Origin of the sequence: Shewanella sp. SACH (assembly GCF_001887095.2) — a bacterium.
Taxonomy (GTDB): Bacteria; Pseudomonadota; Gammaproteobacteria; order Enterobacterales; family Shewanellaceae; genus Shewanella; species Shewanella baltica.
In genome coordinates this window covers 1,362,805-1,420,475 of record NZ_MPDG02000001.1, presented here as the reverse complement: position 1 = coordinate 1,420,475, position 57,671 = coordinate 1,362,805, and the positions used below count along the sequence as shown (strand labels likewise).

45 protein-coding genes and 1 pseudogene (2 of these 46 only partly in view) are annotated in these 57,671 nt (G+C 45.3%); 29 read left to right on the top strand and 17 right to left on the bottom strand.

The window, feature by feature from the left end; all coding sequences use genetic code 11:
- The 6 genes from ruvB to BM607_RS06135 all read left to right on the top strand — a co-directional run.
- On the top strand, window positions 1–453 hold the 3' end of the coding sequence (gene ruvB, locus BM607_RS06165; RefSeq protein WP_006081741.1) for a Holliday junction branch migration DNA helicase RuvB. The gene continues 552 nt to the left of window position 1, outside the view; only the last 453 of its 1,005 coding nucleotides appear in the window; its start codon lies off the left edge, out of view; it ends in the stop codon at window positions 451–453.
- A 1,004-nt stretch (window positions 454–1,457) separates the two neighbouring features.
- Window positions 1,458–4,019 (top strand): TonB-dependent receptor, encoded by a 2,562-nt coding sequence (locus BM607_RS06160; RefSeq protein ID WP_071939454.1) that lies wholly within the window; start codon window positions 1,458–1,460, stop codon window positions 4,017–4,019.
- A 262-nt stretch (window positions 4,020–4,281) separates the two neighbouring features.
- A complete protein-coding gene (locus BM607_RS06155) occupies window positions 4,282–4,962 on the top strand; it encodes a response regulator transcription factor (RefSeq protein WP_071939455.1) in 681 nt (226 codons plus the stop codon).
- Between the two features lie 225 nt (window positions 4,963–5,187).
- Entirely contained in the window at window positions 5,188–6,315 is a 1,128-nt protein-coding gene (locus BM607_RS06145; RefSeq protein ID WP_071939457.1) for a M14-type cytosolic carboxypeptidase, read from the top strand.
- Between the two features lie 12 nt (window positions 6,316–6,327).
- A complete protein-coding gene (locus BM607_RS06140) occupies window positions 6,328–6,645 on the top strand; it encodes a hypothetical protein (protein WP_011846761.1) in 318 nt (105 codons plus the stop codon).
- Window positions 6,642–6,923 carry a DUF1315 family protein gene (locus BM607_RS06135; RefSeq protein WP_071939458.1) on the top strand — a complete coding sequence of 94 codons (282 nt, stop codon included), beginning with the start codon at window positions 6,642–6,644 and terminating at the stop codon, window positions 6,921–6,923. The genes BM607_RS06140 and BM607_RS06135 overlap by 4 nt, the downstream gene beginning before the upstream one ends.
- Before the next feature lie 263 nt (window positions 6,924–7,186).
- On the opposite strand, the gene ansA is transcribed toward BM607_RS06135, so the two are convergent.
- The gene (ansA, locus tag BM607_RS06130; protein ID WP_006086774.1) at window positions 7,187–8,200 is read right to left on the bottom strand and encodes an asparaginase; all 1,014 of its coding nucleotides are present in this window, start codon (window positions 8,198–8,200) and stop codon (window positions 7,187–7,189) included.
- A 137-nt stretch (window positions 8,201–8,337) separates the two neighbouring features.
- On the bottom strand, window positions 8,338–10,185 hold the full coding sequence (gene sppA, locus BM607_RS06125) for a signal peptide peptidase SppA (protein ID WP_071939459.1): 1,848 nt from the start codon (window positions 10,183–10,185) through the stop codon (window positions 8,338–8,340).
- A 165-nt stretch (window positions 10,186–10,350) separates the two neighbouring features.
- Between sppA and BM607_RS06120 the strand changes: the two genes are divergently transcribed.
- Window positions 10,351–12,369 carry an NADPH-dependent 2,4-dienoyl-CoA reductase gene (locus BM607_RS06120; protein WP_071939460.1) on the top strand — a complete coding sequence of 673 codons (2,019 nt, stop codon included), beginning with the start codon at window positions 10,351–10,353 and terminating at the stop codon, window positions 12,367–12,369.
- Between the two features lie 307 nt (window positions 12,370–12,676).
- On the opposite strand, the gene yfaE is transcribed toward BM607_RS06120, so the two are convergent.
- The 5 genes from yfaE to ubiG form a co-directional block, all read right to left on the bottom strand.
- Window positions 12,677–13,099 carry a class I ribonucleotide reductase maintenance protein YfaE gene (gene yfaE / locus BM607_RS06115; protein ID WP_071939509.1) on the bottom strand — a complete coding sequence of 141 codons (423 nt, stop codon included), beginning with the start codon at window positions 13,097–13,099 and terminating at the stop codon, window positions 12,677–12,679.
- A 37-nt stretch (window positions 13,100–13,136) separates the two neighbouring features.
- The gene (nrdB, locus tag BM607_RS06110) at window positions 13,137–14,267 is read right to left on the bottom strand and encodes a class Ia ribonucleoside-diphosphate reductase subunit beta (RefSeq protein ID WP_006081731.1); all 1,131 of its coding nucleotides are present in this window, start codon (window positions 14,265–14,267) and stop codon (window positions 13,137–13,139) included.
- 83 nt (window positions 14,268–14,350) lie between these two features.
- Window positions 14,351–16,639 carry a class 1a ribonucleoside-diphosphate reductase subunit alpha gene (gene nrdA, locus BM607_RS06105; protein ID WP_071939461.1) on the bottom strand — a complete coding sequence of 763 codons (2,289 nt, stop codon included), beginning with the start codon at window positions 16,637–16,639 and terminating at the stop codon, window positions 14,351–14,353.
- A gap of 526 nt (window positions 16,640–17,165) precedes the next feature.
- Window positions 17,166–17,837 (bottom strand): HAD-IA family hydrolase, encoded by a 672-nt coding sequence (locus tag BM607_RS06100; protein ID WP_071939462.1) that lies wholly within the window; start codon window positions 17,835–17,837, stop codon window positions 17,166–17,168.
- 1 nt (window position 17,838) lies between these two features.
- A complete protein-coding gene (gene ubiG, locus BM607_RS06095) occupies window positions 17,839–18,549 on the bottom strand; it encodes a bifunctional 2-polyprenyl-6-hydroxyphenol methylase/3-demethylubiquinol 3-O-methyltransferase UbiG (RefSeq protein ID WP_071939463.1) in 711 nt (236 codons plus the stop codon).
- Between the two features lie 385 nt (window positions 18,550–18,934).
- Between ubiG and gyrA the strand changes: the two genes are divergently transcribed.
- From gyrA to BM607_RS06080, 3 genes are all read left to right on the top strand, one after another.
- A complete protein-coding gene (gyrA, locus tag BM607_RS06090; protein ID WP_006086767.1) occupies window positions 18,935–21,685 on the top strand; it encodes a DNA gyrase subunit A in 2,751 nt (916 codons plus the stop codon).
- Between the two features lie 136 nt (window positions 21,686–21,821).
- Window positions 21,822–22,913, top strand: coding sequence for a 3-phosphoserine/phosphohydroxythreonine transaminase (gene serC / locus BM607_RS06085; RefSeq protein ID WP_071939464.1), 1,092 nt, complete (start codon window positions 21,822–21,824; stop codon window positions 22,911–22,913).
- 414 nt (window positions 22,914–23,327) lie between these two features.
- Entirely contained in the window at window positions 23,328–24,248 is a 921-nt protein-coding gene (locus BM607_RS06080) for a LysR family transcriptional regulator (protein WP_006081725.1), read from the top strand.
- Here the strand turns inward: BM607_RS06080 and BM607_RS06075 are convergent.
- The 3 genes from BM607_RS06075 to BM607_RS06065 form a co-directional block, all read right to left on the bottom strand.
- On the bottom strand, window positions 24,245–25,141 hold the full coding sequence (locus BM607_RS06075; protein ID WP_170927450.1) for a YjjW family glycine radical enzyme activase: 897 nt from the start codon (window positions 25,139–25,141) through the stop codon (window positions 24,245–24,247). The two genes, BM607_RS06080 and BM607_RS06075, sit on opposite strands and share 4 nt — an antisense overlap.
- Window positions 25,113–26,663: a YjjI family glycine radical enzyme gene (locus BM607_RS06070; RefSeq protein ID WP_071939466.1), complete on the bottom strand. Its 1,551-nt coding sequence runs from the start codon at window positions 26,661–26,663 to the stop codon at window positions 25,113–25,115. The genes BM607_RS06075 and BM607_RS06070 overlap by 29 nt, the downstream gene beginning before the upstream one ends.
- A 376-nt stretch (window positions 26,664–27,039) precedes the next feature.
- Window positions 27,040–28,230 (bottom strand): amino acid aminotransferase, encoded by a 1,191-nt coding sequence (locus tag BM607_RS06065; RefSeq protein ID WP_071939467.1) that lies wholly within the window; start codon window positions 28,228–28,230, stop codon window positions 27,040–27,042.
- 435 nt (window positions 28,231–28,665) lie between these two features.
- Here BM607_RS06065 and aroA point away from each other — a divergent pair, with 435 nt between their 5' ends.
- The 10 genes and pseudogenes from aroA (at window position 28,666) to BM607_RS06015 (ending at window position 38,843) form a co-directional block, all read left to right on the top strand.
- Window positions 28,666–29,946, top strand: a complete 1,281-nt coding sequence (gene aroA / locus BM607_RS06060; protein ID WP_087486482.1) for a 3-phosphoshikimate 1-carboxyvinyltransferase — start codon at window positions 28,666–28,668, stop codon at window positions 29,944–29,946.
- A 186-nt stretch (window positions 29,947–30,132) separates the two neighbouring features.
- Entirely contained in the window at window positions 30,133–30,825 is a 693-nt protein-coding gene (gene cmk / locus BM607_RS06055; protein WP_006081720.1) for a (d)CMP kinase, read from the top strand.
- A gap of 99 nt (window positions 30,826–30,924) precedes the next feature.
- Window positions 30,925–32,595 (top strand): annotated as a pseudogene (gene rpsA, locus BM607_RS06050) (30S ribosomal protein S1); the annotation flags it as partial.
- A 73-nt stretch (window positions 32,596–32,668) separates the two neighbouring features.
- A complete protein-coding gene (gene ihfB, locus BM607_RS06045; RefSeq protein ID WP_006081718.1) occupies window positions 32,669–32,956 on the top strand; it encodes an integration host factor subunit beta in 288 nt (95 codons plus the stop codon).
- A gap of 122 nt (window positions 32,957–33,078) precedes the next feature.
- The gene (locus BM607_RS06040; protein WP_006081717.1) at window positions 33,079–33,354 is read left to right on the top strand and encodes a lipopolysaccharide assembly protein LapA domain-containing protein; all 276 of its coding nucleotides are present in this window, start codon (window positions 33,079–33,081) and stop codon (window positions 33,352–33,354) included.
- A 1-nt stretch (window position 33,355) separates the two neighbouring features.
- Window positions 33,356–34,516 (top strand): lipopolysaccharide assembly protein LapB, encoded by a 1,161-nt coding sequence (lapB, locus tag BM607_RS06035; RefSeq protein ID WP_006086760.1) that lies wholly within the window; start codon window positions 33,356–33,358, stop codon window positions 34,514–34,516.
- Between the two features lie 43 nt (window positions 34,517–34,559).
- Window positions 34,560–35,255 carry an orotidine-5'-phosphate decarboxylase gene (pyrF, locus tag BM607_RS06030; RefSeq protein WP_006081715.1) on the top strand — a complete coding sequence of 232 codons (696 nt, stop codon included), beginning with the start codon at window positions 34,560–34,562 and terminating at the stop codon, window positions 35,253–35,255.
- Between the two features lie 174 nt (window positions 35,256–35,429).
- Entirely contained in the window at window positions 35,430–36,251 is an 822-nt protein-coding gene (locus BM607_RS06025; RefSeq protein WP_071939468.1) for an SDR family oxidoreductase, read from the top strand.
- 70 nt (window positions 36,252–36,321) lie between these two features.
- Window positions 36,322–36,864 (top strand): DUF2058 domain-containing protein, encoded by a 543-nt coding sequence (locus tag BM607_RS06020; RefSeq protein ID WP_006081713.1) that lies wholly within the window; start codon window positions 36,322–36,324, stop codon window positions 36,862–36,864.
- 221 nt (window positions 36,865–37,085) lie between these two features.
- On the top strand, window positions 37,086–38,843 hold the full coding sequence (locus tag BM607_RS06015) for an acyl-CoA dehydrogenase family protein (RefSeq protein ID WP_012089278.1): 1,758 nt from the start codon (window positions 37,086–37,088) through the stop codon (window positions 38,841–38,843).
- A 118-nt stretch (window positions 38,844–38,961) separates the two neighbouring features.
- Here the strand turns inward: BM607_RS06015 and dacB are convergent, their stop codons facing one another.
- Complete coding sequence (gene dacB, locus BM607_RS06010; protein WP_071939469.1) at window positions 38,962–40,470, bottom strand: D-alanyl-D-alanine carboxypeptidase/D-alanyl-D-alanine-endopeptidase; 1,509 nt, start codon at window positions 40,468–40,470, stop codon at window positions 38,962–38,964.
- A 67-nt stretch (window positions 40,471–40,537) separates the two neighbouring features.
- Window positions 40,538–40,714 (bottom strand): hypothetical protein, encoded by a 177-nt coding sequence (locus BM607_RS06005; RefSeq protein WP_006081710.1) that lies wholly within the window; start codon window positions 40,712–40,714, stop codon window positions 40,538–40,540.
- A gap of 475 nt (window positions 40,715–41,189) precedes the next feature.
- On the opposite strand from BM607_RS06005, the gene BM607_RS06000 reads away from it, so the two are divergent.
- The gene (locus tag BM607_RS06000) at window positions 41,190–41,522 is read left to right on the top strand and encodes a DUF1904 domain-containing protein (protein ID WP_006081709.1); all 333 of its coding nucleotides are present in this window, start codon (window positions 41,190–41,192) and stop codon (window positions 41,520–41,522) included.
- Between the two features lie 11 nt (window positions 41,523–41,533).
- The gene (gene pssA, locus BM607_RS05995) at window positions 41,534–42,847 is read left to right on the top strand and encodes a CDP-diacylglycerol--serine O-phosphatidyltransferase (protein WP_011846782.1); all 1,314 of its coding nucleotides are present in this window, start codon (window positions 41,534–41,536) and stop codon (window positions 42,845–42,847) included.
- A 197-nt stretch (window positions 42,848–43,044) separates the two neighbouring features.
- Here the strand turns inward: pssA and emrD are convergent, their stop codons facing one another.
- Together emrD and ampC are read right to left on the bottom strand one after the other, a co-directional pair.
- Complete coding sequence (emrD, locus tag BM607_RS05990) at window positions 43,045–44,277, bottom strand: multidrug efflux MFS transporter EmrD (protein ID WP_071939470.1); 1,233 nt, start codon at window positions 44,275–44,277, stop codon at window positions 43,045–43,047.
- Between the two features lie 409 nt (window positions 44,278–44,686).
- Window positions 44,687–45,871 (bottom strand): class C beta-lactamase, encoded by a 1,185-nt coding sequence (ampC, locus tag BM607_RS05985; protein WP_071939471.1) that lies wholly within the window; start codon window positions 45,869–45,871, stop codon window positions 44,687–44,689.
- 398 nt (window positions 45,872–46,269) lie between these two features.
- On the opposite strand from ampC, the gene BM607_RS05980 reads away from it, so the two are divergent.
- Entirely contained in the window at window positions 46,270–47,034 is a 765-nt protein-coding gene (locus tag BM607_RS05980; protein ID WP_071939510.1) for a tRNA-uridine aminocarboxypropyltransferase, read from the top strand.
- Between the two features lie 163 nt (window positions 47,035–47,197).
- Here BM607_RS05980 and BM607_RS05975 read toward each other — a convergent pair whose 3' ends face one another.
- Both BM607_RS05975 and BM607_RS05970 read right to left on the bottom strand, forming a co-directional pair.
- Window positions 47,198–49,255: a PhoX family phosphatase gene (locus BM607_RS05975; protein WP_071939472.1), complete on the bottom strand. Its 2,058-nt coding sequence runs from the start codon at window positions 49,253–49,255 to the stop codon at window positions 47,198–47,200.
- A 394-nt stretch (window positions 49,256–49,649) separates the two neighbouring features.
- A complete protein-coding gene (locus BM607_RS05970; RefSeq protein ID WP_071939473.1) occupies window positions 49,650–50,765 on the bottom strand; it encodes a tyrosine-type recombinase/integrase in 1,116 nt (371 codons plus the stop codon).
- A 590-nt stretch (window positions 50,766–51,355) separates the two neighbouring features.
- Here BM607_RS05970 and BM607_RS05965 point away from each other — a divergent pair.
- The 4 genes from BM607_RS05965 to BM607_RS05950 all read left to right on the top strand — a co-directional run bounded on the left by BM607_RS05965 (window position 51,356) and on the right by BM607_RS05950 (window position 55,036).
- Window positions 51,356–51,895 carry a hypothetical protein gene (locus BM607_RS05965; protein WP_071939474.1) on the top strand — a complete coding sequence of 180 codons (540 nt, stop codon included), beginning with the start codon at window positions 51,356–51,358 and terminating at the stop codon, window positions 51,893–51,895.
- Window positions 51,896–52,104: 209 nt separating this feature from the next.
- On the top strand, window positions 52,105–52,443 hold the full coding sequence (locus BM607_RS05960) for a hypothetical protein (RefSeq protein ID WP_071939475.1): 339 nt from the start codon (window positions 52,105–52,107) through the stop codon (window positions 52,441–52,443).
- A 336-nt stretch (window positions 52,444–52,779) separates the two neighbouring features.
- Window positions 52,780–54,768, top strand: coding sequence for a RecQ family ATP-dependent DNA helicase (locus BM607_RS05955; protein ID WP_071939476.1), 1,989 nt, complete (start codon window positions 52,780–52,782; stop codon window positions 54,766–54,768).
- Window positions 54,761–55,036: a hypothetical protein gene (locus tag BM607_RS05950; RefSeq protein WP_006081699.1), complete on the top strand. Its 276-nt coding sequence runs from the start codon at window positions 54,761–54,763 to the stop codon at window positions 55,034–55,036. The genes BM607_RS05955 and BM607_RS05950 overlap by 8 nt, the downstream gene beginning before the upstream one ends.
- Window positions 55,037–55,123: 87 nt before the next feature.
- Here the strand turns inward: BM607_RS05950 and eco are convergent, their stop codons facing one another.
- Window positions 55,124–55,675 (bottom strand): serine protease inhibitor ecotin, encoded by a 552-nt coding sequence (gene eco / locus BM607_RS05945; RefSeq protein ID WP_071939477.1) that lies wholly within the window; start codon window positions 55,673–55,675, stop codon window positions 55,124–55,126.
- A 639-nt stretch (window positions 55,676–56,314) separates the two neighbouring features.
- Between eco and BM607_RS05940 the strand changes: the two genes are divergently transcribed.
- Both BM607_RS05940 and BM607_RS05935 read left to right on the top strand, forming a co-directional pair.
- Window positions 56,315–57,592: a cation diffusion facilitator family transporter gene (locus BM607_RS05940; protein ID WP_071939478.1), complete on the top strand. Its 1,278-nt coding sequence runs from the start codon at window positions 56,315–56,317 to the stop codon at window positions 57,590–57,592.
- Window positions 57,592–57,671 carry the start of a MarR family transcriptional regulator gene (locus BM607_RS05935; RefSeq protein WP_071939479.1) on the top strand. 427 nt of this gene lie beyond the right edge of the window, so the window shows 80 of its 507 coding nt (coding positions 1–80); it begins with the start codon at window positions 57,592–57,594; its stop codon lies off the right edge, out of view. The genes BM607_RS05940 and BM607_RS05935 overlap by 1 nt, the downstream gene beginning before the upstream one ends.

Here is a 57,671-nt window from a genome sequence, read left to right as displayed (position 1 = left end):
AACATCAAAGATTTAAGCACCATAGTCACGCGTTCGGCGCAGGTAATGGAGCTGGATATTGATGCTGAAGGCGCATTTGAAATCGCGCGCCGTTCACGCGGCACACCGCGAATAGCCAACCGATTGCTGCGTCGCGTGCGGGATTACGCACAGGTGAAGCATGACGGCGCAGTCACCAAATTTGTGGCCGAACACGCTTTAGACTTATTAGATGTGGATAGTGAAGGTTTCGATTATATGGACCGCAAGCTATTACTGGCCATTATTGACAAGTTTATGGGCGGACCCGTTGGGCTAGATAACTTAGCCGCGGCCATAGGCGAAGAACGTGAAACCATCGAAGATGTGTTAGAACCTTTCTTGATCCAACAAGGGTTTATCCAACGTACGCCCCGCGGCCGAATTGCAACCGCACGGGCATACCAGCATTTTGAGTTGATCAAACCCGAATAGCCATCTGCTTGATAATACCGATAATGAAAGGCGACCTAAGTGGTCGCTTTTTTATGGGTAAAATTTACCTTTGCGTACAATTTGGGTGAAGTAAAAGCGCACTTTAGCAAATCGAATGATGTTTAATCTGGCGTTAAATGTAGGGGCTTTTATGAGTTGATAGCTACTCACACCTCATTATTAAGTTGTATCAATATTCAAAAGTTTTACGGCTTTTATAGCTCGTTATTTCGACATTGATAATAGCTTTTATATAGAAATCTATATATTTATAGCCAATTAGTGTTCGCCTATATTTATTAACAAATGTATCTCAATAGTGTATTTATTGAGCGTAAGCCTAAGTTTTCCACCATTTAGATTGATTTTTTCTCTGAGATTAACTTAATTTAACAAATTTGATTTAGGCCATTAAATCCTCAAAATAATAGTCGCTACAGTTACTCTTCGCTAGGTTTAGCATGCCGAATAATTTGTAATATTATTGTTGAAATTTTATTGGCAACCTTACTCCCCATGCATAAATAACACAATTGATGCTGATTGTATCTGTTGTTATATGCTGATTTAGTGAGATTATCTTAATTATTCTGGCTTTTAATTAGTTGCTTACAACCCTTTTTATGCAGTTTAAGTGGTGGTTAATCAGTACTTCATTCCAACCAAAAGCTCTCGTTGTACATGCCTGGTGTGATCTATATCACACTTTTACACACTGGGAATGTTTCATAAAAGTAACTCATTAACAGTGTTAATCACTTATTAATTATCATCATTAAGACTTAACTCCTGATAAATTATATCGCTTAAGTTTTATCGAAAATAAAAACCATCAAATAAAACAAGTTAACTCATATTTATTAACATCAATTTTTAATTGGTTAATATTTTGAGTGTTGACGGAGTTAAAGTGAATCCTCAGTATCGAGTGCAACACTAGTACATCAATAGTTGTACAAGCTGTAAGCATAAAAATAATAGTAAGATCTAGGGAGCATTCATACATGATCAAAAGAACCAAAGTAGCGTCGGCTATTAACTTAGCTATCGTTGCATCTATCACTTCTGGTGCATTTGTAACGTCAAGCGCATTTGCAGCGGAAGAAAAAGCAAAAGTTGAACGTATTGAAGTCACGGGTTCACGCATTCAGCGCCAAGATATGGAAACAGCTTCACCTGTGACCGTTATTGATGCTGCTGCGATTAAAGCGGAAGGTTTTACTTCTGTTGACCAAATGCTACAAGTACAAACATCTATGGCGGGTGCAGCCGTGGGTTCAAGCACTAACAACGGTGCAGATGGCGTCGCGCAAGTTGATTTACGTGGCATGGGGTCACAGCGCACGCTGGTGTTACTGAACGGTCGCCGTATGGTGAACTCAGGTTCTGGTGCTGATAGTGCAGTGGATTTGAACTCAATCCCTGTGGCTATGATCGCACGTGTTGAAATTCTGAAAGATGGCGCTTCAGCGGTTTATGGTTCAGATGCCATTGCCGGTGTTGTGAACATTATCACTAAGAAAGACTTTGAAGGTTTTCAGCTCGATTTTAACGGCAGTGGCACTGATAAAGGTGACGGTGAGAGTGGTGATGTAAGTGCATTATATGGTTTCAACACAGAGGGTGGTAACTACACCTTTGGTGCTGCTTATGCTGACCGTCGTGGTGTTATCCAAGGTGATCGAGATTGGTATGACCCACTCGATAATACGAGTTCAATTATTCCAACTGGTGCATTAAACCAGAAGGTTATTGATGCAAATGGTAATTGGGTTAACAGAGCCACAGGTTATGATTATTCGAATGACGTTTACTTCCAAACGCCAAGCGAACGCCGTAGCTTATTTGCAAATATGACACAAGAGTTAGGTAATGATGTGGTACTAACCGCGGATGCTATCTATACCAATCGTCTTTCAAACCAACAGCTTGCGGCACAGCCTGCGCAAATCAAATTAAATGTTTGTGGCGACCCAAGAGTGACAGATCCAACTGCTGGTTGCCTTAATCTTGACCAAAGCATGGTTGATGCAGGGATTAAAGCTGACGCTCGCGGACAAGTGCAATATAACAGACGTATGAATGATGTTGGGCCTCGTGTTTACAGCCAAGATACTGATACTTGGCGTTTATCTGGTGGATTAGCGGGTTCTTTGGATGTTCATACTGGTATGAACTGGAATGTGGACTACACATTTGGTAAGAACGAGGCTAAAACTGGTGTTGATAACTCAATTAACGCAACATTAATGGCTGCTTCTATTTATGCAGACCCATATGCGTGGTTTGAAGGGGCTCCACTGACGAATGAGATGAAAGACGTTTCGTATGACGAGAAATCAACTGGTGGCAATGAACAACAAACGTTGTCTGCTGGCTTAAATGGTGAACTCTTCGATTTAAGTGCGGGTGCTGTGGGCTTTGCGATTGGCGCTGAATACCGTCGTGAAAGTGGTTTCTATAATCCAGATCCAGTTGTTGTCGCTGGCGATAGTACTGCTGCTCAGCAAGACCCGACAAGCGGTAACTACAACGTTATCTCTATTTTCCAAGAAGTGAGCGTACCATTTACAGAAAAATTAACGGGTGAATTTGCACTGCGTTTAGATGATTATTCAACATTTGGTAAAGCAACTACGTGGAAAATTGGGTTGACATATGTAGCATCCGACGAACTTATGTTACGTACTGTCGCTGCTACAGGTTTCCGTGCTCCAAGTGTTGCTGAATTATATGGTGGTAATTCAGGTTCTTTTGATTATTTAACGAACCCTTGGTTACCTCTGAGTGAACAAACTGGACAGATTTTAGTTAATCGTACATCTGATGAAAATTTAAAACCTGAAGAATCTGAGTCATATACAGCTGGTTTAGTTTACTCACCAAGCTATATTGATGGTATGTCTCTGACTTTAGACTACTGGCGTTTCAAAGTAACCAATGCTATTGCTCGTGCAGATGTTCAAGTTGGTTTAGATGCTTGTTATAAAGGTGATGCTGAAGCATGTAGTACATTCAATATTACTGCCGATGGTGATTTGTTTAATTTAACAAGTGCATTAACAAACGTTGGGTCACAGGATACTAGCGGTGTTGATTTCAACTTAGCTTATAGCTTTGCATTGTTTGGGTTAGACTGGAAAGTCAGTAATGACACTACATACCTCATTAATTATGAGCAAGATGGTGAAAACTATACTGGCACTATCGATGGGAACTTCGGTGCTTACTCTCGTGTTCGTAACAACTTCAGCATTTCTGCGGGTCAAGATGATTGGAGTGTAATGTACTTCAACCGCTATATCCGATCTATGAATGATAATTACACTGACTATGATGTGAATGATGAACCATTTGCTGCTGTTAGAGGTGTTGATTCTATTCTGTATCACAATATTTCTGGTACTTATCACGTAAATGACAGCACAACAGTTAGCTTAGGGGTGAAGAACTTTACTGACGAGAAGCCGCTATACGTTACTAACGGTAGTGATGCTGGTACAGTTCCAGAAGTGTACGACACCATTGGCCGTACTATATACGGTGGTGTAACGGTTAAGTTCTAAGCTAAGTTAATACTCTTAGTGTTTAAAAAGCGCCTTAGGGCGCTTTTTTATTGCGAAATGGAACCAGACACAGATTTTTGAGTGGTTAACCATCATTTAACTCATCACTTTTAAATAGCCAATCTTCATTTATTTTTTCCTCTAATGTCGTATTTTGTTCACAGTTTTCAACATCACACTTCTTAACGAATGTAATAGGTCTAGAGTCATCTCGATTCGCATGGTAATATAAATGATATAGATTCTCGTTTGGGTTTTAAGGATGAGTAAAATACTCTTAGTCGATGATGATCCCTTGTTTAGTGTGTGGTTGGCCGATGCCTTGGGCACACAAGGGCATGAAGTTGCATGTGCAGTAAATGGTGTTGATGGTTTGGCATGCATTGAAAGCTTTTCACCCGACATCATAGTGCTTGATTTAGTCATGCCACAAATGAATGGTTTTGAGCTGTTAAAAGCGCGGGAATGCTCAACGCCGGTATTGATGATTTCTGCACGGGATAATGAAGACGATCGCATCACAGGTTATGAATTGGGTGCCGATGACTTTTTGAGTAAACCGTTTAGCATCAAAGAGCTTTTTGTTCGCTTACGCGCCTTAGAACGACGTCTTTGTGTCAGTCAACCTCACTCGCCGCAAATTGCAACTGTAGCAGCGAAAGTGATTAACTTTGATGATATGAGTTACAGGATCACCATTGGTACACGGTATGTCGATTTGACTCAAACCGAATTTAAATTATTTAAATATCTGTTTGAAAGGAAAGGTCAAGTCATCACGAAACAAGAGTTGCAACGCTCAGTATTACAAAAGGATCTGGGCCGATTTGACCGCAATCTCGATATGCACATTAGTAACACTCGCCGTAAATTAGCCAACATCAGCTTGCCGCGTAACTTAATCAATACAGTGCGAGGCCAAGGTTATAGTTTTATGGCTTAACACCATCGTTTACTACCTTGTTAACGGCTAAGTTTGAACGGATGTTTGGCGTGAAACTTGGTCAATAAAAGGTCGACTGCAACTGCCTTGACTGAATTTACTGGCTTTCGTTTTCCCCTTGGGATGTTTTGGTTTATCCTATCGGCCATATAATAAAATGTGCTGCGTGCTATCAGTCGCGTGCCATTAACAGCCCTTAGCTTTAACAACCTATTAGGAATCATTATGCGGATCAGTGCCAACTTTGATGGCGGAAATATCCAAGTCGTTAATCTTGATAATAAAGACGATATTCAACTTGCTATTCGTCCCGATGCGGGCGGCGAGTTTTATCAATGGTTCAATTTTCGATTCGAAGGTGAGGTGGGTAACCATTACACCTTAAATATCATCAACGCGGGGACGGCTTCCTATACCAAGGGATGGGAAGACTATCAGGCAGTAGCCAGTTACGACCGTCAGCATTGGTTCCGTATTCCTACACAGTATAAAGACGGCAAACTGAGCATTAGCTTAGAGCTGGATTGCGATGCGATTCAAATCGCTTACTTTGCGCCATACAGCTATGAGCGTCACTTAGATTTACTCAGCGGCGCGCAGTTACACCCAGATGTCAATTTAGAGCATTTAGGCCTGACCTTAGATGGCCGCGATATTACCCTGATGAAAGTCGGTAATGGCGATCCTTCTAAACGCAATATTTGGATCACCGCCAGACAACATCCGGGCGAAACCATGGCTGAATGGTTAGTCGAAGGTCTAGTGAATCGTTTACTCGATAATGATTGTCCAACAGCGAAAGCGCTGCTCGATAAAGCCAATTTCTATATAGTGCCGAACATGAATCCCGATGGCAGTGTCAGAGGCCATCTGCGCACCAATGCGATTGGGATCAATCTTAACCGCGAGTGGCAAACGCCAAGTTTAGAAAAGAGCCCTGAGGTGTACCACGTCGTCAACAAGATGCAGCAAACTGGTGTCGACTTGTTCTATGATGTCCATGGTGATGAAGGCTTACCTTATGTGTTTCTCGCAGGTTGTGAGGGCGTGCCTGCCTACAATGATAAGCTGGCGCAGCTGCAAGTGGACTTCAGTCAAGCATTAACCTTAGCCAGTGCTGATTTTCAAACTCAGTTTGGCTATGACAAAGACGAGCCAGGCCAAGCGAATCTAACGGTTGCTTCTAATTGGGTCGCTCAGACCTTCGAGTGTTTATCCAATACCCTCGAAATGCCTTTTAAAGACAATAACAATCTGGCCGATCCTTTTGTGGGTTGGTCGCCAGAGCGCAGTATTTATTTAGGTGAAGCATCGCTTATCGCCATGCTCGCCGTTGTTGATAAATTACGTTAGGGCGAGGCTGATATGGCATTAATTGAATGTCCAGTGTGTCGCAAGCGGATGTCGAGTAAGGCGCCTGTATGTCCCCATTGTCAAGCGAGCACCAATGGTGACAATGAGTCCTTATCGCGCATTAGTCATATTCAAAAGTCCAGCAGCTTAATGAATCAGAGTTTTGTTGCTATGACCTTGTTTATTGCTGGTGTGGTGATTTGGTTTTGGGGTGGTGAACCTGCCGAAGGTATGCGGGCGAATATCGCTGGAATATGCTTTGTGTTTGGTTTTGTGGGTTATCTCATCACACGAGTCAGAATCGTGTTACATAAGCGGAAAAGTGTATGACAGATATTAATCAAGTGATCGATCAAATGCCCATTGAAGTCTATGAAAGGCTTCGTAGTGCAGCAGAACTGGGTAAGTGGGAAGATGGCACTGTGTTAAGTGAAGTGCAGCGTGAATCGACCCTGCAGGTCGTGATGTTGTATCAAGCTCGTAAGCTGGAGCAAACTGAGCATTTCACTATTGCGCCTGACGGTAAAATCAATGAATTGTCTAAAGCCGAGTTGAAAAAGCAATTCCGCGGTGAGCCGATTGCTGAGTTTAAAGTGCAGGATTTATAAATTACTCACTGACTTCAAGGTGGTTTGTGTTTGCTAAGATGTTAGGCGTGGAGCTGGGATTAGCTGTTTATGTGACGTTAATATTGATTTAGTATCAAATAACTTCAATGCAAATAGCCTCTATAAATAGCTCTCTGTAAAAGCACCGAGACAAGCACTCATTTGACGTCGTTTAATCTGAGTTAACATAAAAAAGCCCATTAAATATGGGCTTTTTTGTTGCTAGTGATTGAGAACTACAAACAGATTAAAAGACACTATCTTTAATCTATGCTCAATTCACCGACCAAGTTTTGTAACATGGCCGCTTTTATTTCCGCTGGCTGCAAATTTTTCGATAGTAAATAATGTAGTTTTGCCAAGGCCGCTTCTATGGTCATATCGGCGCCACTGATCACGCCCGCTTTAGCGAGTGCATTACCTGTGGCGTAGCCGCCCATATTCACCTTACCTTGGAAACACTGGGTAAGATTCACCAGCACTATGCCACGTTCATCCGCTTGCCTTAAGGTTTTGAGTAAGGCAGCATCTTGCGGCGCGTTACCCACACCAAATGTCAATAGTATGAGGGCTTTAACCGGCTGCTGCAGAATGTTCTCAAAAATCTGTGTCGAGATACCTGGATACAAGGTCACTACACCCACAGGCTGCGGACTGATATGCGCCACTTCCAATGGGGTATCGTTGGCAACGGTGATTTTGCCTGCGCGCAGATTGATTTTGATCCCAGCTTCAAGCAGTAGCGGGAAGTTAGGCGAAGCAAAAGCATCGAAACCGTCGGCATGGGCCTTAGTCGAGCGATTACCTCGAAAGAGTTTGTTGTTGAAGAATAAACACACTTCTGCGACCGGATAATTCGCCGCAATATAGAGTGAGTTTAATAAATTGGTTTGACCGTCTGAGCGCAGCTGGGCGAGGGGGATTTGCGAACCCGTCACTATCACAGGTTTTGACAAGCCTTGCAGCATAAACGACAGCGCCGAAGCCGTGTACGCCATGGTATCTGTACCGTGGAGGATCACAAAGCCATCGTATTTATCGTAATTAGCTTGTATATCGTCGGCGATCATCTGCCAATCGGTCGGCGCCATATTGGAAGAGTCGATAAGCGGGCAGTATTCGTGGATCACGAATGTCGGCATTTCTTCATGGTAAAACTCAGGCATAGATTGCACGCACTGAGTCAGGAATCCCGCCACAGGGACGAAGCCGTTATCGGTCTTTTGCATACCGATGGTGCCGCCTGTATAGGCAACATAAATGGAGCGTTTAGTCATTCTTGTCGTTTTCTTAGCTTCAAGTGGCCGAATTATACGATTTAACTGACATAAACCCAATAAAAAAGCCCGGAGAGCCGGGCTTTGTCTTTGTCATCATCTTGAAGTTGCGAGCAGCAACCTAGACGCTGGCAGATTTAGTTCATCATGTTGCAAGTATCGCAGTAGATGTAGACGTTATTTGGATCATCAAAAGAGGTTAACGTTTTCAAGCTGCTGGTCCATTGCGCTAGCATTTGCTCTAACATCGATGATTGGCTCAGTGAGGCGGGCAGATAGCTCGATACTGAGGCAAACATCTGTTGCATAAAGCGTTGCTCGGGTGTCAGTTCTTGTTCGATAACGCGGGTATCAAATAGCGTCATATCCGCGAGTTTAGCGGCTTTAGCTATCGCCTCATCTAAATCACCCAGTTCATCGACTAAGCCAAGCTCGAGGGCTTTTTTACCGCTCCACACTCGGCCTTGGGCAATCTTATCGACTTGTTCTATGGTCATCTTACGTTCTTTAGCGACCAGCGAGATAAAGTCTAAATAGCCGCGTTCAATATGACGTTGGATAATCGCTTCAACTTGCGGTGACAGCGTGCGCGTCACAGACAATCCCGCCCATTCCGACGTCGATACGCCATCGGTATGCACGCCTATACTGGCCAGAGAATCTTCGAAGGTGGTGATCATGCCGAAGATCCCAATTGAGCCCGTGAGCGTGGTTGGCGTTGCGAAGATGTAGTCGGCACTGGCCGAAATCCAATAACCACCCGATGCGGCCAAACTGCCCATACTGACGACAACAGGTTTGCCCGCTGCTTTAAGTGCCAGTAATTCTTGACGAATTTGCTCCGAGGCAAAGGCGCTACCGCCAGGGCTATCGACGCGCAGCACTAAGGCTTTAACGTGTTTATCGAAACGGGCCTTACGTAACAGCTCGGCAGTGCTTTCGCCGCCAATTTGGCCCGCAGGTTGAGTGCCGTTCAGAATCGTACCGCTTGCGACAATAATGCCGACACTGTCTTGCTCAACAAAGCTTGGCAATGGCGTCACTAAGGTTAAATAATCATAAAAACTCACCTGCTTGAAACTGTCACCGCTGCTGGCTTTGCCCACGGTTTCTAGCATGGTTTGACGAAAATCTTCCGTGGTAGCTAAGCTATCAACCCATTTCATTTTGATGGCCATTGCCGCAGAGTCACCATTGGCTTTATCGAGCTCGGCCAAATAAGTGGTTGCATCGGGCACCAGCGAGTTAGGCTCAATATTGCGATTGCCTGCGACAGTCTGGGTGTAGCTTTGCCATACATCCGCTAAAAGCGCGCTGCTGGCTTCGCGAGCGGCGTCGGACATATCGTCACGCATGTAGGGTTCAACCGCGGATTTAAAGGTTCCTACACGGAAAATATGCGCTTTAACTTTGAGTTTATCTAAGGCCGATTTGAAGTACTGGTTGTACATACTCAGGCCATCAAGCGACACGCCGCCTTGGGGATTGAGGTAAATGGTGTCGGCAAAGCTGGCGAGGAAATATTGATTCTGCTCGTAGTAATTACCGATGGCGACCACTTTTTTACCGCTTTCTTTAAAGCGGTTAAGTGCATCACCGATAGATTGCAGCTTGCTGATCCCGGCACGTTTCAAATCGGCTAGATCAAGTACTAGGGTACTAATCCTTTGATCTTGCGCGGCATTGTCAATCACATACAGCACATCGGCGAGCAGGATTTCCCCATCTGCGTTGGCATTTTGGCCTTGCTTGAATGCGGCTTCTAGGGGATCGACCTGTTGTTTCTGATCGACAATCGAGCCGGCCAGATTAAGCACCAGCGCCGAGTTGTCTTCTACTTGGATATCTTCGCTGCTGCCAATGGAGATGATAATGGCGGCTAAGATGCCAAAAAAGATCAGATTGAGGATCAGTTTACGCGTCCCGTTGAGGGTGTGCCAAATAAACAAACATATTCTCTTGAAAAACGATGGGTTAGCGGACATCTGTCACTCCTTTATAAGTCCAATCTGCCAATGCTAACTGAAAATGGCGCTACAGGCTAAACACAATTGTAAAGGATTTTGACTGATGGCCTCGATCCAACGGTTGAGCTTAGATTTGACTCAAGGTATGCTGATTTAAATCACTTGTTTTAAAAGGATGTTTGAATGTCGTTTCCCCATTTATTAGAACCCTTAGATCTGGGATTTACCCAGCTCAAAAACCGCGTGCTTATGGGCTCAATGCACACAGGTTTGGAAGAAGAAAAGGGCGGATTTGAGAAACTGGCAGCGTTCTACAAAGAACGCGCTCTGGGCGGTGTGGGTTTGATTGTGACGGGTGGTATTTCCCCTAATCTTCGTGGCCGCCTTACGCCCCATGCCTGTCAGCTGAGTTTTCCTTGGCAAGTCGGTAAGCATCGCGTGGTCACGCAGGCTGTGCATGAGGCCGGCGGTAAGATCTGTATGCAAATTTTGCATGCAGGCCGCTACGGTTATCATCCTTTTTCCCAAGCACCGAGCAAAATTAAATCACCCATTACACCTTTTACACCGTCTGCTATGTCTAGTCGCCAAGTGCGCTCGACCATTAAGGATTACGCCAGCTCAGCCGCCCTTGCCAAGAAAGCTGGTTACGATGGCGTCGAGGTCATGGGATCTGAAGGCTATTTGATCAATCAGTTTGTCAGTGCGCGTACTAACACCCGCACCGATGAATGGGGCGGTGCGTTTGAAAAGCGGGCGCAATTCCCTATTGAGATTGTTAACGCGATACGGGCAAAAGTCGGTAAAGACTTCATTATTATCTTCCGTTTATCTATGCTCGATCTAGTGGATAACGGCTCGACTTGGGATGAAGTGGTGCAGCTCGCCCAGTGGTTAGAGCAAGCTGGCGTGTCCATTTTAAATACCGGTATTGGTTGGCATGAAGCGCGCGTACCGACCATTGCGACGAGTGTGCCCCGCGGCGCCTTTGCGTGGGTGACTGAAAAGCTCAAACAATCAGTTTCTGTGCCCTTAATTGCCACTAACCGCATTAACACCCCTGAGATTGGCGAGCAGATTATTGCTTCTGGTCAAGCTGACATGGTGTCGATGGCAAGGCCTTTCCTTGCCGATCCAGAGTTTGTCAATAAAGCCGCGGCGAACACGCCAGAGCTGATCAACACCTGCATTGGCTGTAACCAAGCGTGTCTTGATCATACTTTCTCCCTTAAGCGCGCGACCTGCTTAGTGAATCCTCGTGCCTGTTATGAGACTGAAATCAACTTTTTACCCACTGCCAATAAAAAGCGTATTGCGGTGATGGGCGCAGGTCCTGCGGGCATGGCGTTCTCTGTCTATGCCGCCATGCGTGGCCATCACGTTGTCTTGTTTGAAGCGAAATCCGAGGTGGGTGGTCAGTTTAATCTCGCCCGTAAAATCCCTGGGAAAGAAGAGTTTAACGAAACTATCCGTTATTTCATCAATCAAATTAAGTTGCATAAGGTGGAGCTGAGATTAAACACTCGCCTGGATGCCAGTGTGTTGGCAACCGAAAAGTTTGATGAAGTGGTGATAGCGTCAGGCGTTGTGCCGCGTGATTTAGTCTTACCCGGCTTTGATGACCCACGGGTGGTCGATTATCAAAAAGTGCTCTCGGGTGAAGTGACTGTCGGTAATACCGTGGCCTTGATTGGTGCTGGCGGCATAGGGTTCGATATGGCGCATTACTTATGTGAGCGCCAATCTAGCACGCTGAACGCTGATAAATGGCTGCAACAGTGGGGCATAGATAAAACTTACCAACATGCGGGCGGCCTAACAGAACCACATTCCGACAATACCGATCATCGTAAGGTATTTTTACTGCAACGTAAAACGTCGAAGATGGGTAAAGGCTTAGGTAAAACCACCGGCTGGATCCACCGTCTTGTGCTTAAGCAACATGATGTGAAGATGAAAACGGGCGTGAGTTACGATAAGTTTGATGATGCGGGACTGCATATTCGCGTGGGCGAAACCGCTGAAGTGCTGGCCGTTGATAATGTTGTGCTTTGCGCTGGACAAGAATCGAATCGCACCTTAGTGGATGAGATGAAAGCGACGGGCTTGCCTGTGCATCTGATTGGCGGCGTGGATGTCGCGGCAGAGCTTGATGCTAAGCGTGCAATCCGCCAAGGCGCTGAGCTGGCTATGCGCTTATAGAAACTCGATAAGTCTTCTGCAATAAGCTTTAGGCGTTATGCGTTAAGTTTTAGATCCTGAAAGCCTGAACCTGAGTTCAGGCTTTTTGGTTTTCCGCGGGAATGCATTGAAAATAGAGAGAAGGAAGAAGAGTGGGGTTTAATGCGTTTGGTCGCTAATTGGCGCGGATTAATTAAGGCAGTATTGAAAGGGACTTTGTGTTTAACAGCTAATGCTTGTTTTAACGCCGCTTACTGAAAAAGTGAAAGTTGTTTATTCAGAGTGGATCATTTAAAGCAGCTTATAGAGAAGTCTAATCTTGGCGCTGTTAGTCTTCAAACACTTCTTGTTTTAACGTGCGCGTGTTGCTTGCTTCATGCTGTGTTTGCTTTGTCTTAGCCAAACTGGGTTTGCTCTGACGAGGTTGACACGCATAGGTGACTACGGCCGCACCTTCAGGTGACAAGTCGAGCTCTAAATCTTCGGTAGGCACACAGCAGCAGGGTAAACATTCATCATGTTTAAGTTCGGCTAAGGGTTCGTTTAAGTAGCTGACTTTTCCGCTGATGACCCGTGTTTTGCAGGCACCGCAGAATCCGTTGCGACATTCTGAGAAGATGTTAACTTTTTTTGCTTCGAGCGCTTGCAGCAAGGTGCCTTGTTGCTCAGTAAAGAGCAACACAGGTTGACCTTGAAGGCGTACGATTGGCGCCTTCGCAAACAGGTTTTGTGGCCGTTTTTTCGATGTCACTGTTGTAATGCCATTTTTAACGTCACTGTTGAGCGTCTTATAGATCGAAGTCGAGGAATTCATCGCCATCAACCGCTGAGTCGATTTGACCGACTAGGTATGAAGACACTTCCACTTCCTGAGGCGCGACTTGCACTGCATCGCTTTCTAACCAGTTTTTCATCCAAGGTAATGGATTGGTTATTTCAGGATAAGGTTGCGGCAGATTCACCGACTTCATCCGTTGGTTAGTAATAAATTCAACGTATTGGCAGAGGATCTGTTCATTCAAACCTATCATAGAGCCGTCTTTGAACAGGTATTTTGCCCATTCTTTTTCTTGCTCTGCGGCCTTGAAGAATAAATCAAAGGCTTCCTGTTGGCATTCTGCGGCAATTTCACCCATTTCTGGATCGTCTTTACCGCCTTGCATGATGCTTAAAATATGCTGAGTGCTGTTTAAGTGTAAGGCTTCATCACGGGCGATTAAGCGAATGATTTTCGCGTTACCTTCCATTAGCTTACGTTCAGCAAAAGCAAATGAGCAGGCAAAGCTAACATAGAAACGAATCGCTTCTAGGGCGTTGACTGACATCATGCACAGGTACAAGGCTTTTTTCAGGGTGCGAGTGTTTACGATGACTTCTTTGCCATCGATAACATGGGTACCCGCGCCGAGTAAATGGAACACTTGAGTCAATTGGATCAAGTGATCGTAGTAAGCGGCGATATCGGTCGCACGGCTTAAGATTTCTTTGTTCACGACGATATCGTCGAAGATCACTGAAGGATCGTTAACGATATTGCGAATGATATGGGTGTATGAGCGCGAGTGAATCGTCTCAGAGAAAGACCAAGTCTCAATCCAAGTCTCTAGTTCAGGCAGCGACACCAGTGGTAAAAAGGCCACATTGGGTGAGCGACCTTGAATCGAGTCGAGTAAGGTTTGGTATTTCAGGTTAGAAATAAAGATGTGTTTTTCATGATCGGGCAATGCACCGTAGTCGATTTTATCGCGACTGACGTCTACTTCTTCCGGGCGCCAAAAGAAAGATAACTGCTTTTCTATCAGTTTTTCGAACACTTCATATTTTTGTTGATCGTAACGAGCCACGTTGACCGATTGACCTAAAAACATAGGTTCACGGGTGGCATCGTTGGGTGTTTGACAGAAGGTAGAGTAGGCCATGGTGCTATTTTCCAATGGATAGGGATCCACTCAATCGGGATCCCTATACTTTTTATTTGTAAGAGCCGCGTTAACGTTAAAGACTAGATTTTACACGCGCCGCCGGCGCAACCATCATCTTCTTTCTCTAAATTGGTGATGTCATCGTGTGAATCCGACGCACCATCGCGAGTGTTATGGTAGTAAAGCGTTTTCACACCTAACTTGTAAGCATTGAGCAAATCTTTCAGCAAGGTTTGCATCGGTACTTTACGGCCTTCAAAACGTGAAGGATCGTAGTTAGTGTTGGCCGAAATAGCTTGGTCAACGAACTTCTGCATGATACCCACTAGCTGTAAGTAACCGTCATTGCTTGGCATTTTCCATAGCAATTCATAGCTATCTTTCAGCGTATCGAAATCAGGTACAACTTGCTTCAACTGACCGTCTTTGCTCGATTTCACGCTGATAAGACCACGTGGTGGCTCGATACCATTGGTCGCATTGGAAATTTGCGACGAGGTTTCTGAAGGCATTAATGCCGACAGCGTCGAGTTACGCAGGCCATATTGCTTGATATCACTACGCAGTGATTCCCAGTCTAAGTGCAATGGTTCAGCACAAATTTTATCTAGGTCACGTTTGTAGGTATCGATTGGCAAAATACCTTGAGAGTAAGTGGTCTCGTGGAATAACGGACACGCACCTTGCTCTTTGGCCAAGTTCATTGAGGCTTTCAGTAAATAGAACTGAATCGCTTCGAAGGTTCTGTGGGTCAGCTCGTTCGCGCTGCCATCGGAATACTTCATGCCATTTTTTGCTAAGTAGTTAGCGAAGTTAATCACGCCTATGCCTAAGGTACGGCGATTCATCGAGGCAATTTGCGCGGCCTTGATAGGGTAATCTTGATAATCCAACAGGTTATCCAGTGCACGTACGGCGAGGTCGGCTAATGGCTCAATATCAGATAATTCTTTGATAGAACCTAAGTTAAGTGCTGACAACGTACAAAGCGCGATTTCACCTTCTGGATCATCGATGTTGTTCAATGGTTTAGTCGGCAGGGCGATTTCAAGACACAGGTTAGACTGTCTGATCGGTGCGACTTTTGAATCGAACGGGCTGTGAGTGTTGCAGTGATCCACGTTTTGAATGTAGATACGGCCAGTTGAGGCACGCTCTTGCATCATCAGTGAAAACAGCTCAACTGCCTTTATGGTTTTCTTACGAATGCTGCTGTCTTGCTCATATTGCACATATAAACGTTCGAATTCGTTTTGATCTTCAAAGAAAGCATCATATAAGCCAGGTACGTCAGATGGGCTAAACAGGCTGATGTTTTCGCCTTTGATCAGACGTTGATACATGACTTTGTTCAGCTGCACACCGTAGTCTAAATGACGGATACGGTTGTCTTCGACGCCGCGGTTATTTTTCAATACCAGCAGAGATTCGACTTCTAAGTGCCAAATAGGGTAGAACAGGGTCGCAGCACCGCCACGCACGCCGCCTTGAGAACAAGACTTCACTGCGGTTTGGAAATACTTATAGAAAGGTAAACAACCTGTGTGGAAGGCTTCACCACCACGGATTGGGCTACCTAAAGCACGAATACGACCGGCGTTAATACCGATACCCGCACGTTGGCTAACGTATTTCACGATAGACGAAGCAGTCGCGTTGATGGAATCTAAGCTGTCACCACATTCGATCAGTACGCAAGAGCTGAACTGACGCGTTGGTGTGCGCACACCGGCCATGATTGGCGTTGGTAGCGAAATCTTAAAGGTCGATACCGCGTCATAGAAATCTTTAATGTATTTCAGGCGCGTTTCTTTTGGATAGCGGGCAAACAAACAGGCCGCGACCAAAATGTAGAGGAACTGGGCGCTCTCATAGATTTCGTGCGTCACACGGTTTTGAACTAAATATTTGCCTTCAAGCTGTTTTACCGCAGCGTAAGAGAAGTCCATATCGCGCCAATGGTCGATATAGGTATCCATCACGTCGAGTTCTTCGCGGCTGTAATCCTGCAGAATGTGCATGTCATACTTGCCAAGCTCAACTAACTTAGTCACGTGGGTATACAGTGCTGGCGGCTCGAATTGACCGAAGGCCTTCTTACGCAAATGAAACACCGCTAAACGGGCGGCGAGGAACTGATAGTCCGGTGATTCTGGAGAAATTAAATCCGCAGCCGCTTTGATAATGGTTTCATGGATAGCTTCGGTTGGGATGCCATCGAAAAACTGTAGGTGCGAGCGAAGTTCAACTTCAGAAACAGAAACGTTTTTTAATCCCTTGGCTGCCCAAGTAATTACGCGGTGTATTTTTTCGAGATCGATATTTTCACGATCGCCACAGCGTTTTGTGACTGTCATAGTGCTATTCATTTGGAGATAGGCCTTGGTTCTTATATCTATTTAGGTGAGCAAGTTCACCGTACGTATCCTTGTAAAACAATCAATAACCGTCCCTTAAATACTGCTGACTGGTTGAAAACGAGTCAATTAAGCGGCGAGCTTTTAGTGTGTCTGATTGCTACCTATACACAAGATATGGTGTTTTAAATTATCTGGGATACAAGATAGTGAGGTTTGACCCTATTTGCAAGTCTGAATTCAGGGGACATCTTGTGGATAAGTTGAGGATAAGCTTTCGCGTTAGTAACGGCTAACCTTGAAGCTCAATTTCAGGTTAGTGTGTCGCACTCATGGGGGATTTTTAGGCGATCTTTTCTTTAGATCGCGATCGCGCACAAGTGCCGATCTTTTATCCGCCGACCTTTCGCCGCCTGATTTTATTCGCAGGGAAAAATCAGGCAAACACACTTATGTACATCTGCATAATGGCTTTAGCAAAAGTGTTATCTTTGAGTGTCATGGTGACGTCTGTTCGCCGTTTTATTAGCGAGTTTTTCTAGGCCAATGCTTCGACAAGTGTTTGATGTAGCTCAGTTGGGCTGGCAAAGTGCGCGTGGGCAGGCCACTGCGATGGCTTGTCGTTGACACCCAGATAACCCCATAGGGCAACGCCGCCTAACATGCCCGCCGCCTTCGCGGCTAACAAATCCCGCTCGGCATCCCCAAGATACAAAATGTGCTCTGGAGCGCAGTTCAGTTGCTGAGCCCCTAACAACATAGGTGCTGTGTGGGGTTTTGGGTGTTTGGTTGAATCGCCACTAATGATAACGGGCATACGTAAGTGTAAATTCAGTTTTCGCAATAAGGGACGGGTAAAGCGGGCTGGCTTGTTGGTGATCACCCCAAACGGCAGCTGCGTTAACTCGAGCCAGTCGAGTAATGCTGCAATGCCTGCGAATAGCGCACAGTGATCGCCATTAATGCGCTGATAGTGGGCGAGCAGCCCTTGCTGAACTTGAGTACGAAGATCATCCGCTGCATTGGGTATCGCCGCATCGACTAAAGCAAAACTGCCGTGGGATGCGGCGTAGCGCATGGCCGCTAACGGCTGCGCGGCGATGCCGACGTCTTGAAGACTTAAATTAAGGGCTTGCACCAGATCCGGCGCGGTATCGGCTAAGGTGCCGTCGAGGTCGAACAGTACGCCTTGGATCTGTGCCAGACTCATATTAATCAACCTTACGCGTCGCTATCATGTAATTCACATCAACTTTAGGCGTGTATTTAAAAATGCCCGTCAGCGGGTTGTAGCTGATGCCTAATGCATCGGTACAGATCAGATCGGTATTGTCCACAAGCTCAATCAATTCCGAAGGCTTAATGAATTTTTTATGCTCATGGGTGCCAACTGGCAGCATCTTCAGCAAATATTCTGCGCCGAGAATCGTGTGCACATAGGATTTAATGTTGCGGTTGATGGTGGAGAAAAACACAAAGCCACCGGGTTTAACCATGTCGCAGCAAGCCTTGATCACAGATTGTGGATCGGGCACATGCTCCAGCATTTCCATACACGTCACCACATCGTAATAGGCTTGATGATCTTGGCTGTGGGTCTCGGCGGTATTTTTTACATAATTAATGCTTACGCCGGTTTCGAGGGCATGTAGGCGGGCGACTTCTAAGGGCTCATCACCCATGTCAAGACCATCAACCTCGGCACCGATACGGGCCATGCTTTCAGATAAAATCCCGCCGCCGCAACCAACGTCGAGCACTGTCTTACCGAAAATGCCGCCGGCAGTTTGATCGATATAATTTAAGCGCAGCGGGTTTAATAGATGCAGCGGCTTAAATTCACCGTTGAGATCCCACCACGTTTCGGCCATACGTTCAAACTTTGCGATTTCCTGTGGGTCCACATTGGTATTCTGATGCATGCTATTACCTGAAGTAGCTGTATTGTGCGGCTATTATAACGACTATGTTTGATAAACAAAGTGTTCGACTGAGCTAAGCCCTTGTGGTTGAGTGAATTTTCAGCAGTTTCCTGGTTTTATGTTAATTGTTGTGCTCCGTATCGACCTTTTACTTCATCCCTTTGACGTTTTTTTCTCATCCTAAGCCGCGAATTCCAACGCTGGTTTATCGCTCAAACGACCAAATTGACAGTGTTTTCATCTATTAAGCCACCAGACTCTCAATTCGATAATGATAGGTCTGGCGACATTAAATAACTGTGTTAGAATGCCAAATCACGTTTTTGGGCTAGGCAATGATACGGATTATACGTTGTCGGCTATTTTTCAGGGGAACGAGCAGTTTATGACTGATCTGGCATCATCTATTTCGCCAATTAATATCGAAGACGAACTAAAGAATTCGTACCTTGATTACGCCATGAGCGTTATCGTGGGACGTGCATTACCAGACGTGCGCGACGGCTTAAAGCCGGTTCATCGCCGCGTTCTGTTTGCCATGAGTGAATTGAAGAACGATTGGAACAAGCCTTACAAAAAATCTGCCCGTGTGGTCGGTGACGTCATCGGTAAATATCACCCCCATGGTGACTCTGCTGTTTATGACACTATCGTCCGTATGGCCCAGCCATTCTCACTGCGTTACACCTTAGTCGACGGCCAAGGTAACTTCGGTTCGGTCGACGGTGACTCAGCGGCGGCAATGCGTTATACCGAAATCCGTATGGATAAGTTAGCGCACCAATTACTGGCCGATCTTGAAAAAGAGACAGTGGATTTCGTCCCTAACTACGACGGCACAGAACTCATTCCAGCTGTACTTCCTACACGCGTACCTAACCTGTTAATTAACGGTTCATCGGGTATTGCGGTAGGTATGGCAACCAACATCCCACCACACAACCTAACGGAAGTCGTGAAAGGCTGTTTGGCACTGATTGAAGAACCCTCACTGTCTATTGAACAGTTGATGGAATACATTCCAGGTCCGGATTTCCCTACTGCGGCAATTATCAATGGCCGTAAAGGCATTATTGATGCCTATAAAACTGGCCGTGGCCGCGCGATCATGCGTGCACTGGCGGATGTGGAAACCGAAGATAATGGCCGTGAACGCATTATCGTGACTGAAATCCCGTATCAAGTGAATAAAGCCCGTTTAATCGAGAAGATTGCCGAGCTGGTTAAAGATAAAAAGCTTGAAGGGATCAGCGGTCTACGCGACGAGTCTGATAAAGACGGTATGCGTATCGTTATCGAAATTAAGCGCGGCGAAGTGGGCGAGGTGGTATTAAACAACCTGTATGCTCAAACGCAAATGCAGTGTTCTTTCGGGATTAACATGGTGGCCCTGACCAATGGTCAGCCAAAACTGTTTAACCTGAAAGAAATGCTCGAATGCTTTATTCTGCATCGCCGTGAAGTCGTGACGCGTCGTACTGTATTCGAATTGCGTAAAGCCCGTGAGCGTGCCCATATTTTGGAAGCGCTGGCGGTTGCACTGGCTAACATCGACCCGATTATTGCGCTGATCAAAGCCTCGCCAACGCCTGCGGATGCCAAAGTTAAATTGGTTGAGCAAGGTTGGGAATTAGGCCACGTTCAAGGCATGCTGGAAAAAGCAGGCGATGACGCCGCGCGTCCTGAGTGGTTAGAGCCACAATACGGTATCCGTGACGGTCAATATTTCCTGACTGAGCAACAAGCTCAGGCGATTCTGGAACTGCGTTTACACCGTTTAACCGGTCTTGAACACGATAAGATCATCGCCGAATACGAAGAGCTGCTCGAATTTATCGCGGGTCTGCTGTTTATTCTGCGCAGTCCTGAGCGTTTGATGGAAGTCATCAAGGAAGAATTAGTTCAAATCCTTGATGAATACGGTGATGCTCGCCGTACCGTGATCAATGCTAACGAAGTCGATATGAGTCTTGAAGACTTGATCAACGAAGAAGACGTTGTGGTGACACTGTCGCACTTAGGTTATGCCAAGTATCAACCCTTGACCGATTACCAAGCCCAGCGCCGTGGTGGTAAAGGTAAAGCGGCAACTAAAGTGAAAGATGAAGATTTCGTCGAGAAGCTGTTAGTTGCCAATACCCATGACACCATTTTGTGCTTCTCTGACTTTGGTAAGATGTACTGGCTCAAAGTGTATCAATTGCCATTAGCGAGCCGTACGGCACGCGGTCGTCCAATTGTTAACTTGCTGCCGTTATCCGATGGCGAGCGCATTACTGCGATTCTGCCAGTACGTGAATACGCGGCTGACAAGTACATCATCATGGCGACCTCACACGGTACTGTGAAGAAAACCGCACTAACTGCTTATAGCAACCCACGTGCAAACGGCATTATCGCCGTTAACCTCAAAGACGGTGACCAACTGATCGGTGTCGATATCACTAACGGTGATGACGAAATCATGTTGTTCTCGAACGAAGGTAAAGTGGTTCGCTTTGGTGAGAAAGTACGTGATTCTGAAACAGGCGAAGTGAAAACCGATCCTGAAACCGGCGAAGAAGTTCTGTCGTTACGTCCTATGGGCCGTACTGCAACAGGCGTTCGTGGTATCCGTTTAGAAGAAGGTCAAAAAGTCGTGTCGCTTATCGTACCCAAAGGCGATGGCGCGATTCTGACTGTAACTGAAAACGGTTACGGTAAACGGACTCAATTGTCTGAATACCCAGCGAAGAGCCGTGCGACTAAAGGTGTGGTTTCTATCAAGGTGAGCGAACGTAACGGCGCAGTTGTTGGCGCAGTGCAAGTGGGTCTTAACGACGAACTTATGCTCATCAGTGATAAAGGCACCTTAGTGCGTACACCAGCGGGCGGCGTGTCTATCATTGGCCGTAACACGCAAGGTGTGACGATTATCCGCACCGCGGGCGACGAGAAAGTGGTTGGCCTGCAACGTATCGACGAAATCCAAAGTGATGAAGATGAAGTCGAGCTGGATGAAAACGGTTTACCGATTGTTCCTGTCATTATCGAAGGCGAATTAGCCGACGAGGCTCTTGATGAAGAGCTGGATGACGAAGAAGAGTTGGACGAAGATGAAGACGAGCTTGCTGATGATGAGCAAGACGAAGAGTAATTAAGTGTCATATTAACGAGCGTCCAATTGGACGCTCGTTTTTTTAATGGCATTGATTGTTGGTAGCATTATTCGTTTTAGAATGATTTCGTATTTATCAATACATACATCATGGTTGGGATTAAGGAGAGTGTCAGTGAGCGCGATTTATAATTTCTGTGCTGGACCTGCAATGTTACCCGCAGCGGTAATGAAAAAAGCACAACAGGAATTACTTGATTGGAATGGCCAAGGCGTTTCCGTGATGGAAATCAGCCACCGAAGTAAAGAGTTCATCGCGCTGACCGAGCAAGCCGAGTCCGATTTACGTGAACTGATGCAGATCCCTGCAAATTACCATGTGCTATTTATGCACGGCGGTGGTCGCGGACAGTTCTCTGCTGTTGTGAATAATTTTCTCGGCGAACAGGGTAAAGCCCTGTATTTAGTCAGTGGCCAATGGTCATCAGCCGCGTTAGCAGAAGCGCAGAAACTGGCGGGTGAAGCACAAATTGATAGTCTGAATATTGTTGAAAAACACAATGGACTCAATGCGGTTGTCTTACCTGACTTACATAAAATCGATTCCGATTATCGCTATGTTCACTACTGTCCAAATGAGACAGTAGATGGTATCGAAATTTTTGACGAATTAGACTCACCATGGCCAATTGTTGCCGATTTATCATCAACAATCATGTCCCGTGAAATCGACGTCAGCCGCTACGGCTTGATTTACGCCGGTGCACAAAAGAACATAGGTCCATCGGGTCTGTCGATAGTGATAGTACGCGATGACATGTTAAAACTGCCGAGTTTACCGCAGTCGTCCATCATGGACTATCGTCTAGCCGTCGAGCATGATTCTATGTTCAACACGCCACCAACCTTTGCTTGGTACCTTGCCGCTGAAGTCTTTGCTTGGCTGAAATCGACTGGCGGTATTTCGAGTATTGCGAAAATTAATCAACAAAAAGCGCAGATGTTGTATCAATGCATTGATGGTAATGCTTTTTACCGTAATGGTGTTGTTGCAGCGAACCGTTCACAAATGAACGTGACCTTCCAGTTAGTCAACGAAGCGCTCGATGGTGAGTTCTTAAAGCAAGCGCAAATTGCCGGACTCGTGGCCCTCAAGGGTCATCGCATTGTCGGCGGCATGCGCGCTAGCCTTTACAATGCGATGCCACTCGATGGCATAGTTGCCTTGGTCAAGTTTATGAACGAGTTTGCGGCTAAACATAGCTAGGCTTAGCTATCTATATAGTCACTCACTAGCTTGCGGCGCTTAGCGCCTAGGTTTTGCTGCCTGCAGATAAACGTGATGTTTATTGAATGTTTATCATCAGCTAGCCATTCCAAGTTAGCTATCCAAAGTTAGACATCCCAAAAGCGAATGCTCAAATGCATTCGCTTTTTTGTTGGCTGTAATTTATCGATTATTGGCGTTAAGCAAGATGACCTAGGGAAGAACCTTATATTAAAGATAACTTGGATTAGACATGGCTTGAATTAGAGAGAGCAGTGAGCAAGCCTGTGAGCTGGCGCGCATTACTGGGGAATATTCTCAGCAATATATTTGGTCAGTTGCATGCTATTGTTTATCATGCTTAAAAGTACGCGTTTGAGTGTGCATAGAAGATAAATCAATAGGATGTCACTGATGGATTTGGCCAAGCTTTCGCGCATTAGTATGAAGCATTTGATCACTTTACATGTGATGCTCGATACCCTGAGCGTAACCGCCAGCGCCGAACGTTTATGTCTTAGCCCCTCATCCGTCAGTAAAACCTTAAGCCAGCTCAGGGACAGTTTGAACGATGAACTATTTTATCGTAACGGTAACTCACTGGTCGCAACCCCATTGGCAAGACGATTAGGCCCAAGCGTGCAGCAAATGATCAATGATATGAATCAGATCATGAGTCAAGATGCGTTTAATCCAGCACATTTTGAGGGGCGTTTCTCGCTTGCGATGCGCGAAAGTACCTTTGAACTGCTGGCCGCCAAATTAAGTGCCCATATTCTCAATTTGGCCCCCCATATCCATCTCGATATTTATAGCAAAGACAATATTGGTTTTGATGGACTCATCAAAGGCTCGTTAGATTTTGTGCTGTTACCCCACGATCTGAGTCAACCTAATCCTCTTCAAGACGATCTGGTGTGGGAAACCTTGTTCAGCGATGAAATGGTCTGTCTGATGAATTCGTCCCATCCCTTGGCTAAACAGCCGCAGATCAGCTTCGATGATTACCTAAGTTACCGCCATATTGGCATTACCGATACGGATCTGAGTACGCCATTTTTTGATATTTTGCTCGCCCAGCAATCTAAAAAACGTGCTGTACCCATTTCGGTCCCTGATTTTGGCAGCGCGGCGTTAATGTGCCACCACAGTGAATTGCTTTTTACTTGTTCGCGCCGCTGGGCATCCATAGCCAGCCAGGCTAAAGGATTAACCGTTAAATCCTTACCCATAGAATATGGCAAAGTGGCTTACAGTCTCGTTTGGCATCGACAAAGCATGAAGGATCCCGCGCTGCGCTGGCTTTACGAGCAAATTTTGCTTTGCAGTCGTTAAATATAGCAAGAGGGCAAGATAAGATTTGTAACGCCTCGCTTTGCAAGCTTTGCGGCCAAGCGTTCAATATCGGTTTGTGTACAGCTTGGCCACGTTAACGCGTCGTCGACAACGCCATGGTGGTGAAAGGCGTTTAATTTAACCCGTGTATCCGCACCTAGCTGAAGCAAATAGGTCGCCAGCGCTTCTATTTCCTGTTCATAATCCGTGATGCTCGGAATGTGCAGCAATCTCACTTCATACAGTTTTTGCTGTTGAGCCAATAGCTGAATGGATTTGAACACGGCATGGTTGTCGCGACCAGTAATGTACCTATGGGTATCTTGCTGCCACGCTTTAAGATCCACCATAGCGCCATCTAAAAAGGGCAGCAGTTTATGCCAACCGGTTAGATTCAAGCTGCCATTAGTGTCGAGCATGCAAGTTAAGTGTGATAACGACCCTGTCGCCTTAATTGCTTGAAACAACGCAAGAATAAATGGCAGTTGCAGACTCGCTTCGCCGCCGCTCACGGTAATGCCATTAATAAAGTGACGCTGACTGTGCAGAATCACCAGTATCTCCTCGACTTTGTAATGCGTGACCTTAGGGCTCGCTTGTTTCGGACACACGGCAAGGCAGGTATCACATTGGCTACAACGCTCACTATCCCAGCGAATGCGAGGCTTATTATTGAGGTTTATCAATGTCAGCGCATTGTCTGGGCAGGTAGCGATACAATCGCCACAGGCATCGCACACCCCTATGGTATGTGGGTTATGACAGCTTTTGCATTGGTAGTTGCAGCCCTGCAGGAATAACACGAGCCTGCTGCCAGGCCCGTCAACGCAGGAAAAGGGCAATAGCTGACTGACCATTACTTGCCTATTCAGAGACACAAGGGGAGTGTTCATGGGCGATGACTCTTGCTTGGCGTTGTAATATCCCCGTATTAACCGCCGCTTCTGCGGCTAAGCCTGTGGTATTGAGGCGTGAGCCACATTGCTTAAATGCTTCAATGTCCGAGCGTTTTACCATATAGCCGGTCACGCGCATTAAATCGTTAGAGGCGACATTGGCGGTAAATTCCCTAAAACCTAACTCAAGCGCCGCTTTACACAGTTGGAACATGGCTTGTGGATTGGATTTTACGGTTTCATCAATAGTCAAAATATCGCTAATCCCCGCCGTATAATACTGATGATGTTGGGCTAAGGCTTGAATGTGAGCGATGGGATTAGGTTCAGTACCATAGGGAATGCGAACGCCTGGAGTAACGTCTTTGTCGATACTGATGCCGCCCTGTGAATGCAGCAGTGCTCGCCCATGGTAACCATGCGCGACGGGTGTGGATTTCACTATGGCATCGAGCGTGGCAGAAATACGATAGCCCAGCTGATTTGCATCCGTTTCATGGCCATATCTAGCGTGTTTAGCTGGCTTAACTTCTCCACTGGCTGTTAATGATTGCAGAATATTCACCGCTTCCGCCATGCCGTAAATGCCAAACATAGGCGCAAAACGCGACTCATCAATCAATTGTTCTTTAACTAAAAAGCTGTCAAAGAAGTGTGATTCTTGATGCAAAAATGCCGAGCGCGCTTCAATTAGCTCGAAGGTGAGTGAGCAGTAATTTGGTAAGACAGCATCAAAAAAATCACTGATTGAATCGGCCTTTAACGCGACCTCTTTAAGATTGAGTCGAACCAAGGTATTGGCGCCGCCCGCTAACGGCAAGGCATTGTAGCAACTGACAATACCAAAACCGCGTGAATCAAAGGCACTGGCGTGCAGTGGGTAATTCGCGATATGCGGCTTACTGCATTGACAAATATTGGTGGTGGCGAGCAGCAACAATTCATCCGGCGTGATGGCTGGGTCGTACATAAAAGTCAAATTGGGGGCAACTTGTTTTAATTCGGCATCAATGCGCAGTAGAGTGCGGCAAACGATGTTATCCGTTGGACCAATGTTGACGTGCATAAAGGCGTCAGGTAACGTCCTGTCAAGCATGATCCAGAACAATTTAAGTTTACGATAAAGTACTTCAGCATCCATTCCTTCGGTGAAAGGCATTAATATTTCATCCAGCTGACCTAGATACACTGGAATGTTAGTCACCGATGGCACGTGGTGATAAAGGATGGTTAAAGCATTGAGGGCTTCATCTAAATCCTGCGCCGGTGAAAGCTCTAAATATTCTGAACCTTGCTTTAGATAGCGGGCATAATCTGGCAACACATAGCGCGGTTTAAAAGGCGCATGGCCTTCAAACATATCGCAGATAATGCCGTCATTTATCGCGGCTTTTACCTCAGTCGATATCGGCATATAGGACAAGCTCGCCTCTGCCTCCAACGCTAAATAGTTGGATTTTTGCTTAGGTGAAAGCTGCGGATTGATGACGATTTGCACTAATTTATCTTGTAATAACATGGCGTAATATCCACAAGTTCTATAATGACCACTAATCTACTGGGCTGGTCTGGCTTTAAAAAGTGAAAATAGCCGCAGCCCTGATTGATGAAATGGAAATCCGCCGACCGAGATCACAACTGGCGATTTATTGCATTAAACGACTGTGTTTTAAAACGCGAGAAAGTAGTTTTTACGATTAAAAATAAAGCTTGAACAGTGAGTCGTGGCGTAGCTTGATAAGGTTTTGGGGATTTAGAACCAAAGGGAGGTTTGTTAACGCTGATGCAGTGGCATGATTGAAAAGCGTAACGCTTGTAAGGGGTAAATAAACTCTGCTGCATCCTGAATCGTAGCAATACAGCAGAGTAAGCTGTGCAGATAAACTCAGTCGTGCTTAAAGCACTTTGGCGATCGATTGGGCTAAGTAATCGACGTTATCTTCACTGATCCCAGCAATACTGATGCGGCTTGAACCCACCATATAAATGCTGAATTCTTTTTGCAGGCGCGCCACTTGCTCTGGATTCACCCCGAGGAAGGAGAACATGCCTTTTTGGCGGGCGATAAAGCTAAAGTCACGGTCTACGCCATTGGCTTTAAGTTTATCCACTAAAATGGCGCGGTTGCCGTTAATGCGATCGCGCATTACTTTCAGTTCATCTAGCCATTCTTGGGTCAATTCTGCCGATCCTAAAATCGTCTCAACAATCGCAGCGCCGTGGGCAGGCGGCATTGAATAGAGGCAGCGAACCACATAAAGCAGCACAGACTGCGCGACATTGGCGGTATGGGCATCTCTGGCAATCACAGAGCATGAACCGATACGCTCACGGTACAAACCGAAGTTTTTCGAGCATGAGCTGCAAAGGATCATATTATCGACCGCTGCCGCCATTTGACGCACGCCGTAGGCATCAATATCAACGCCATCACCAAAGCCTTGGTATGCCATGTCAATCAGTGGGGTAAAGCCTTGCTCTTTTGTCAGGGCAACCACTTTATCCCATTGTTCTGTGGTTAAATCCATTCCGCTCGGGTTATGGCAACAGGCGTGGAATAACACCACATCATCAGGACTCACTTGCGATAGGGCAGCAAGCATCTCATCAAATTTCAATGATTTGCTATCGTAGTCATAATACGGATAGGTTTTAACGGTAATGCCAGCCGCTTCGAACAAACCGACATGGTTAGCCCAAGTTGGGTCGCTTACCCATAACACCGCATTCGGGTTGCAGCGTTTGATAAAGTCGCCAGCCACGCGCAGTGCACCAGTACCACCGGGTGTCGATACCGTGCGGATACGGTTAGCTATGATGGCACTGTGGCCAGCACCAAAGGCTAATTCTGTCATTAAAGTGTTGAATTGTGGCGAGCCGGTAGGACCGATATACACTTTGGTGGTTTCGGTATCGAGACGGAATTTCTCGGCTTTTTTCACGCAGTTAAGGATCGGGGTTACGCCTGTAGGGTCTTTATAAACGCCCACACCTAAATCAACTTTTTGTGGGCGGGTGTCTTCGCGGTACTGAGTCAACAAGCCAAGGATGGGATCTGCTGGCATTGCGATGAGTGAGTTAAACATAGCTCCATCTACCTTTCTGGTTATAGTGCAAACGTGATTGTTTGTATCAGATATGCGTTATTTATCGTTTGGGGCTTAGAATAGCGCGGAAAGGTAAAGTATTTAAAGTGAAAACTGTGATTACACGCCAGTTATCTTGGCAAAAAAGCCTGCCAAAAATACGGTTAAATCATAAATTAACCGCTTAAATTTTGCGTTTTTGTTATTTTTACACTGAACTCAGTAAATAATCTGACCAAAAAGCCATTTTTCTCGAAAAAACGGTTGAATCCTTAGCGACAATCGGTAATTTTATAACGACGAAGCACCAACAAGGCCCCAATCTCCTTTTATTTGTAATCTTAACTTGACGCTGTGTAGCGTGAAGTTGCCATTTTGCGTATTCAGCCCGCGTGATCGTGATGATGACGCCCTATAGAGAAAGAAGATTTATTCATGAAGCAATTACGTCTTGAACCTGTTGTGCAAGTCCGCGGTGAGATCAATATTCCGGGCTCAAAAAGTATTTCTAATCGTGCCTTATTATTGGCCACCTTAGCCCAAGGCACGACCACGCTCACCAACCTGCTCGACTCAGATGATATTCGCCACATGCTGGCCTCCCTCAAGCAGTTAGGGGTGAACTACCGTTTATCGCAAAACAATACTGTGTGTGAACTCGATGGCTTAGGCGGTGTGATTTCCTCAGAATCCGCGCAGGAATTGTTTTTAGGCAATGCGGGCACAGCAATGCGCCCCTTGTGCGCAGCCTTAACCTTAGGCCAAGGCGAATTTACCCTAACAGGCGAGCCGCGCATGGAAGAGCGCCCGATTGGCGACTTAGTCGATGCCTTAAGGCAACTCGGTGCCAATGTCGTTTATCTTAAAAATGATGGTTTCCCACCGCTGACGATTAGTGCAACGGGTCTTAATGGCGGCGATGTTGAGATTGCGGGCGATTTATCGAGCCAATTTTTAACCGCCTTATTGATGGTGGCGCCGCTTGCAAAGGGCAGCGTGAATATCCATGTCAAAGGCGAGTTAGTTTCTAAGCCGTATATTGATATTACACTGTCCCTGATGGCGCAATTTGGCGTAACTGTCATCAACCATGACTATGCCCGATTTGAGATCCTTGCCGGTCAGCAGTACGTGTCGCCGGGTAAAGTGCTGGTCGAAGGTGATGCGTCATCGGCATCGTATTTCCTCGCCGCAGGGGCGATTAAGGGCGGTGAAGTCAAAGTCACGGGTGTGGGCCGTTTAAGTATTCAAGGCGATGTGAAATTTGCCGATGTGCTTGAAAAAATGGGCGCAGATATCGAGTGGGGCGATGACTATATTATTGCCCGTGGCTCTCAGTTAACGGCCGTTGATTTAGACATGAACCACATTCCCGATGCGGCCATGACCATTGCTACCGCAGCGTTATTTGCTAAAGGCACTACGGTTATTCGCAATATCTATAACTGGCGTATTAAAGAGACCGACCGCTTAGCGGCCATGGCGACGGAATTACGTAAAGTCGGCGCCGAGGTTGAAGAGGGTAACGATTACATTAAAATCACCCCGCCTGCGGTGATTAACACCGCAGAAATTGATACCTACAATGATCACCGTATGGCCATGTGTTTTTCTATGCTGGCATTTGCCGATTGCGGTATTACCATCAATGATCCTGATTGCACTTCTAAAACATTCCCAGACTACTTTAAGCAGTTTGCGAGTCTGCAAGGCTAAGCCAATCTGCTTCGTCATTGTTACAACTATTGATGTCAAGAATAGTCAGCCGTATTTGCGCGGCTGCTAATCTTCATAAAAAATCCACGGATTTTGTTTGTCTTTTGTTGTACAATGCTGCGCGCTCATTTTCGGGGGCTCACTTGATGAACTCACGGATGATGGTTATTTTTTGCGGAGGAATGTATGTCTGAACGGGCTCCTGTAGTCACAATCGACGGCCCAAGTGGTGCTGGCAAAGGTACAATTAGTCAATTATTGGCTCAGCATCTAGGTTGGCAACTACTTGATAGTGGTGCTATTTACCGAGTTCTTGCGCTCGCAGCAATTCATCATAACGTTGAACTGGAAAATGAAGAATCGATCACGCTGTTAGCGGCACATCTCGATGTGAAGTTTTTAACAGGCAATGATACCGATCCGGTTCAAGTGATATTGGAAGGTGAAGACGTCACCACCGACATTCGCACTCAAGAGTGCTCAAATGCCGCTTCAAAAGTCGCCGCGTTTCCACGGGTGAGAGAAGCGTTATTACGTCGTCAACGGGCCTTTAAAACGGCGCCAGGATTAATTGCCGATGGTCGCGACATGGGAACTGTGGTTTTCCCAAGTGCGCCGGCAAAATTATATTTAACCGCCTCAGCTGAAGAGCGTGCCCAAAGACGCTATAATCAGTTGCAGGACAAGGGCTTCGATGTTAATATCGAGCGCCTTTTAAGTGAAATTATCGAACGTGATGACCGCGATATGAATCGTCCGGTGGCTCCTTTAGTCCCCGCCGAGGACGCGCTCATTATCGATACAAGCGGAAAGGGTATTGATGAAGTGTTAGCGCTTGCGCTTAACTTTATCAACCAAAAATTATCCGACACTAACTAAGTTAGCCCACCGGATAGGTATTCGTATTAAGGATGATACGGATAATTTGACTGACTCCACGTCTAGGACGGACAGTGGTTTAATAAAGAAAGTAACCTAAACATGACTGAATCTTTTGCTGATCTATTTGAACAATCCCTTCAAACTCTGGAATTCCGTCCAGGTTCTATCGTTCGTGGTACTGTTGTATCAATCAAAAACGGTATGGTACTGGTTGACGCGGGTCTGAAGTCTGAAAGCCCAATCCCAGCTGAACAATTCAAAAACGCTCAAGGTGTTTTAGAAATCGCTGTTGGTGATGAAGTTGACGTAGCTCTTGACTCTGTTGAAGACGGCTTCGGTGAGACTCAACTGTCTCGCGAAAAAGCGAAACGTCATGAAGCTTGGATCGTTCTGGAAAAAGCTTATGAAGATGCTGAAACTGTAATCGGTATCATCAATGGTAAAGTTAAAGGCGGTTTCACTGTTGAATTAAACGGTATCCGTGCCTTCTTACCAGGTTCTCTAGTTGACGTGCGCCCAGTTCGCGACACCGCTCACTTAGAGTACAAAGAATTAGAATTCAAAGTTATCAAGCTAGACCAGAAGCGTAACAACGTTGTTGTTTCTCGTCGTGCAGTTATCGAATCAGAAAGCAGCGCTGAGCGTGATGCACTGTTAGAAAACCTGCAAGAAGGTCAAGCAGTTAAGGGTATCGTTAAGAACCTGACTGACTACGGTGCATTCGTAGATTTAGGTGGTGTTGACGGTCTGCTACATATCACAGATATGGCGTGGAAACGTGTTAAACATCCATCAGAAATCGTCAATGTTGGCGATGAAATCAACGTTAAAGTACTGAAGTACGATCGTGAGCGCACTCGTGTGTCTCTAGGTCTGAAACAACTTGGCGAAGATCCATGGTTAGAAATCAGCAAACGCTACCCAGAAAACACACGTTTAACTGGTCGCGTTACTAACCTAACTGACTACGGTTGCTTCGTAGAAATCGAAGAAGGCGTTGAAGGTCTGGTTCACGTTTCTGAAATGGATTGGACTAACAAGAACATTCACCCATCTAAAGTTGTTAACTTAGGTGATGAAGTTGAAGTTCTGGTTCTGGACATCGATGAAGAGCGTCGTCGTATTTCTCTTGGTCTGAAACAATGTAAGACCAATCCATGGGATGACTTCGCAACTCGTTACAACAAAGGCGACAAGGTTTCTGGTAAGATCAAGTCAATTACTGACTTCGGTATCTTTATCGGTCTTGACGGCGGTATCGATGGTCTAGTTCACCTGTCTGACATTTCTTGGAACGGTACTGGCGAAGACGCAGTTTCTGAATACAAGAAAGGCGATGAAATCCATGCAGTGGTTCTGTCTGTAGATCCAGAGCGTGAGCGCATCAGCTTAGGTGTTAAGCAAACTGAAGATGATCCATTCAACGCATACTTGGCTGACAAGAAGAAAGGTACTATCGTAAACGGTACTGTTTCTGCTGTTGATGCTAAAGGTGTGACTGTTGAACTGGCTGACACTGTTGAAGGTTACATCCGTGTAGCTGACATTTCACGTGAGCGTATCGAAGATGCATCTACTGTCTATAATGTAGGTGATGCAATCGAAGCTAAGTTCATGGGTGTTGACCGTAAGAACCGCTCTATCAGCCTGTCAATCAAAGCGAAAGACGAAGCTGAAGAGAAAGAAGTAATGGCGACTCTGAACAAACAAGATGACGCTGTTATTAGCAATGCAATGGCTGAAGCGTTTAAAGCAGCTCGTAAATAATCGCCTGTTGTTTGGGGAGACTTCTCTCCCCATTAGGCGACTGTGTTTGGCTTGATAATAGGGGATAGCTAGGATGACGAAATCTGAACTTATCGAAAAACTCGCCACCAGGCAGTCGCAGCTGTCGGCGAAAGAGGTTGAAGGCGCAATCAAAGAAATGTTGGAGCAAATGGCAACAACATTAGAAAGCGGTGATCGTATTGAGATCCGTGGCTTTGGTAGTTTCTCGCTTCACTATCGTGCACCGCGGACTGGCCGTAATCCAAAGACTGGTTCATCAGTCGATTTGGAAGGTAAATACGTCCCGCACTTTAAGCCAGGCAAAGAACTGCGCGAGCGTGTTGACGCCGTTAATGTGTGATTGACCGCATAGTAAAAAGCCTCCGTTAGGAGGCTTTTTTGTATCTATTGCAAGGCAATGCTGGTCAGCTCAGTGAATTTCTTGGATAATCATTAAATTGAAACGCGTTTAGGGAGTGCAGCGTGAAATCATTTGTAGCAACTGTGCTTGTGGCACTGTTATTTATTCTGGCGTTGATCTTTGGCGCGCGTAACGAACAAGTGGTGACCATCAGCTATTTTGTCGCACAGGGTGAATATCGTTTACCTGTTGTGCTAGCGATCGTCTTTTTTGCTGGTTTCATCTTGAGCTGGTTAGTTGCAAGCTACTATATCGTGCGCTTGAAATTGAGCTTAGCGACAACGAGAAAGAAACTAAACCAAGTGATGGCTAAAGCCCCTCAGGATGTAGACGCCTAATATGCTTGAGATACTCTTTCTGTTGCTTCCCATTGCTGCCGCCTACGGTTGGTATATGGGGCGACGGAGCATAAGGCAGAATCAAAGCAATCAACGTAAACAATTGAGCCGGGACTACTTTACTGGCCTCAATTTCTTACTGTCGAACGAATCGGATAAAGCCGTTGATTTGTTTATCAGTATGCTAGATGTTGACGATGAAACCATAGATACCCATCTGTCACTCGGTTCGCTTTTTCGTAAGCGAGGCGAGGTCGACCGCTCCATTCGTATCCATCAGAATTTAATTGCCCGTCCAAACCTAGCCAATGAACAACGTGACATCGCTATGATGGAGCTGGGTAAAGATTATCTGGCCGCAGGATTTTACGATAGGGCCGAAGAGATCTTTATCAACTTGGTTAGCCAAGACGATCACAGTGAAGAATCTGAAACTCAGCTGATTGCTATCTATCAAGTGATTAAAGAGTGGCAAAAAGCCATTGATATCACTAAGCGTCTAAGTCGTAAACGTCAGCAAGTCTTAAAGCCGTTAACGGCGCATTTCTATTGCCAGTTAGCCGATGAAGCCAGCGACGATGCACAGAAGATTAAACTGCTGCAACAGGCGCTGAAGCAAGATCCCCAATGCGGCCGAGCGTTATTGACCTTAGCGAAAAAATACCTCGATATTCAAGATTATGCCCAGTGCAAGCAAATGCTGCTGCAACTGAAAAAAGCCGATATCGAGCTTTTTGCCGATGCAATCCCTACGGCCAAACAAGTTTATCGCGACACACAAGACAAAGAAGGCTTCCAAGAGTTACTGGCGGGCGCCATGGCCGATGGCGCGGGTGCTTCTGTAGTTGTCGCCTTAGCGCAGCACATGATAAGTCTGGATGAGATTAAAGCGGCAGAGACCATGGTGCTCGATGCCCTATATCGGCATCCGACCATGAAAGGTTTTCAGCACTTGATGCAAATGCATTTGCGTCAAGCAGAGGAAGGGCAAGCCAAGCAAAGTTTAACTATGCTAGAGCAGCTCGTTGAGCAACAAATTAAATTCCGTCCAAGCTACCGTTGTAAAGAGTGTGGTTTCCCTTCCCATGCACTTTACTGGCATTGTCCTTCCTGTAAAAACTGGGGCAGTATCAAGCGGATCAGAGGCTTAGACGGCGAGTAAATAAGATAATATCTATAGTTAGTGTAACTCTGTTGGAGAGATGATGACGACTAAACCTATCCTCGTAGCGCTTGATTACGATAACAAAAACCACGCTTTACAACTGATAGAAAAACTCGATCCCAACATGTGCCGCCTTAAAGTCGGCAAAGAAATGTTTACCCTGTTTGGCCCGCAACTGGTGAAAGATATCCATGATCGTGGCTTTGATTTGTTCCTCGATTTGAAATTTCACGATATTCCCAATACTGTCGCCAAAGCCGTGGCCGCTGCCGCAGAGCTGGGTGTATGGATGACGAACGTGCATGCCAGTGGTGGTTTAGCCATGATGGAAGCTGCCAAAAAGGCCTTGCTGCCATACGGCGACAAAGCGCCTATGCTGATCGCTGTGACGGTATTAACCTCCATGAGTGATGATGATCTTAAATTACTCGGCATCAATGTGCCTGCGTTTGAGCATGTGCAACGTTTAGCTAAGCTGACGCAGCAAGCTGGACTCGACGGCGTGGTGTGTTCAGCCCAAGAAGCAACAGCGTTAAAATCACTGTTAGGTAAGGACTTCAAACTCGTGACGCCGGGGATCCGCCCAGTTGGTAGTGATGCTGGCGATCAACACCGGGTGATGACGCCGCCTCAAGCGATAGCAGCGGGTTCAGATTACCTAGTGATTGGCCGTCCAATCACCAAAGCCGCCGATCCGTTAGCGGCATTGCAAGCGATTCACCAATCATTGGCATAGACGTTTCAATAGCCGTCTCAATCGCGGTTTGATCGTTGTTTAAATAAAAAAGCTTGGAATCGCTCGTTGGTATCCTTGATATGATTAATAATAATTGAAATAGTATCTTGAATGGCAGCATAGAATAATTAATCACACCCTGAGTGCATATCTCACAGTTCACGGAGAACGCCCATGTTTAATGCTACGATGTTTAACTATCAAGGTAAGAATGTTGTCGTTGTCGGTGGCACCAGTGGGATAAATCTCGCCATTGCAATTGCGTTCGCACAGGCTGGCGCCAATGTCGCAGTCGCGAGCCGCAGTCAAGAAAAAATCGATGCCGCGGTATTTCAGTTGCAACAGGCCAATCCTGACGGGATTCATCTGGGGGTGAGTTTTGATGTGCGCGATCTTAGCGCCCTTGAAGTCGGTTTTGATAAAATCGCTTCTGAGTTTGGTTTTATCGATGTGCTGATTAGCGGCGCGGCGGGGAATTTCCCTGCAAGCGCCGCAAAGCTTTCGGCTAATGGTTTTAAGTCGGTGATGGACATTGATTTGCTGGGCAGTTTTCAAGTGCTAAAGCAGGCTTATCCTTTGCTGCGTCGCCCCAATGGTAATATTATCCAGATTTCGGCGCCGCAGGCTTCGATTGCTATGCCCATGCAAGTACATGTGTGTGCCGCTAAAGCGGGCGTGGATATGCTGACGCGAACCTTAGCCTTAGAGTGGGGCTGTGAGGGGCTGAGAATTAATTCGATTATGCCAGGCCCCATAGCTAACACTGAAGGCTTTAATCGCCTTGCACCCAGCGCCGCATTACAGCAGAAGGTTGCCCAATCCGTTCCGCTAAAACGCAACGGCGCAGGTCAGGATATCGCCAATGCAGCGTTATTTTTAGGCTCTGAATTGGCGTCCTATATTACGGGAGTTGTGCTGCCTGTTGATGGCGGTTGGTCACTTGGCGGCGCCAGTATTGCAATGACAGAGCTTGGCGAACTGGCCGCAAAAATGTAGTTTGGTTTTAGATGTTTGATATTCAAAATCGAGAACTTTGATTTTATATAGATTAAGTAGGTAATGATCCATGGCTAATGCATTACAAGAGCAGCTACTCAAAGCAGGGCTTGCCAGTAAACAAAAGGTTCGCGACGTTAAGACCCAAAAACGCCGTGATAAAAAATCACGAATAGATGATGGCTCCAGTGCTTTTAAGCAAGAAGTGGCCGAGCAAAAACGTCTGCAGGCGCTAAAAGATAAAGCGCTGAACGAGCAACGTTTTGCAGAGGCATCAGAGCGTGGACAGGTGCGCGGTTTAATCACTGAGTTCACTAAGTCTGCGATTAAGATCCCAGCTTATGCTGAAGTGAAATTTAACTATACCCTTGATAATAAAATCTATTCTTTATACATAGATGAAAAACTGCAGGCAGAATTGCTCAAAGGGCAGTTAGGCATAGTACGTTACGAAGATAAGAGTTACTTAGTACCACATAAGTTAGCCGAGCGAGTGAAACTGCTGGTGCCGCAGTGGTGTGGTTATCTGTGGCAGCAGGATGAATCTAAAGCTGTGGTGGTTGAAGATGATCCCTATGCTGATTATGCGATCCCAGATGATTTAATGTGGTAATAAGCACAAGCTTGTGAACTAACGCTGCGACAATCCTGTGGTAAAGCTTCTAAAATAGAGACCCTTAAGTTCAAGCTTAAGGGTTTTTTTATGGGTTGAATTTATACTTTGCTCACGTACCTCCATATTATTCGCGGCTGTATTTGTAATGAGATTGTTTTCTACAGTGAACTGGTATAAATTAAAACAACTGTTTTAATTCTACGTTTAAGAGTCTACCAATGAACCCTTATCAAGCCCCGTTAACGGATATGCGTTTCCTACTGGAACAGGTATTTGATGCCCCAAACACTTGGGCACAATTGCCTGAGATTGCTGAAATGGTCGATATCGACACGGCCAATGCCATTCTTGAAGAAGCAGCCAAGATCAGCAGTGAGTTGATCCATCCGCTGAACCGGACTGGCGATGAGCAGGGCGTGTTACATCAAGATAATCAAGTGATTACTCCTGATGGCTACAAAGCCGTTTATGAACAGTATTCGCAGGGCGGTTGGATTGGCTTGTGTGGCGATCCTGAATTTGGTGGCATGGGCATGCCAAAGATGCTGGGGATCTTAGTCGACGAAATGGCTTACAGTGCCTGTAATGCATTTACGCTTTATGGCTCGTTAACTGCGGGTGCGGCTTTATGTATCAATGCCCACGGCAGCGAAGCATTAAAACAAGCTTATTTGCCTAAGTTATATTCCGGCGAATGGGCGGGTGCTATGGATATGACAGAGCCGCAAGCGGGTTCTGATCTGCGTAATATTCGTACTCGAGCTTTACCGCAGGATGATGGTAGTTATGCCATCACGGGCAGCAAGATTTTTATCACGGGTGGCGATCACGATTTAACTGAAAACGTCATCCACTTAGTGCTTGCCAAGCTACCGGATAGCAAAGGGATTTCACTCTTCCTTGTGCCTAAAATATCGGTAAATACCGATGGCAGCTTAGCGAATGCGAATGGTGTATCTGTGGGTTCCATCGAGCACAAGATGGGCCTTAAAGGTTCAGCAACGTGTGTGATGAACTTTGATAATGCCCAAGGTTTCTTGATTGGTGAACCCAATCGCGGTCTCGTGTGCATGTTCACTATGATGAACTACGAGCGCTTAGCGATTGGTATTCAAGGGCTGGGCAGTGCTCAGGCGGCGTATCAGATGGCAGCTGATTATGCTAAAGAGCGTAATCAAGGCGTTGCCGCTGGCGGCTCGCCGACGGGCAGTGAATCTGATCCTATTATCGTCCACGGCGATGTGCGCCGTATGTTGTTGACCATTCGAGCGATGACAGAAGCGGGCCGTGCTTTGTCTGTGTTTACTGGGCAACAGCTAGATTTGGCCAAATATGCTCAAGATGAAGTTAAAGCCAAAGCAGCGCGTTATGTGGGTTTATTAACGCCAGTCGCTAAAGCCTTTTTAACCGATCGAGGTCTTGATGCGACGATCATGGCGCAGCAAGTCTTTGGTGGACATGGTTATATTCGTGAAACGGGTATTGAGCAATTAGTTCGTGATACCCGTATCGCACAGATTTATGAAGGCACCAATGGCATTCAAGCCATCGATTTCCTCGGCCGTAAAGTCACGGGCGATAATCTTGCCGCATTAAACGAATTTGTCGCTGACTTGAAAGCACAAATGCGTGCATTTACTCACGTTGATGCGGTGAAAGTGGCCGCAGTATGCGCACGTTTAGATGCCTTGGTCATAGTCGCTGAGTCGATTAATGAGCACAAAGTCGCTCAGCCTGCGCTTATTAATGCTTGCGCGGTCGACTTTTTAGATGCCTTTGGTTATACCCTGTATGGTTTCTACTGGTTGGCTATGGTCGATAAAGTCGCTGATCATGAAGATAAAGCGTTCGCTGAGCAGAAAGCCTATTTAGCTAAGTTCTATTTTGATAAGTTACTGCCTAAAGCGGATTACCATATCGCTCAAGTCAGAGCCGGTGATGCGACCACTATGGCGATGCCTGCAGAGTTGTTTTAACAAGGCTGTGATGAATTCGTTTAAATAAAAACGAAATAAAAACGAAATAAAAACGAGAAAAGCACTGATGACTCAGTGCTTTTTTGTTTTATATCATGCTGTTTCTACTCGGCAGTATTTAATCTTGGACCGAGTGAGCAGCGGTACTAAGCGCTGCTGTGGTGGGTGATGGCACTTGCAGCACTGAAATCAATTGCTTGAGAAACTCGGCATTAAACGATGGTTTATGCTGATGTTTAAGCTCGGGACTCATGCCATTCTCAAGCACCACAAACAGGGTGTCACTGTGCTCAGGCAAACGGATAAACCCCGCTAAGTTAGACACGCCTTGCATCGAGCCTGTTTTAGCAAAAATTTGCTGTTTCAGCGGCGGCTTGTTGTAACCCATGCGATACCTTAAGGTGCCGCTTATTCCTGCTTGCGGCAGACTGGTCATTAACGGGCTAAAGCGGCTGTCCTTATGGATGAGTGCCAATACCGCCGCTAACTGCTGTGCATTGAGCAAGTTATAGCGTGACAGGCCTGAACCATCGACAATGTTAGCGTTACTCAGATCGACGCCTAACTCCGTTAAAATCCGCTGCATGGCTGCCGCGCCATTAGTAAAGCTACCTTGGGCATTGAAATAACTTTTGCCAAGCTGTTTAAACAGGCTATCAGCAATCAAATTATCCGACTTGAGCAGCATAGTATCGAGCAGTTCAGACAGAGGCGCCGAGCTATGGCTGGCAATCAATTTCGCCTTTTTGGGCAAGCTAGTGCCGAGCTTAACTTTACCCGCGAGTGACATCTCACCTTTGAGCAGCGAGGTGAGGTTATCTTGGGCAAATTTGAACGGATCGCTCACCGCAATCGCCAGCCCAATCGCTTCACCGCCCGGATAACAACCACGCAGATGATAGTTGTTTTGGCCTAGTCGCACCAAATCGAGCTGGCAAAATTCGCGACTCGCCTTGGGATCAAATACCGCATCGCTGCTGACTTTTACCCCATAACTCCCCGTGCGCAGGCTCACCTGTGAAGGTTTATTGGCCGTACTGGGGTTGAACTGACCATAGACGCAGTTCTGATTGATAATATAACTCGATACGGGCGCGGCAAAACAAATGCCTAAGTCATCCCAAACCCAACCAGGGGCCTGCATTTGCTCTTGTTTATCGCCGAGCAAATACAGATGTCCATCAATGCGATTAATGCCTTGTTTCACGAGACTGGCAAAAATGGCCTTGAGATCGGCTTGAGTGAACGTCGGATCGCCACTGAAACGCAGATAAGCGCTGCCGGCGATATGGCCCTTGCGTATTGGTGCGTCCGTCCATAATTCAGTGATATAACGAAAATCAGGCCCAAGCTGAGCCATGGCGCTCACAGCGGTGAGTAGCTTTTGCGTGCTGGCGGGAATAAACAGCGTCTCGGCCTGTTGGCTAAAGATCACTTGATTGTTAGACATGTCCATTGCCAGCAGTGCAATTTGCGAGTGACGAGGGCTGATTTTGCTGACCGCTTGGCTAAGCGAAGTGGTTCGGGTCTCTATCGCTCCTGCGTCGATTTGCTCAGCGCGGGCGATATTGTGGCTCGCCGCTAAGAGTAGGCTGGCATACAGAGTGGTTTTCAGTAACGTTTCCATGTTAGCGATTGGCCATTTTTATTAAGAACATCATGGGCCTTCTGGTTAAGTTCGATACAATGTGGGGCTAATCCTCACTGCTGCCGTCATCCTTTTCCATCAAGCGATATAAACGTAGGGTAACAAACAATACCAGTCCGATAAACAGTGGCAGGATCAGTAATCCCAACTGGGTTTTAAAATGGAAAATACCCCAAGCAAACAGCAGTGTCAGCGCTAACGTCAGCAAAATTTTTTTGTTCATGGTCTTCGTCTTTTATCGTGTTGGTTTCATCGCAAATAGGCGTTTTAGTTTACGCTAAATCACTGGGTTCGGGGTAAACGAAATAGGTTTGAAGATTATTTTGTGATTTGACCGACATTTTAGCGGATCTTCAGTAAAATCTGCGATGGTTTGTATGGGCTTGTCACGTTAAACATCACTTAATCCAGGAACTGTTCGATTAATATCGAACCGTTAATATTCACACTTTTACATTGCCCTTAACATGATATGTGTGCTGAAAAAACAGCCATTAAATGTGGTTGTAATCCTAGCCTAAAAGATGTGATTTTTAGCTAAATAGTGGCGCTACGGCAGGATTACATCGCGCGAGGTCAAATTACCAGCAATACCGCGAGGTTTAAGGAGGCTTTTGGGAGAAAAGTCTTGCCGAGACGAGGTGAAGTCGGTAATTTCTACCCCTTACGATTTTAGGTTCTTAGGTAACAACTAAACCATGCCACATATTAGTATGCGCGGCTTACCACAAGCGGTCGTTGCAGCGTTCAGCCAAACATTACTGCAGTCATTGGCGGATATATGTAAAGGTAATGCAGAGAGTTTCACGTTAGATTGGATCCCAAGCATCAGTTTTCGAAATGGAAAAATTGATCAACGCTTCGTCCAAGTTGAGTTACTCTGGTTCCCTAAGGACCCTGATATCCATCTTAAAGTAGAACAAACGATCAGGCAGGCAGTGACAGAGGCCTATCCAGAGTTAACACATATTGCTGTGATGTTTTTATCATTGAACCCCAGTGCTTCCTATCGGGGTGGTCAGCATGATTAAAGGAGGATGCCTTGCTAGATAAGCTTGGTGGAATAGCCGTTCAACCCGAGGCTTTAACGTGGTTGCTCACGCCATGCCGTTTCAAGGCAGAATTGCTCGCTCGTATCGCGAGCGCCAAGCACAGTATTTATATTGCGGCGCTGTATTTAGAAGATGACGAAGCTGGCCGTGAAGTATTACAAGCGTTGATGGATGCCAAAGCGGCAAATCCAGCGCTTGATGTTAAAGTATTAGTGGACTTTCACCGCGCAAGACGCGGCTTGATTGGCCATAAAGGCGATAGCGGTAACTATTTGATGTACCGCAGAGTGATGGCTGAAGCCGAACATCCCATCGATATCTTAGGTGTCCCCGTTAAGTCCCGTGAATTTATGGGCGTACTGCATCTTAAGGGCTTTATTATCGATGATGCGGTGATCTATAGCGGTGCCAGTCTCAATAATATCTATTTACAACAAAATGATAAGTATCGTTTCGACCGTTATCACTTGATTGAGTCGGCCGAATTAGCCCGCAGTATGCGCGCGATGATCCAGAAAAATATCATTGCTGATCCTGCTGTGTGTTCGTTAACCCAAGATGCTGAACAAGAAGTATTGCCGCCTAAGACGGACATGCGCAGCTTTAAGCTGAGATTGTCTGACGCTGAGTACCAGTTTAAGGAAACCCGTGATGGCAATCGCATCACGCCGCTACTTGGGCTAGGCCGCAAGAAAAACTTACTTAATAAAGTAGTTGTCGCCTTGGTGGAAGAGTCAAAAGACTCGCTGTTTATCTGCACGCCCTATTTTAATCCGCCGTATATTTTAGTGCGCGCCTTGGCTAAGCATTTGCGCAATGGCAAACGCATTGACATCGTTGTTGGCGACAAGACGGCTAACGATTTTTATATTCCACCTGAGCAGGATTTCTCAACCATAGGTGCCTTGCCCTATATGTATGAGCAATCATTGCGTAAGTTTGCTAAACGCCAACAGTGGGCGATTGATAATGGTCAGCTGAATATCCATCTGTGGAAACACGGCATCAACAGTTATCACCTCAAGGGCATCAGTGCTGACGGGAATAAGCATTTGATCACAGGCTCTAACCTGAATCCAAGAGCTTGGGCGCTGGATCTTGAGAATGGTTTGTTGATCCAAGATGAAATTGGCTGCTGGAAAGCCCAGTTTGAAGCAGAGCAGACGCATATTCTTGAGCACACGCAGCGGTTATATCACTACAGCCAAGTGGATACCTTGCAGAGTTATCCTGCGCCAGTGAAGAAGATCATGACCCGAATTCGTCGCCTTAAAGCCGACTTTTTACTGCGTCGTATTCTGTAACGCTGGGTTCTTTAGCACAACGAATTTGCCAATATTTCTGTTTAAGTACAGTTTTTTACCGATTTAAAAAGCCCACATCAATGTGGGCTTTTTTGTTAAATTGCGACAATAGATTTTGCTTAAGCTAAGAACGTTATCGCTTCAATTTTTCGGCATTAAATCTATGGTTTTAAATCTAGGATCTTAAATTTAGGACATTAAATCTGTGGCATCAAATTGTGGTGAGTGTCATTTTGATCTCTGGCGTAATACAAAGACAAAATCACTAACACCACCATGACAGCGCTTAATAAACCTATGCTCAACTGGCCGCCCATAGGCACTAAAGACATAGTCAATGCGGCAAGTCCGGCACCAAAATTTTGTAATCCTCCCAGTAATGCCCCCGCAATTCCTGCTTGACGTGGAAATGGCTCTAAAGCCGCCGAGGTCAGGGTAGGGAACAGCATACCGGCGCCACTGAAGAATAAAATCGATCCAACCAGTAAACTCCAACCGACGACTAAATTGAAAAGCCCCGGGAGCAACATGAATAAGGCGCCAGCACCGAGCAGCGCAACACCTTGATAAATAACTCTTCGTGGCTTATTTTGTCGACCTGCAATCAGCGCGCCCAATAAATAGCCTGGAATAGGCGCCACAAAATAACAACTGACCATGAAGGGCGTCAGTCCAAGATATTGGCTATAGAGAACGCCGGCAATGGCTTCAAACGCCGCAATACCCGCAAAGGTTGCGATCAATGAAAACAGATAAGCTCGAAATGCTCTATGGCGCAGGACATGACGATAGGATGCGATAACGGCTTGATGTTCCCGCTGCGCCTTAGGTAATGACTCTTTAAAGGCGAATATCAATAACAGCCAGACCACGGCACCGAATCCTGCTAACACCCAGTACACGGCTTGCCAGCCGAAGTAGGCCGCACTGGCGCTACCGATAAATGGTGCCAGTAAAGGTAAAAACACTACGGCCATAGAAACATAACTATTAAATTTAACCAGTCGGTCGCCAAAGTAATGATCGCGGGGAATGCTCCGGCATAATGCGCCCGCGCTAGCTGTGCCTAATCCTTGGATAAGGCTCGCCATAATCAGTTGGTTAAAGCTTGTGGCCTGAGCCGCAAACACTGCACCTATAATAAAAATTGCGATACCCACGACGAGTGGCATTTTGCGGCCAATGCGATCTGACACTGGGCCATACACAAATTGAAACATCCCGTAGGAGAGTAAGTAACAGGCCATCACTGCTTGCAGTTGACTGGCGTCCACATTGAGCCCGAGTGCAATTTGCGGAAGGGCAGGCACAAAAATCGTCTGCGCCATTTGGCCACAGGCGACTATAAAGACAATCATTAACAGTAAACTAGATTGACTCGCCGCTGGAGCGACATCGTGATGAATAGGAGAGTGTGGCGTGCCTGACATGATATTTCCGAAAAAGGTCACTTAAGGTATTTGCGCGCATCTTACTCCCTAAAAGCGTAACTTCAAGTGTCAATCATATTGATTTAATGAAATATTTTTTAATGCGACGCATAAGTTTTTCTCTTTATTTTTAGCTGTAAAGCTAAACTTACGTAGGGTTATTTGTGTGTTAACTAGGTCGAATAATTGCAAATGGATTAATACTCAGATTAACCCTGCACTGTCTATTTTATTACATGGGAGTTTGCTTAAAAATATTGGCTATTAAGAGATTGGAAGTAAGCAAGTGGATAAGGTGCCTAATACAAGCCACCCTAAAAAAATCACGCTAAAAATATGCATAAGGAACAAATAAGAAAGGAGATAGCAAATCGGCCTATCTCCCTTAATAGTCGCGACTAGCAAGATGCTATTTTTGTAGTTTTTCTATGCCCGTTAAAATCTGATACCCCACAGTCACCCGTGGCGGAACGGGATAATTTTTATTGCTTAACAATACTATGCCAAGCTTTTGCGCAGGAATAAATGCTGCATAAGCGGCAAAACCGCCGGTTGAGCCGGTTTTATTGATCCACACATTTTGCTGCGGCGCGAGGGGCGGCACTATGGGTTTAACTGGCGTACTGCCAAACACCACTTCCTGAGTATGGCCCATAAGTATTTTATCAAGATCAATAGGATAGGAGTAATGTTCCCAAATCATATCCTGGGTCATCATGCCCACATCAAAGTATCCCGTTTGGGTCTCATCGAGTGCCGTTTGCAGTGGCTTAGCTAGCGGGTGTATTTGCATATTGGCCTCCACAAAATGCAGCAGATCCGTGGCTGTGGTTTTAACGCCATAGGCTTCATCGGCTAATACGCCGGGATTAACCCGTACTGGCATGTCTTGCTTATTGTAGCCTTGGGCATAATCAGCCATTTTGCTGCTCGGAACCTGGATATAGCTGCTAGTCATACCCAATTGCGGAAAGATCGTCTGCTCAAGTGCTTGTTGAAACGTTTGATCTAAACTCTGTGCGGCAATCATGCCGAGCAGCCCAATGCTTGGATTGGCGTAATTCCTGTGCGTCCCTGGGGCAAATGACGGTTGCCAATGCTTAAGATAATCCATTAATTCTGCGTTATTCGTGACCTTGTCGGGCACTTGCATCGGCAGATCTCCCGCAGTGTGAGTCGCAAGATTTATGAGACTAATCTCGTCAAAATGGCTGTCTTTTAATGCAGGAACATAATCACTGGTCATATCCGTGAGTGATAACTTGTCTTCGATTTGTGCATAGTTAGCCAGTGTCGCGGTAAAGGTTTTACTGATAGAACCAATCTCGAACAGGGTATGTTCTGTCACACTTTGCCCTGTGGTTTTAGAACTGACCCCATATTGGTAAAAATACTGTTTACCCTCAATGGTGATGCCAATCACCGCACCGGGAATACCGTACTCGGCCATCAGTGGTTTGACTGCGGAATCAACAAGTGACTGGATGTCTTTGGAATTAAGCGTTTGGGCCGTAGTGACATTAGAAAAAAGCGTTGCAGTGAGCAGTACACCGCTTAATAACGGCATGGTAGCGAGCAGGGTATGTCGTTGCATAATTGACCTTTTATCGAAATTGCATTTATAGAGTAGAGATTGCACACGATATTACGGTAATTCCCCATTAAGTTAAGTCATTACTGATATTTAGCGTCAACTTACCCTCAGGAGGTAAGTAAAACGTTGGCTTTGCTAATCTAGTGTTAAATACTGCGTGATGACATGGAGTTTTGCATTACAGCTGTTGCGCTATTCGACGAGATTTCCTTAATTATAATGCAAAGTTGAGTCAGCAGCTTATACCATCAAACACCGACACTTATGCCTTTTATCCCGATAATGCATTGCGCGGATTGCGCCATTTACGGCCAAGGGATAAACTGCGCCACCGCGAGAGGAAAGTGCTGAATAACTTAGCCGCAACCCCTAATAAGTTTGAAAGAGAATTGGTTTTTATGGCTTTAGCCCCACATGCAGTGCACCATTTATATCAGTACCGTAAGTCTATTTCGACTAAGCCCTTTGGTGCCCGTGGTAAAAAACTGATCCGCTGTCCATTATGCCTATTAGGTGAGCAGTTCTGTACCTGTGCGCTGCGTCGTCAGTTACAAACTCAAGCCAGTTTCCTGCTGATCATGTACAACGATGAAGTGCTAAAACCAACTAACAGCGGGCGCTTGATTGCGGATCTTATCCCAGATACGCACGCCTATATTTGGTCACGCACAGAACCTGAAGCGGCATTGCTTGCTTTGCTCGATTCGCCGCAATATCAACCTTATTTAGTGTTTCCAGCCCAATATGCGGAGCAAGGACAAACAATACTGAACCAAGTGCCGATGTCGACATTAGCCGAAGGTAAACGGCCGCTACTGATCATGCTCGATGGCAGTTGGCGTGAAGCGATTAAAATGTTCCGTAAGAGTCCTTACTTGCATTCCTTGCCACTGCTTTCCTTCGATCCCGACACGCTGGCAACCTATGCATTGCGTAAAGGCAGCCATGACTTTCAACTTGGCACCGCCGAGGTGGCATCATTAGCATTAGGGGCGATAGGCGAAGCGGCTAATGGCAAAGCCTTAAGCACGTGGTTTGATTTATTTGTTGAATCATCATTACTGGGCCGTAATCGACGTTGCCGTGAAGATCTTCTGCCAATCACAGATTTTACCAATGCCTTTGAACTTGCCTTCGAACAAGCCAATAACGACAAGCGTTAATTAATCTTTGAAATGAATAGGTAATATAAAAATTTAAGTCAGCGACTAACTTAAATAAAAACTCCCCTCACTTGAGGGGAGTTTTATATAGGCTAAAGTTTGCTCTGGCAAGAAAGCATTATTTGCGCTTTAACTAAAGCAAATATATTCCTTAAATAACGTCTTAAACTGCAACTTCTTTACCATCTAATTTGCGAATAACCACAGTGGCGGCGCGAGGCCGTAATGTGATTCCGGCTGGTGTTTGTTCAGCGGCATTAGACGAATAAGGCCAGTTACCTGGGTGCTGAATGTTAGCAAATACCGAAGTGTAATCTGGGCTAATGGCAAAACCTGTCACTTCACAGTCGTTGGGGCCGACGAAGAAACGCTTTAATTCCATTTGATTATCGGCCGTTACGCCTACTTGTTTCTCTTGGCCATCCACCAGTGTTGAAGGCACGATCGCGAGCATCTGATCGTTGGTTTCTTCGGCAACTTCCTTTGCGCCATTGTCGGTTTGAACCCACAAGATACCGCGTTTATCAAAGGCTAACCCATCAGGGCTGGCAAATTGATTGAGATCGGTTAAGCCTGACAAGTTGGTCTCAGCATTGCCATCGCTGGGTGAGCCAAACACAAAAATATCCCATGTAAATTCAGTCGCTTTGTCGCCTTCATCCCAACGAATAATATGGCCGAAGTAGTTTTTCAATCTTGGGTTGGCAGGATTCGCTTCGGTACGTTTCGAGTTGTTGGTCAGGGTCAAATAAGCAGAACCTGTGAATGGATCGACCGCGCACCATTCAGGTCGGTCCATAGGTGTCGCGCCGACTAGATCCGCTGCGCCTGCTGTGTTCAAAATAATGTCGGCCAAAGTTGCGAAGCTATCGCTTAAGGTTTTGCCGTCTGTGGTTTGGCTATCTAACGTCAAAGGTAACCAAATACCGCCACCATTCTCATTGAATCTAGCCGCGTATAAAGTGCCTTCATCCATGTACTTATCGCCTGTTTGCAGGCGGTTGCTGCTGTCAGCATCCTTTGCATCCCAGGCCGCAGCCGAGACAAATTTATAGAGGTATTCGAATTGAGAATCGTGGCCAGAATAGAACACCACGGGCTTGCCTTCGGTCAATTTGCCAAAGGTACAACCTTCATGGCGGAAACGACCAAGTGCTGTACGTTTTACCGCGCGAGAGGTGGCGTTGTACGGGTCGATTTCCACAATATAACCGTGGCCGTTTGCTTCGTTACGGTAGTCATCCTGAGCACTTGCGCCCTTTGGCGTTACATCGAAACGCGCAAATTCATCGAGACGTTCTTCATCATGACCGGCAAGATCGTCCCAGCCATAACGTGTACTGGTTTTACTGATCCCGATGCGACTCTGATCGACGGTTAAGCTACCACGATTAGCAAAATAGCCTGGCCAATTTTCTTCACAGGTCAGGTAAGTGCCCCAAGGCGTGTAGCCATTACCACAGTTATTTAAGGTGCCGCGTGCTTGGCTGCCATCGGGAGAATAGCGGGTTTCGAGTAGCGAAGAGTAGGCCAGAGGACCGCTGATATCCATCACAGTCGCGCCAGTAAATCGACGGTTATGACCATCATTACTGACAACTTCCCATTGATTATTCATCAGTTTTATACGTACAACCGACACGCCATGGGCGTTAATTTCTTTGCGCACTTCATCGATAACAGTGCGAAGACCAGAAGTGGGGTCAAATGTCTGGCCCGTAGGATGCAAGGCATCTTCGTCAATGTATTCGTGGTTAATGCAGAGTAGACCGTCATCACCCGCATCATTTAATGGGAAGAAATGCATGCCATCGTGGTGCATGCCCACTGAGTTGGCTTGGTCATCGGCCGTGTTACTACCATCGTTTTTCCATGGCGCCGCTTTTGCGTTTAATGGCGTGCCCCAAGGTGCTAACACCTGCGCTGTGTAACCTTCTGGCACGACAACCGCATCTAAGCGAGAACCCGCAACCGATGTAAAGTTAAGCTTAGCGCTACTTTTAGTCGGTGGCACTGGCGTGACTGGATCGACAGGTTTAGGAACAGTTTCATTGTCTGAACCACAAGCGGTTAAGCCAACACTGGCAAAAGCAGTCATAGCGCTGAGGCCTAAGCCACTTTTTACGAAATTACGGCGAGATAAATGCTTATCCAACACTTGATTAAAGGGTTCATTATTACTTTTATTATAAAGTGTAGGATCAAAGGTGGCCTTACTCATATTTTACTCCGGCTAGTACGATGAATTAAATTTCGTGCCTAAGGCTAAAGTACCAATATGACAATAAAGCTGATTTTATATTACAGGAATAATTTACATACTAACCAAGCTTATATGTTTTAAGAATGTTAAATTGGATGTGATAAGTATTTTAGGTTAGAAATATATCAATCTTAAAATAACATTAATTAGATTTATTGCTCTAATTTGATGTTTTTAATATAACTTAAATTGTTAATTTATATAATTATCTAATGTGTTTCCATTAATACTTATTAGTTCTGTACATTAATGTCCTTTTAATGAAATCCTTTTCCTGCTTAGAATAATAAAGTGAAGTCTATTTCTCAGGTTAAAACGAAGGAGTTAATGCTTAACCTGTGATCGTCAAGTTTCAGTCTTTTGGTTTTAAATAATGACGAAGTGAGCGCGGATCGGTATGTCCGGTTCTGGCCATGATGTACAAGTGATCTTTATTATTTTCATGCAGTTGTGTTACGCAGCCACTGCGCAAACTGTGGGCACCATAAAATTTGGCGGGCAGTCCTGCTTTAGTACAATATTTTTTAATGATGCGATAAATATCATCGCCGGTAAGGAAACCACTATTTTTATTCAGTAATGAACTAGATCCGGAATGTCGGTCTTTCATTTGATACGGACGTAAATTTTTTCCATCACGGGAAAGCGATCTAAATAAATGTCCGTCTTCAATATTGGCTAACGATAACCAATTTTTCACGGCGTCGAGTGCTGCAAAGGGTTCATGGTCTGGCAGGTCTTTCCATTCCCGTTGGCCTTGCTGATTACTCTTCGAATAGGGCAGGCGCACTTTTAATTTGTTACGCAGAAAACTGACATACTGAACTTTTATATCTGCCAGTTCAGAACGACGAAACCCACCTTGTAATCCTAATTGAATAATCGCTTTGTCTCGCGCTCGGGTTAATGGCTGCACTTGCTCATCGATAGCTTGGATCAACATTTCCACTTCATCATACATAATGGGTTGCTGATCATAGTCACTTACATGGCGAGATTGATTTCTGCTCAAACCGCGCATTACTCTGATCACCAGAGGATGTTCGGTTGGCGAGTGAAATCCCGCTTGAATATGATGGTAGCGAATAGCTGCCAACCTTGTGGTTAATGTTTGCTTAGAAAGTTGAACGCCAGTGCTTTCTTGGATCAATTCTTTTTGATGACCAATAAATGAAATTACGCTTCGTGGATCTGCGGGCAGGGCCTGAAGTTGGTGCTCGGCACAATAACGGCTAAATACACTAAAGCTCGTATTATAAACACGGCGAGTGTTCACTGAAATCTCATATTCAGTTTCTTCGGCGGCGCTTAAATAATCACTTCGAACAGATTGTGGCAGGAAAGTCTCTTCAAAAAAACGTGTCTGTTCAGCACGGTTATTATGGTGATGACCTGATTCATTCGCTCTTTCATTCGATACATTGGTGTTATTTTGAGCATTACTATTTGTTCGGATCATTTTAGACATGCCGTAGAAGTCACTTGATATCGAATTAAGAAGGCGTAATTATACGCAAATTATAGCTATACCTACCAGTGATAATCGTCATTATCACTGGTAGAGTGCTTATTTGTTTAAATAATCATCTTTTATCAGAGGAGGGGGCATTAAATAACATTTAGCTGGATTATTTAGTTTAAAAAACAGCCAAGATAAACCTATTCTAACAATGGCGATTAATTAAGCGGATATAAAATTAAAGGCAATAATAGTATGAAATTCGTACTTCCCCTATGCGGTGATTTCTAACTTAGTTAGCCACAGAAGCAAAATCCTAAAGAATGGTTTAACCATTCTATTGGTTTGCATGAATGGCATGCCGCTAAACTTGGCTTGTGTGTCGGATGAAATTTAAGCTAATAACGACAACCGCTTATCTGATACTTGACGTGATATGCATTGAGCTATTTCTGCCAAAGGCAAATAAAAGCATAAGGGATCGATTCCCAGTCAATAAAATGGTTGAACCATATATTAATACTTGTCGATTTGTACTAGCATGAGGTCCCATTTATTTCATCCGCATTAAATGCATACTTAACTAAAGAAACGTATTTATGGAACCGCAAGCTTGGATATATCAACAAGACAAACCGACAGCAGGAAGAAAATTATTATTGCTTGTGGAAGCAGAATTAATTTTTGCCTTACCCTTAATTTATCGCCTTATCAATCCTGAAGCTGTGGCATCTAAGCCAGATTGGTTTTGTGACGCTGAGTTACAAACGGTTTCCTATACTGAGTTGGTGACACAATTAAATGAATTGGTCCGATTACGTAAAAAGACACAGCGACTCGACAACGAGCTTAAGAATGTAAACAAAATGCTCAATCAGTATTTTACTGATTTGGGTTGGCGCATGGTTCGTAAAGAGCTATCTCAAATAAAAAAGCGTCAGAAAAAATCCCATATAGAGGTAAGTAGGGATATTATTCAGAGATTAAAGCGTTATATGGAGACACAAAAGTTAGACAGTTTTGATCAGGCAATTGATAACTTATTGTCAGAGCATGATGCCGATATCTCACAAAGCCATTTGCAGCATCCAGATGACCTAGATGACAATATGAGTGTCGACGATATGCTTGATGAATAATCTCTGGCTTGTCTCGTCCTGAAATAAAATGGGCAGAGTTAAGTTCTGTTGATCTTTATTATGACGTCGCAATATCGCCTAAAATGGATTTGTTAATAATCGCTTAAATGAGCAAGTAAGCCGTGACTTATCTGTGCAGACACGTAAAATTGCTGTTAAGTTTAAAGGGATTTTTTAAGTTTAAGACTTGGTAACATGGGGCATCAGAAATGAGTGTAAGCATTAAAAATGATAGGAAAATTGCTGTCCTGTGCCGAATTGAGCCAGGCTGTCTCGGACCAGATGGTGTGGATCATATTGAGGCTTTTTGTGCTTTGGCCCAGAAAGCGATGCAACATTTCGACGTCGATGTTGGCACTTGGTTGCTGATCCCAAGATACGATAAAACCTTGGAAGAGATGCAATACAGTGTTGCCAATAAATTACTTTCCCGCGAACAAGCGACTAAATATCTTGTCTCTATCGGACGTGATATTGATAGTTTTGAAGAAAGATTTCAGGATAAACTCACCTCGCTGATTAATTTATACCTTGCGAGAAAACCTTAAACTGAAGACTGCATGCGGCCGAGATTAACCTAAGCTCTAGCCTCGGCGCTTATATTATCCATCGCTCATTTTTTAAAGTCGTTTTTATTTTCGCATTCAAGTTTTTATAAAAACAGCCAATTACTTCTTATAAAATCAATAGATTAAATGTCACACTTTATCTGCGGCATCATGGTTTTCAACCGATAAATTCAGCTCCAAAACTCAGTTGTCGGTAATTAACTCCGTAAAGTACCTCAAAATTTGCTAAACTAGTCGACTCACTTAATGCTGAATCTTTTTCTTGCGGTATACCCGAATTTTTTGGGTGGTAAGGATGAGTGTAAAGGACGGTTGATGTTCAATCCCATTCCAGAAACCAATCCATACATTAGTTTGTTGCAGCAGGATTTCGGGTTTTCTGAATTTCGCCCTGGCCAAGCGCAAACGATAACACAACTGTTGGCGGGGAAGTCGAGTTTAGCGATTTTTCCGACGGGTTCAGGTAAATCCCTTTGTTATCAATTTACAGCATTGCAGTTACCCCATTTGAGTTTAGTGATTTCGCCTTTACTCGCCTTGATGAAAGATCAGCTGGAGTTTTTACAATCTAAGGGAATTCATGCGGCCAGCATAGATTCAACCTTAAGCGCCGAGCAGAGTCAGCAAGTGATGGCTGATGCGCGCTCTGGCAAGCTGAAAATTTTGATGGTGTCGGTGGAGCGTTTTAAAAATGAACGTTTTCGGCAATTTATTCAATCGGTTCCGCTGTCCATGCTGATCGTCGATGAGGCGCATTGTATTTCAGAGTGGGGCCATAATTTTCGGCCCGATTATCTTAAATTGCCCGACTATCGGCGTGAGCTTGAGATCCCATTGGTACTGTTATTGACGGCCACAGCAACACGTAAAGTGAAACTGGATATGGCCAAGCGCTTTGATATTGCGCCTGAACACATAGTGCAAACGGGATTTTATCGACCCAATTTAGATTTGACTGTTCTGCCTGTATCAACGCAAGAGAAGAATGCCTTACTGGTTAACCAGATTGCATCTTTCTCAGGTGCCGGCATTGTGTATGTAACTTTGCAGCAAACCGCCGAAACGGTCGCACGACTTTTGAGCCAACAAGGTATAGTCGCCAGTGCCTATCATGCTGGATTTGAAGATGAAAAACGTCAACAAATTCAAAATGATTTTATGCAGGATAAGCTGCAAGTGGTGGTGGCAACCATCGCTTTTGGTATGGGAATCGATAAGAGCAATATTCGTTTTGTGATCCACTACGATTTGCCTAAATCTATTGAAAACTACAGCCAAGAAATCGGCAGAGCAGGGCGTGATGGTGCGTTATCCCATTGTGTCACCTTGGCCAATCTTGACGGGCTCAATACCGTTGAGAATTTTGTATATGGCGATACGCCGGAGCGAGAAGGTATAGCACAAGTTATTGAGGCTATTCGACTTGAACAAGATTCCGGTCAGTGGGAATGTCAGCTCAATGGCCTGTCGACGGCGAGTAATATTCGCCAGTTACCGTTAAAAACGTTACTCGTTCAATTAGAAATTTTAGGTGTAGTTAAGCCATTATTTGCTTACTACGCTGACGTTAATTACAAGTTTTTGGTCGACAAACACGCCATTCTCAGCCGATTTAATCCTGAGCGGCAGGCGTTTTTAACGCAGATTTTTAATCATACGCAGATGAAGAAAATATGGGGCGCGTTAGATTTTGATGCCTTGTACAGTGCGACGGGTCATGAGCGCAGCCGCGTGTTAGCCGCGCTGGAATATTTAGCTGAACATCAGTTGATTGAATTAGAGACTAAACGAATTACCGATGTGTATCGGGTGGATGTTACCGCATTAGCGCGTCTCGAACTCATCGATGAGCTGTACCATTATTTTATTGATAAAGAGCAGAAAGAAATTGCGCGAATCGCGCAGTTAGTCCGCTTTTTTGAACTTGAGACGTGCTTAAGCCACAATTTATCCCGTTATTTTGATGATAATGAGACGCCAGCGGTCTGCGGTCATTGCAGTGTTTGCCGCGGCAATATTGCTAAGTTGCGCTATTCGACGGAACCGACTTGGCCGACAGATCAGCAGATATTGGCTGATTTGCGTGAGTTGAAACATCATTTAACGGCTAAAGGCATTGAGACTTTGTCACTCGATACCTATTGTCGTTGCCTCGCTGGCATGTCGGTGCCTTTGGTGAGTCGTTTTCAAGTGCGTAAGTTAAGTGGTTTCGGCCGCTGTGAAAAATTGAGATATGCTGAAATTAAACAGAAAGTTGAGTCACTGTTGTCGCAACTAGATGATAAAAGAGTTGAACATGAATAAGGCCGTAAAAAAGATGTTAGCCACCCATGAACATTTAGTTCACTCTGAAGGTGTGACTGTGGTTTCCCATATGCAAAGAGAAAAGGCAGAGTGGGTACAACATACTGTTATGATTGAAGATTGTGATGTGCCGTTTAAATTCAGACGGGTGAAAAAATATCGTAATCTGCAAGGGCAAAAGATCAATGTCATCTATTACCCAGAGACAGAAACAGTCGCGGGTTTTGAGATAGAAATCATGCAAGTTGTTAGAATTAAACGATTCTAGTTAATGTTCTTCGAGTCTTTGCTTTTATCAATCAGCAAAGACTCGAAGCGCATTCGATTGATGACTCGAGCGTTAAAATCGTGCTACTTACTTGGAATATTGATAGGTTGAATCCACTTTCCAAGTCCTGAAACGCAGTTCCGCGCCTTCTGGTAGATAAAATACCTTAGGTAAACGACTGTCGTAGCGCATTTTCAGTTCACCCGGAATACGAACAAAAGCTTCTTTCTTCGCCAATTCGAAACAGGCCATCATAGTGCTCGGCCCTTCAGCGATTTCATCCACTTGATAGTAGTTATAACCCCAACCTTGTACTGTCAGTTCCTTCAATTCCCCGTTTAATCCATGCTTATTGCAATCGACCATTTGAGTCTGGCCAATTTGGATTTCGATCATGTAGTCATCTTCGTTTTCTAACTTAGGCAAACTCAAAATGTGCTGCACCATACCGGCAGCAGGAGCAGGGAACATCTTAGTGGCTTCTTGTGCGCTGTAATCTTTTGGGTCAAAACGTTGAATGCTGATCATAGGCGCATCTAATCCTGTTGGGTGTGGCGGGCTAACTGCCGCAGCATTGAATGAAAATAATGCAAATGCAAGGGGAACAGTGCTAACGCTAAATAAGGTCTTCAATTTCATCTTGTTTCTCCTAATCGAACTGAATGGATGTCGACAAGTTTGTCGTTGTTCTGCCCCTATAAACGCGGCAGAGGTAAAAAAGGGTTAAATTATTCAATAAAAAATCGATTTTTAACCAAATAATTCTTATCCATTTGAATAATAAGGGTTTATTGTGATTTTTAATGACTTATTTTGTTAAGTTCGGTGCTATTTCAATTCTTTGCTGTGGCGGTTTATTGACGCATATCATGCGAAAAATATACGAAACAGCCTAGATAACCACCTCAAAACTTGGATTTCAACTCGTTCTGAAAAGCCGCTTCTGAGTCTTTCTACAACTGCGTAAGGCTGCAATAAAGCCAATCTTACTCTGCTGACTCAGCTGTTTTCACTCATAAATTAAATGCTAATCCATTAAACCTTGCCTGATATCCTTTGCCTAGTCTAGCTGCCTATCTTAATTCACATATCAGCGTCTCGACTCGTGACAGGAGTACAGATGCATAATGGGGATCCACATGCATGTTTAAAAGTTTGAAAACGGTATATCTTGATAAATGACTAATTTGATCTTCATATATTTTGATTTTCAAACTATAATTCTGGCAACACGTTTTTTATCATTGATAGCGATGGACATGGAGTAGGAATTACACAATGAAATCAACAGCAGCCGAGCAAGCGACAGGGCATCAAGCTTCAGCCCACCGCCAAGGGCACTCACTCGCCCAATGGCAACACTCACATGAGTTTTCGAATCAGAACCGCGATGGCGAAAAAAACACACGCTATGTACTGTATTTAACTGTGATCACTATGGTGGCAGAAATTGCTGCCGGAACCATTTACGGTTCTATGGCATTGCTCGCCGACGGTTGGCACATGGGCACCCATGCCGCGGCCTTTATGATTACCCTGTTTGCCTATTCCTATGCCCGTAAACACGCTAAGGATCCTGCTTTTGCCTTTGGCACAGGTAAGGTGAGTGTGCTTGGCGGTTACACCAGTGCAATAGCCTTAGGTTTAGTGGCATTGGTGATGTTGATTGAATCGGGAATGCGGCTGATCAGTCCTGAGCAAATTCATTTCAACGAAGCTATTTTTGTGGCCGTTATTGGTTTAAGCGTCAATATACTGAGTGTGTTTTTACTTAAAGATCATCATACCCACGATCATGGGCACGCTCATGGTCATAGTCACGGTCATGGACATGATCATAGTCACGACCATGATCATGAAGACGAACATGCTCACGCGCATCATAACAGCCAAGCACACACCCACGACGATCATGCCCATACCGCGCATTCACATGATGCGGATCCGCACCCGCACCATGACTCACATGCACACGATGAAAGTCATCATGATCATAGTCATTGCCAACATGAACAGGATCATCAACATAGTGCTGAGCATGAGCATGAGCATGAGCATGAGCATGAGCATGAGCATGAGCACAAGAGCCAGAAGGCCCACGGTAGCCATGATCACAACCTACGCGCGGCCTATTTTCACGTACTAGCCGATGCGTTAACGTCAGTGCTGGCCATCGCTGCCTTGTTGTTTGGTAAATACATGGGACTAACTTGGCTCGACCCGATTATGGGGATTGTCGGCGCTGTGATTATCAGCCGTTGGTCTTGGGGACTTATTCAGCAAACGAGCCCTATTTTGCTGGACGGCGGCGTTAAAGCGTCATTGCAACGTAAAGTCACACAAACCATTGAAGCTGTAACGGATCATCAAGTGGCCGATTTACATCTTTGGCGAGTGAGCGCCGATCACCATGCTATTATGGTGTCCATCGTGTCCCATTCACCAAAAGATGTCAGTTATTTTAATCAGTTACTGTCACAATTTCCTGAGTTGGCCCATATCACCATCGAACTCCATACTTGCCGTCAGCGCGAGTGTATGGCTAAGGAAGCCTAATGACAGTTGAACATCATCATTCATCAAACCTGCATTCAAGTGAGCCACATTCGACTGCTCACTCAACAGCTGGACATTC

Excerpts from the sequence above, each read along its gene's own strand:
- BM607_RS06005 (WP_006081710.1), bottom strand. The coding sequence starts at position 40,714 with ATGAACAAAAAAATTTTGCTGACGTTAGCGCTGACACTGCTGTTTGCT.
- cmk (WP_006081720.1), top strand. The coding sequence starts at position 30,133 with ATGTCTGAACGGGCTCCTGTAGTCACAATCGACGGCCCAAGTGGTGCT.
- gyrA (WP_006086767.1), top strand. The coding sequence starts at position 18,935 with ATGACTGATCTGGCATCATCTATTTCGCCAATTAATATCGAAGACGAA.
- aroA (WP_087486482.1), top strand. The coding sequence starts at position 28,666 with ATGAAGCAATTACGTCTTGAACCTGTTGTGCAAGTCCGCGGTGAGATC.
- nrdB (WP_006081731.1), bottom strand. The coding sequence starts at position 14,267 with ATGGCCTACTCTACCTTCTGTCAAACACCCAACGATGCCACCCGTGAA.
- BM607_RS06065 (WP_071939467.1), bottom strand. The coding sequence starts at position 28,230 with ATGTTTAACTCACTCATCGCAATGCCAGCAGATCCCATCCTTGGCTTG.
- BM607_RS05970 (WP_071939473.1), bottom strand. The coding sequence starts at position 50,765 with ATGTCTAAAATGATCCGAACAAATAGTAATGCTCAAAATAACACCAAT.
- BM607_RS06140 (WP_011846761.1), top strand. The coding sequence starts at position 6,328 with ATGGCATTAATTGAATGTCCAGTGTGTCGCAAGCGGATGTCGAGTAAG.
- BM607_RS05965 (WP_071939474.1), top strand. The coding sequence starts at position 51,356 with ATGGAACCGCAAGCTTGGATATATCAACAAGACAAACCGACAGCAGGA.
- sppA (WP_071939459.1), bottom strand. The coding sequence starts at position 10,185 with ATGTCCGCTAACCCATCGTTTTTCAAGAGAATATGTTTGTTTATTTGG.
- BM607_RS06080 (WP_006081725.1), top strand. The coding sequence starts at position 23,328 with ATGGATTTGGCCAAGCTTTCGCGCATTAGTATGAAGCATTTGATCACT.
- ampC (WP_071939471.1), bottom strand. The coding sequence starts at position 45,871 with ATGCAACGACATACCCTGCTCGCTACCATGCCGTTATTAAGCGGTGTA.
- nrdA (WP_071939461.1), bottom strand. The coding sequence starts at position 16,639 with ATGAATAGCACTATGACAGTCACAAAACGCTGTGGCGATCGTGAAAAT.
- BM607_RS06145 (WP_071939457.1), top strand. The coding sequence starts at position 5,188 with ATGCGGATCAGTGCCAACTTTGATGGCGGAAATATCCAAGTCGTTAAT.
- emrD (WP_071939470.1), bottom strand. The coding sequence starts at position 44,277 with ATGTCAGGCACGCCACACTCTCCTATTCATCACGATGTCGCTCCAGCG.
- BM607_RS05950 (WP_006081699.1), top strand. The coding sequence starts at position 54,761 with ATGAATAAGGCCGTAAAAAAGATGTTAGCCACCCATGAACATTTAGTT.
- BM607_RS06120 (WP_071939460.1), top strand. The coding sequence starts at position 10,351 with ATGTCGTTTCCCCATTTATTAGAACCCTTAGATCTGGGATTTACCCAG.
- BM607_RS06160 (WP_071939454.1), top strand. The coding sequence starts at position 1,458 with ATGATCAAAAGAACCAAAGTAGCGTCGGCTATTAACTTAGCTATCGTT.
- ihfB (WP_006081718.1), top strand. The coding sequence starts at position 32,669 with ATGACGAAATCTGAACTTATCGAAAAACTCGCCACCAGGCAGTCGCAG.
- BM607_RS06135 (WP_071939458.1), top strand. The coding sequence starts at position 6,642 with ATGACAGATATTAATCAAGTGATCGATCAAATGCCCATTGAAGTCTAT.
- BM607_RS06155 (WP_071939455.1), top strand. The coding sequence starts at position 4,282 with ATGAGTAAAATACTCTTAGTCGATGATGATCCCTTGTTTAGTGTGTGG.
- BM607_RS06025 (WP_071939468.1), top strand. The coding sequence starts at position 35,430 with ATGTTTAATGCTACGATGTTTAACTATCAAGGTAAGAATGTTGTCGTT.
- eco (WP_071939477.1), bottom strand. The coding sequence starts at position 55,675 with ATGAAATTGAAGACCTTATTTAGCGTTAGCACTGTTCCCCTTGCATTT.
- BM607_RS06020 (WP_006081713.1), top strand. The coding sequence starts at position 36,322 with ATGGCTAATGCATTACAAGAGCAGCTACTCAAAGCAGGGCTTGCCAGT.
- ansA (WP_006086774.1), bottom strand. The coding sequence starts at position 8,200 with ATGACTAAACGCTCCATTTATGTTGCCTATACAGGCGGCACCATCGGT.
- BM607_RS06100 (WP_071939462.1), bottom strand. The coding sequence starts at position 17,837 with ATGAGTCTGGCACAGATCCAAGGCGTACTGTTCGACCTCGACGGCACC.
- BM607_RS05975 (WP_071939472.1), bottom strand. The coding sequence starts at position 49,255 with ATGAGTAAGGCCACCTTTGATCCTACACTTTATAATAAAAGTAATAAT.
- BM607_RS06015 (WP_012089278.1), top strand. The coding sequence starts at position 37,086 with ATGAACCCTTATCAAGCCCCGTTAACGGATATGCGTTTCCTACTGGAA.
- BM607_RS06000 (WP_006081709.1), top strand. The coding sequence starts at position 41,190 with ATGCCACATATTAGTATGCGCGGCTTACCACAAGCGGTCGTTGCAGCG.
- BM607_RS05955 (WP_071939476.1), top strand. The coding sequence starts at position 52,780 with ATGTTCAATCCCATTCCAGAAACCAATCCATACATTAGTTTGTTGCAG.
- ubiG (WP_071939463.1), bottom strand. The coding sequence starts at position 18,549 with ATGCATCAGAATACCAATGTGGACCCACAGGAAATCGCAAAGTTTGAA.
- lapB (WP_006086760.1), top strand. The coding sequence starts at position 33,356 with ATGCTTGAGATACTCTTTCTGTTGCTTCCCATTGCTGCCGCCTACGGT.
- dacB (WP_071939469.1), bottom strand. The coding sequence starts at position 40,470 with ATGGAAACGTTACTGAAAACCACTCTGTATGCCAGCCTACTCTTAGCG.
- pyrF (WP_006081715.1), top strand. The coding sequence starts at position 34,560 with ATGACGACTAAACCTATCCTCGTAGCGCTTGATTACGATAACAAAAAC.
- BM607_RS06070 (WP_071939466.1), bottom strand. The coding sequence starts at position 26,663 with ATGTTATTACAAGATAAATTAGTGCAAATCGTCATCAATCCGCAGCTT.
- BM607_RS06075 (WP_170927450.1), bottom strand. The coding sequence starts at position 25,141 with ATGAACACTCCCCTTGTGTCTCTGAATAGGCAAGTAATGGTCAGTCAG.
- BM607_RS05960 (WP_071939475.1), top strand. The coding sequence starts at position 52,105 with ATGAGTGTAAGCATTAAAAATGATAGGAAAATTGCTGTCCTGTGCCGA.
- BM607_RS05980 (WP_071939510.1), top strand. The coding sequence starts at position 46,270 with ATGGCTTTAGCCCCACATGCAGTGCACCATTTATATCAGTACCGTAAG.
- BM607_RS05940 (WP_071939478.1), top strand. The coding sequence starts at position 56,315 with ATGAAATCAACAGCAGCCGAGCAAGCGACAGGGCATCAAGCTTCAGCC.